The organism is Methylomonas sp. DH-1 (assembly GCF_046097555.1).
GTDB classification, from domain to species: domain Bacteria; phylum Pseudomonadota; class Gammaproteobacteria; order Methylococcales; family Methylomonadaceae; genus Methylomonas; species Methylomonas koyamae.
On the sequence record NZ_CP143089.1, the window covers coordinates 1 to 57,671 of the forward strand.

44 protein-coding genes and 2 tRNA genes (1 of these 46 running past the window's edge) are annotated in these 57,671 nt (G+C 56.5%); 25 read left to right on the forward strand and 21 right to left on the reverse strand.

Features of this window, described 5'->3' with window-relative positions; genetic code table 11:
- The first annotated feature begins 59 nt into the window (after positions 1-59).
- From dnaA to VXJ35_RS00030, 6 genes are all read left to right on the forward strand, one after another.
- Positions 60-1,376 carry a chromosomal replication initiator protein DnaA gene (gene dnaA / locus VXJ35_RS00005; protein WP_064019975.1) on the forward strand — a complete coding sequence of 439 codons (1,317 nt, stop codon included), beginning with the start codon at positions 60-62 and terminating at the stop codon, positions 1,374-1,376.
- Positions 1,377-1,413: 37 nt separating this feature from the next.
- Complete coding sequence (locus VXJ35_RS00010; RefSeq protein WP_064019976.1) at positions 1,414-1,593, forward strand: hypothetical protein; 180 nt, start codon at positions 1,414-1,416, stop codon at positions 1,591-1,593.
- 94 nt (positions 1,594-1,687) lie between these two features.
- Positions 1,688-2,494 carry an ABC transporter substrate-binding protein gene (locus tag VXJ35_RS00015; protein WP_064019977.1) on the forward strand — a complete coding sequence of 269 codons (807 nt, stop codon included), beginning with the start codon at positions 1,688-1,690 and terminating at the stop codon, positions 2,492-2,494.
- A 91-nt stretch (positions 2,495-2,585) separates the two neighbouring features.
- Positions 2,586-3,893, forward strand: coding sequence for a DUF3422 family protein (locus VXJ35_RS00020; RefSeq protein WP_064019978.1), 1,308 nt, complete (start codon positions 2,586-2,588; stop codon positions 3,891-3,893).
- A gap of 245 nt (positions 3,894-4,138) precedes the next feature.
- A complete protein-coding gene (locus VXJ35_RS00025) occupies positions 4,139-4,495 on the forward strand; it encodes a hypothetical protein (protein WP_231914813.1) in 357 nt (118 codons plus the stop codon).
- Positions 4,496-4,703: 208 nt separating this feature from the next.
- Positions 4,704-5,801: an IS5 family transposase gene (locus tag VXJ35_RS00030; RefSeq protein WP_064019980.1), complete on the forward strand. Its 1,098-nt coding sequence runs from the start codon at positions 4,704-4,706 to the stop codon at positions 5,799-5,801.
- A gap of 433 nt (positions 5,802-6,234) precedes the next feature.
- Here VXJ35_RS00030 and VXJ35_RS00035 read toward each other — a convergent pair whose 3' ends face one another.
- The 5 genes from VXJ35_RS00035 to VXJ35_RS00055 are packed head-to-tail and all read right to left on the reverse strand — an operon-like array spanning position 6,235 to position 12,947.
- On the reverse strand, positions 6,235-7,359 hold the full coding sequence (locus VXJ35_RS00035) for an ABC transporter permease (RefSeq protein ID WP_064019981.1): 1,125 nt from the start codon (positions 7,357-7,359) through the stop codon (positions 6,235-6,237).
- 2 nt (positions 7,360-7,361) lie between these two features.
- Positions 7,362-10,160, reverse strand: coding sequence for a ribosome-associated ATPase/putative transporter RbbA (rbbA, locus tag VXJ35_RS00040; RefSeq protein ID WP_408953921.1), 2,799 nt, complete (start codon positions 10,158-10,160; stop codon positions 7,362-7,364).
- Positions 10,124-11,188, reverse strand: a complete 1,065-nt coding sequence (locus VXJ35_RS00045) for an HlyD family secretion protein (RefSeq protein ID WP_064019982.1) — start codon at positions 11,186-11,188, stop codon at positions 10,124-10,126. Before VXJ35_RS00045 ends, rbbA begins: the two co-directional genes overlap by 37 nt.
- Positions 11,189-11,212: 24 nt before the next feature.
- The gene (locus VXJ35_RS00050) at positions 11,213-12,628 is read right to left on the reverse strand and encodes an efflux transporter outer membrane subunit (RefSeq protein WP_064019983.1); all 1,416 of its coding nucleotides are present in this window, start codon (positions 12,626-12,628) and stop codon (positions 11,213-11,215) included.
- Entirely contained in the window at positions 12,618-12,947 is a 330-nt protein-coding gene (locus tag VXJ35_RS00055; protein ID WP_231914814.1) for a TetR/AcrR family transcriptional regulator C-terminal domain-containing protein, read from the reverse strand. The genes VXJ35_RS00050 and VXJ35_RS00055 overlap by 11 nt, the downstream gene beginning before the upstream one ends.
- A 4-nt stretch (positions 12,948-12,951) precedes the next feature.
- Here VXJ35_RS00055 and VXJ35_RS00060 point away from each other — a divergent pair, with 4 nt between their 5' ends.
- The 6 genes from VXJ35_RS00060 (at position 12,952) to VXJ35_RS00085 (ending at position 17,625) form a co-directional block, all read left to right on the forward strand.
- Positions 12,952-13,167 carry a hypothetical protein gene (locus VXJ35_RS00060; protein WP_064019984.1) on the forward strand — a complete coding sequence of 72 codons (216 nt, stop codon included), beginning with the start codon at positions 12,952-12,954 and terminating at the stop codon, positions 13,165-13,167.
- 403 nt (positions 13,168-13,570) lie between these two features.
- Complete coding sequence (locus tag VXJ35_RS00065; RefSeq protein ID WP_054759224.1) at positions 13,571-13,948, forward strand: hypothetical protein; 378 nt, start codon at positions 13,571-13,573, stop codon at positions 13,946-13,948.
- 117 nt (positions 13,949-14,065) lie between these two features.
- Complete coding sequence (locus tag VXJ35_RS00070) at positions 14,066-14,278, forward strand: hypothetical protein (protein WP_157198021.1); 213 nt, start codon at positions 14,066-14,068, stop codon at positions 14,276-14,278.
- A gap of 120 nt (positions 14,279-14,398) precedes the next feature.
- Positions 14,399-16,210, forward strand: a complete 1,812-nt coding sequence (gene ftsH, locus VXJ35_RS00075) for an ATP-dependent zinc metalloprotease FtsH (protein WP_064019985.1) — start codon at positions 14,399-14,401, stop codon at positions 16,208-16,210.
- A 403-nt stretch (positions 16,211-16,613) separates the two neighbouring features.
- A complete protein-coding gene (locus VXJ35_RS00080) occupies positions 16,614-17,027 on the forward strand; it encodes a MarR family winged helix-turn-helix transcriptional regulator (protein ID WP_231914815.1) in 414 nt (137 codons plus the stop codon).
- A gap of 178 nt (positions 17,028-17,205) precedes the next feature.
- Positions 17,206-17,625: a DDE-type integrase/transposase/recombinase gene (locus VXJ35_RS00085; RefSeq protein ID WP_157198022.1), complete on the forward strand. Its 420-nt coding sequence runs from the start codon at positions 17,206-17,208 to the stop codon at positions 17,623-17,625.
- 321 nt (positions 17,626-17,946) lie between these two features.
- On the opposite strand, the gene VXJ35_RS00090 is transcribed toward VXJ35_RS00085, so the two are convergent.
- The 4 genes from VXJ35_RS00090 to VXJ35_RS00105 form a co-directional block, all read right to left on the reverse strand.
- A tRNA-Pro gene (locus VXJ35_RS00090) sits at positions 17,947-18,023 on the reverse strand.
- A gap of 283 nt (positions 18,024-18,306) precedes the next feature.
- The gene (locus VXJ35_RS00095; protein WP_231914816.1) at positions 18,307-20,469 is read right to left on the reverse strand and encodes a hypothetical protein; all 2,163 of its coding nucleotides are present in this window, start codon (positions 20,467-20,469) and stop codon (positions 18,307-18,309) included.
- A gap of 24 nt (positions 20,470-20,493) precedes the next feature.
- Positions 20,494-21,255: an ABC transporter permease gene (locus tag VXJ35_RS00100; protein WP_064019987.1), complete on the reverse strand. Its 762-nt coding sequence runs from the start codon at positions 21,253-21,255 to the stop codon at positions 20,494-20,496.
- Entirely contained in the window at positions 21,252-22,232 is a 981-nt protein-coding gene (locus tag VXJ35_RS00105) for an ABC transporter ATP-binding protein (RefSeq protein ID WP_231914817.1), read from the reverse strand. Before VXJ35_RS00105 ends, VXJ35_RS00100 begins: the two co-directional genes overlap by 4 nt.
- Positions 22,233-22,516: 284 nt before the next feature.
- Here VXJ35_RS00105 and VXJ35_RS00110 point away from each other — a divergent pair.
- Positions 22,517-22,593 (forward strand) — tRNA-Met (locus tag VXJ35_RS00110).
- Positions 22,594-22,737: 144 nt separating this feature from the next.
- Here VXJ35_RS00110 and VXJ35_RS00115 read toward each other — a convergent pair.
- From VXJ35_RS00115 to VXJ35_RS00135, 5 genes are read right to left on the reverse strand one after another with little or no spacing between them, the layout of a single operon-like run.
- On the reverse strand, positions 22,738-23,490 hold the full coding sequence (locus VXJ35_RS00115; protein ID WP_064019988.1) for a M48 family metallopeptidase: 753 nt from the start codon (positions 23,488-23,490) through the stop codon (positions 22,738-22,740).
- 4 nt (positions 23,491-23,494) lie between these two features.
- Positions 23,495-26,827: a type I restriction endonuclease subunit R gene (locus VXJ35_RS00120; RefSeq protein WP_064019989.1), complete on the reverse strand. Its 3,333-nt coding sequence runs from the start codon at positions 26,825-26,827 to the stop codon at positions 23,495-23,497.
- The gene (locus tag VXJ35_RS00125) at positions 26,827-27,885 is read right to left on the reverse strand and encodes a YhcG family protein (RefSeq protein ID WP_064019990.1); all 1,059 of its coding nucleotides are present in this window, start codon (positions 27,883-27,885) and stop codon (positions 26,827-26,829) included. The genes VXJ35_RS00120 and VXJ35_RS00125 overlap by 1 nt, the downstream gene beginning before the upstream one ends.
- The gene (locus tag VXJ35_RS00130; protein WP_082880746.1) at positions 27,882-29,108 is read right to left on the reverse strand and encodes a restriction endonuclease subunit S; all 1,227 of its coding nucleotides are present in this window, start codon (positions 29,106-29,108) and stop codon (positions 27,882-27,884) included. The genes VXJ35_RS00125 and VXJ35_RS00130 overlap by 4 nt, the downstream gene beginning before the upstream one ends.
- Entirely contained in the window at positions 29,101-31,605 is a 2,505-nt protein-coding gene (locus tag VXJ35_RS00135; RefSeq protein ID WP_064019991.1) for a class I SAM-dependent DNA methyltransferase, read from the reverse strand. The genes VXJ35_RS00130 and VXJ35_RS00135 overlap by 8 nt, the downstream gene beginning before the upstream one ends.
- Before the next feature lie 410 nt (positions 31,606-32,015).
- On the opposite strand from VXJ35_RS00135, the gene VXJ35_RS00140 reads away from it, so the two are divergent.
- Positions 32,016-33,263 carry an IS256 family transposase gene (locus VXJ35_RS00140; RefSeq protein WP_064023300.1) on the forward strand — a complete coding sequence of 416 codons (1,248 nt, stop codon included), beginning with the start codon at positions 32,016-32,018 and terminating at the stop codon, positions 33,261-33,263.
- Positions 33,264-34,080: 817 nt separating this feature from the next.
- On the opposite strand, the gene guaA is transcribed toward VXJ35_RS00140, so the two are convergent.
- The 5 genes from guaA to VXJ35_RS00165 form a co-directional block, all read right to left on the reverse strand.
- The gene (guaA, locus tag VXJ35_RS00145; RefSeq protein WP_064019992.1) at positions 34,081-35,670 is read right to left on the reverse strand and encodes a glutamine-hydrolyzing GMP synthase; all 1,590 of its coding nucleotides are present in this window, start codon (positions 35,668-35,670) and stop codon (positions 34,081-34,083) included.
- 76 nt (positions 35,671-35,746) lie between these two features.
- On the reverse strand, positions 35,747-36,709 hold the full coding sequence (locus VXJ35_RS00150; RefSeq protein ID WP_231890705.1) for a bifunctional 2-polyprenyl-6-hydroxyphenol methylase/3-demethylubiquinol 3-O-methyltransferase UbiG: 963 nt from the start codon (positions 36,707-36,709) through the stop codon (positions 35,747-35,749).
- Positions 36,710-36,788: 79 nt separating this feature from the next.
- Complete coding sequence (guaB, locus tag VXJ35_RS00155) at positions 36,789-38,255, reverse strand: IMP dehydrogenase (protein WP_064019994.1); 1,467 nt, start codon at positions 38,253-38,255, stop codon at positions 36,789-36,791.
- Between the two features lie 85 nt (positions 38,256-38,340).
- Positions 38,341-38,817 (reverse strand): hypothetical protein, encoded by a 477-nt coding sequence (locus VXJ35_RS00160; protein ID WP_064019995.1) that lies wholly within the window; start codon positions 38,815-38,817, stop codon positions 38,341-38,343.
- Entirely contained in the window at positions 38,817-39,416 is a 600-nt protein-coding gene (locus tag VXJ35_RS00165) for a CPBP family intramembrane glutamic endopeptidase (protein ID WP_064019996.1), read from the reverse strand. Before VXJ35_RS00165 ends, VXJ35_RS00160 begins: the two co-directional genes overlap by 1 nt.
- Positions 39,417-39,502: 86 nt before the next feature.
- On the opposite strand from VXJ35_RS00165, the gene VXJ35_RS00170 reads away from it, so the two are divergent.
- The 9 genes from VXJ35_RS00170 to VXJ35_RS00210 all read left to right on the forward strand — a co-directional run bounded on the left by VXJ35_RS00170 (position 39,503) and on the right by VXJ35_RS00210 (position 51,735).
- Positions 39,503-39,775, forward strand: coding sequence for a YcgL domain-containing protein (locus VXJ35_RS00170; protein ID WP_054759205.1), 273 nt, complete (start codon positions 39,503-39,505; stop codon positions 39,773-39,775).
- 84 nt (positions 39,776-39,859) lie between these two features.
- The gene (locus VXJ35_RS00175) at positions 39,860-40,882 is read left to right on the forward strand and encodes a DUF2333 family protein (RefSeq protein ID WP_064019997.1); all 1,023 of its coding nucleotides are present in this window, start codon (positions 39,860-39,862) and stop codon (positions 40,880-40,882) included.
- A 9-nt stretch (positions 40,883-40,891) separates the two neighbouring features.
- Entirely contained in the window at positions 40,892-41,194 is a 303-nt protein-coding gene (locus tag VXJ35_RS00180) for a DUF4389 domain-containing protein (RefSeq protein ID WP_054759201.1), read from the forward strand.
- Between the two features lie 6 nt (positions 41,195-41,200).
- Positions 41,201-42,316 (forward strand): DNA polymerase IV, encoded by a 1,116-nt coding sequence (dinB, locus tag VXJ35_RS00185; RefSeq protein WP_064019998.1) that lies wholly within the window; start codon positions 41,201-41,203, stop codon positions 42,314-42,316.
- A gap of 180 nt (positions 42,317-42,496) precedes the next feature.
- Positions 42,497-47,380, forward strand: a complete 4,884-nt coding sequence (locus tag VXJ35_RS00190; protein ID WP_064019999.1) for an MG2 domain-containing protein — start codon at positions 42,497-42,499, stop codon at positions 47,378-47,380.
- Positions 47,381-47,527: 147 nt separating this feature from the next.
- Positions 47,528-48,763: a DUF3800 domain-containing protein gene (locus tag VXJ35_RS00195; RefSeq protein WP_064020000.1), complete on the forward strand. Its 1,236-nt coding sequence runs from the start codon at positions 47,528-47,530 to the stop codon at positions 48,761-48,763.
- A 782-nt stretch (positions 48,764-49,545) separates the two neighbouring features.
- Complete coding sequence (locus VXJ35_RS00200; protein ID WP_157198023.1) at positions 49,546-49,710, forward strand: hypothetical protein; 165 nt, start codon at positions 49,546-49,548, stop codon at positions 49,708-49,710.
- A 163-nt stretch (positions 49,711-49,873) separates the two neighbouring features.
- The gene (locus tag VXJ35_RS00205) at positions 49,874-50,545 is read left to right on the forward strand and encodes a TVP38/TMEM64 family protein (protein ID WP_064020001.1); all 672 of its coding nucleotides are present in this window, start codon (positions 49,874-49,876) and stop codon (positions 50,543-50,545) included.
- A gap of 122 nt (positions 50,546-50,667) precedes the next feature.
- The gene (locus VXJ35_RS00210; protein WP_064020002.1) at positions 50,668-51,735 is read left to right on the forward strand and encodes an alkene reductase; all 1,068 of its coding nucleotides are present in this window, start codon (positions 50,668-50,670) and stop codon (positions 51,733-51,735) included.
- Between the two features lie 173 nt (positions 51,736-51,908).
- On the opposite strand, the gene VXJ35_RS00215 is transcribed toward VXJ35_RS00210, so the two are convergent.
- Both VXJ35_RS00215 and VXJ35_RS00220 read right to left on the reverse strand, forming a co-directional pair.
- Entirely contained in the window at positions 51,909-52,643 is a 735-nt protein-coding gene (locus tag VXJ35_RS00215) for a VPLPA-CTERM sorting domain-containing protein (protein ID WP_157198024.1), read from the reverse strand.
- Between the two features lie 85 nt (positions 52,644-52,728).
- A complete protein-coding gene (locus VXJ35_RS00220) occupies positions 52,729-54,894 on the reverse strand; it encodes a zeta toxin family protein (protein ID WP_064020004.1) in 2,166 nt (721 codons plus the stop codon).
- 268 nt (positions 54,895-55,162) lie between these two features.
- Here VXJ35_RS00220 and VXJ35_RS00225 point away from each other — a divergent pair, with 268 nt between their 5' ends.
- Both VXJ35_RS00225 and VXJ35_RS00230 read left to right on the forward strand, forming a co-directional pair.
- The gene (locus VXJ35_RS00225) at positions 55,163-57,193 is read left to right on the forward strand and encodes a methyl-accepting chemotaxis protein (RefSeq protein WP_064020005.1); all 2,031 of its coding nucleotides are present in this window, start codon (positions 55,163-55,165) and stop codon (positions 57,191-57,193) included.
- A gap of 52 nt (positions 57,194-57,245) precedes the next feature.
- Positions 57,246-57,671, forward strand: partial view of a glutathione peroxidase gene (locus VXJ35_RS00230; protein ID WP_064020006.1) — the 5' portion only. Its footprint extends 117 nt past the window's final position; 426 of the gene's 543 nt are visible here — the first part of the coding sequence; it begins with the start codon at positions 57,246-57,248; its stop codon lies off the right edge, out of view.

Below are 57,671 nucleotides of genomic sequence, written 5' to 3' on the forward strand. Positions count from 1 at the left end.
GCCCTGCCGCGCGCTGTGGTATGATGCAGGGCTCTGCTAAGCCCCCTTCTTGAATGCCGATGAGTGTGATTTGGAACAACTGCCTGGCCAAACTGGAACACGAAATCCCGAGCGCGGATTTCAGTACCTGGATCAGGCCGCTGCAAGCGGTGGAGTCCGACAGCCAACTGAAGTTGCTCGCCCCCAACCGTTTCATCATCGACCACATCAAGCAGCACTTTTTTTCGATCATCGAAGACGCGGTCAACGAATTTTCGAATGCGACGCTGTCGGTGCATTTCGAGATCGGCTCCAAGAAATCGCCGGCCATCAAAGCGCCGACCTTGAGTAAGAGTTCGACCCAGAAAAAGAACCAGCCCAATTTTTTGAACAAGGCCTTCACCTTCGAGAGCTTCGTCGAAGGCAAGTCCAACCAGTTGGCGCGGGCGGCGTCGGTCACGGTGTCGGACAATATCGGTAAGGTCTACAACCCGCTGTTCATCTACGGCAGTTCCGGCTTGGGCAAAACCCATTTGATGCATGCCATCGGCAATGCGGTGCTGTTGAAAAAACCGGACGCCAACATCGTCTATCTGCATTCCGAGAAATTCGTGCAGGATATGGTCAAGGCCCTGCAACAAAACAGCATCAACCAATTCAAAGAGTATTACCGCAGCATCGACATTTTGTTGATGGACGACATTCAGTTTCTGGCCGGCAAGGAGCGCTCGCAGGAAGAGTTTTTCCACACCTTCAACAACCTACTGGACAACAAGCACCAGGTGGTGTTGACCTGCGACAAATACCCGAAGGAAATCGACGGCCTGGAAGACCGGTTGAAATCGCGCTTCGGCTGGGGCCTGCCGGTGGCGATCGAGCCGCCCGATCTGGAAACCCGCACCGCGATTCTGATCAAAAAAGCGTTGCAGGTCGGCGTCGAGTTGGATCAGGAAATCGCCTTTTTCATCGCCAAACGCATCCCGTCCAACGTCCGCGATTTGGAAGGCGCGCTGCGGCGGGTGGTGGCCAACTCCCAATTCACCGGCCGCGAGATTACGCTGGAATTTACTAAGGAAGCTCTGCACGATTTGATCAGCCTGCAGGACAAACTGATCAGCATCGACAACATCCAGAAAACCGTGGCCGAGTACTTCAAGATTCGCGTCGCCGATTTGTCGTCGAAAAACCGCAAGCAGTCCATTACCCGGCCGCGGCAGGTGGCGATGAGTTTGGCGCGGGAGTTGACTTCGCACAGTTACCCGGAAATCGGCGATGCCTTCGGCGGCCGTGACCATACCACCGTAATCAACGCCTGCAAACGTATTGCCGAACTGAAGGAAGAGGACGTGAAAATGGCGGAGGATTACAAAAACCTGCTGCGGACCTTGTCGCATTGATCCGGCCGGCCCACTGTTGCGAGACGTCGGCTGCGCGATGAAACGCCATCTGCTCAGCGGCGCAATTTTTCTGGCCGCGACAGCGCTTTATCTGGTAGGTTATTCGCAAGCCAGCGCTGCGGCGGCGATTGCCGGCGGCATGTGCGAGGCCTGGTTTTGGCTCAGAATGTTCGATAGTTCGTCGGGCGACGGCGGCCCGGCGCACCGGGGGCGTTAGCCGACCCGACAATGCTGCTGCGTTTCGCGCGCGGCATGGAATAACGGCGGAAAGGACCGAGTAACCGATAAGGAACAGAACACAAGGATTCAACATGAACGGCCCGCAACGCATTGTTTGTCTGACCGGCGAAACCACCGAAGTACTGTATCTGCTGAACCAGCAATGGCGCATAGCCGGCATTTCCGGTTATACCAGCCGCCCGGCAGCCGCGCGTAAGGAAAAGCCCAAGGTTGCCGGATTCACCTCGGCCAACATCGGTAAAATCCTGGCCTTGCAGCCCGATCTGGTGTTGACCTGTACCAATCTGCAAGCCGATATCGCCGCGGCGTTGATCAAAGCCGGTATCGAGGTGCATGCGTTCAATCAACGTTCGCTGGCCGGCATCCTGCAAATGGTTTCGACGCTGGGTGCGTTGGTCGATGCCGTCGAGGCCGCCGCGGCATTGCGCGCCGAGCTGGAAGGCTTGTTAGCCTCGGCTCGGGCCGAGGCCGAAGCGTTAACGGCCAAACCTAAAGTATATTTCGAGGAATGGAACGATCCGCTGATCAGCGGCATCGGCTGGGTGTCGGAAATCGTCGAGTTGGCCGGCGCTAGCGATTGCTTTGCCGAATTGGGCCGCCAAGCCGCCGCCAAGGACCGGATCATTGCCGACCCGAACCTGGTCGTCGAGCGCCAACCCGATATCATCGTCGGTTCCTGGTGCGGCAAAAAATTCCGGCCCGAGCAAGTCGTGGCCCGTCCCGGCTGGAGCGAGATTCCGGCGGTGCAGCACGGCTTCGTCTACGAAATAAAATCGGCCGACATCCTGCAACCCGGACCGGCGGTATTTCGCCACGGCCTACGGCAGATGCAAAACCTGGTCCGGCAATGGACGGCATGGCGGGCGGCTCATGGTTAATCCCGCGCCGCGCCGCAAATCTTCGGCCGAATCCGGCCCGCTGCCGCAGCTCCGCCTGCGGTGTATCACTCAGACAGTTAACTGAAGTCCCGTGGCTACCTTATTTCAAATTCCGCCCAACCACCCGCAACGCTTCGTCTTGCATAACGAAGTCCATGCCCGCGCCTCGTCGATTCGCAGCCTGCCGGTGCGCGCCAGTTATTTGGCCTTGGCCTTGGCCGGCGAGGAAAAATTGCGGGAACGCCAGCATTTGGTTGCGCTGTGCCAACGTTACGGCGTCGCCCCGCCCGACAACGACGCCGACCATTTCGGTGCCGTGTTCGATGCGTTTCAGATGAGTTGGGAGCAACACGGCGAATTCAGCACCTACACCTTTTATGCCTACGACAGCGAGAGCGAACCGTTCAGCGAACCGGCTCTAAAAAAAGTCCCGGTGGACTGGCTGGCGAATATCGGCGGCCAGACCATGGTCGCCGCTCATGCCAGCGTGGTTGCGGCTGCCGATACGGATTACCAGGATGGCATGGATTTGAGTTCGCTATCGGCCTATTTTGCCGGCAACTCTATCGTCGGCTCCAAGGTAACCGGCGGTGCGGCGTCGGTATTCACCGATTTTCGGATTCACGTCGACGGCTTCAGCCGCTTTCTGGTCGTCGACCAGAACCTGAAAACCGCCCAGGCCGGGCGCTTGTTGCACCGCCTGTTCGATATCGAAGTCTATCGGGTACTGGCGCTGCTGGCGTTTCCGATTGCCCGTAAACTCTACCCGGAACTGAAAAAAGCCGACCGCCAGTTGTACGCGATCACCAATTCGATGACCCAGCCCGACGCCGACGATGCCAAATTGCTCGACGAGCTGACGGCTCTGGCGGCCGAAGTGGAAAACCACATTTCATCGCACCAGTTTCGTTTTGCTGCGGCCAGCGCTTATTACCATCTGGTCGGCCAACGCCTGGAAGATTTGCGCGAAGCGCGGATTCAAGGCATCCAAACCCTGGGCGAGTTCATCAAGCGGCGCTTGGAACCGGCGATGAATACCTGCGCCTCGACCTCGCACCGTTTCAATTTGATTTCGGAACGGGTCAGCAACGCCAGCCAGTTGCTGCGCACCAAGGTCGATATCATCATCGAGCGCCAAAACCAGGGCTTGTTGTCGTCGATGGCCTTGCGCGCCAAAATGCAGCTGCGCATGCAGCAAACGGTCGAAGGCATCTCGATGGTGGCGATCACGTATTACGCCGCCAGCCTGGTCGGCAAAATCGCCGAAGCCCTGCACGGCGCAGGCTGGCACGTCGATCCGGAAATTGCCGAGGGCGTAGCGATTCCGTTCATTTTTATCGTGGTCGGCCTCGCCACCAAACGCATCCACCGCATTATCGAAAATACGACGGACTTATGAAGTATCCGGAGCCGATGGCTTGGGAGTTTATTGCTAGATTTATACTGCGCCGGCCGCTAGCGGGCCGAGTTTGGGGGCATAACCGATTCGAAACCGCCGCCAATTAAATTGAATATAAACCGACAAAATAATATCTTCGAATTGAAATTAAAATGAAACTTCGCGTTGTTCTAAAAAGATTTTCGCATCCGCAAGTTAGAAGGCGATTGAAAATAGGCCTGTCGCTTTGGGCCGCCGCTATCGTTTTGAGTTTGATTTCCAAAATATCCTACGATATCGGTTATTTCAAAGCCCAATCCCTGATCGAGCAAAAGAACGCGGCAATGCCGGTAACGCGCCAGTTTCTGACGCCGGAGGCCGCGCAACGCATCGTCTCCGGGGCACTGAAGGAAGATCCGAACTACCCGAAAACCGTGGTGTTGCAGGTTGTCGACAACAATCCGAAACTATCGGCGATTATCGTCGAAAATAACAAGCAAAAGCACATTGCCTGGATTGTCGACATGCGCTTGTATTTCACCGGCGATCTGTTCAGCGATAACGGTTACAATTTGACCCAGTCCATGGAATATCAAAATAATATTATCGCCGGCCCGCGTTGATTATTTACGCCGGGTAAATTGAAGCGGAATTTGGCCGATAAGTGCTTCGCGATAAGTTGACTTGACTGGAGATCGCGCCATGAAAATGAAACTGATCCGGCGAATACGCCACCTATCAGGCTGGTGAAAAACTCGAAAAGCCAAGTAGGCTAAGGCATAGATGAGCCGCCAACTGTTAAAATAGGCTACCTAAATTTGGAGCCTTTCAATGCGCGGACACGATGCCATTCAAAGTAGCTGGTTCAGCTACGTTAGCCTGGAAGAACGTATTCCCAAACAGCATCCGTTGCGTCGTTTACGTCTACTCGTCGATGGCGTATTGACCTCTATGAATGCCGTCTTTGCCGAGCGTTACTCGCACACTGGCCGCCCGTCGATTGCGCCCGAAAAACTGCTGCGCGCCTTGCTGTTGCAAGTGCTGTACACCGTTCGTAGCGAACGCCAGTTGATGGAACAGCTGGACTACAACCTGCTGTTTCGCTGGTTTGTCGGTCTGGGCATCGACGATGCTGTCTGGGAACGCAGCGTGTTCAGCGCCAACCGCGAACGGCTGCTGTCCGAAGCGCTGAGTCGCGAATTTTTTGAGCGGGTACTGGCCATAGCCGAATGGCAAAACCTGGTGTCCGACGAACACTTCAGTGTCGACGGCAGCCTCATTGAAGCCTGGGCCTCGCACAAAAGCTTCGTTAAGAAAGACGGCAGCGGCCCGGACAAACCCGCCGGCCGCAATCCCGAGGTCGACTTCAGCGGCGAAAAGCGCAGCAACGCCACCCACCAAAGCACGACAGACCCGGAAGCGCGGCTCTACAAGAAAGGCGAATACACCGAGGCCAAACTGCGTTACATCACCCATGCCTTGTCCGAGAATCGCAACGGCCTGATTGTCGATGTCGAAACCACCCAAGCCACCGGCACCGCCGAAATCGAAGCCGCGCAAACAATGATCAAACGCCGTGTGCCCAAAGGCGGTAGCGTCGGTGCCGACAAAGGCTATGACCAACCGGCTTTCGTCAACGGACTCAAGGCGCAAGACATCAAAGCCCATGTGGCCCGGAAAAAGACCGGCAGTGCCGTCGATGGCCGCACCGCGCGCGGCAAAGGTTACGCCCAAAGCCTCAAGCGCCGCAAAATCGTCGAAGAAGCCTTTGGCTGGGTCAAAACGGTCGGCGGCCTGCGCAAAACCCGTCACATCGGCTTAGCCAAAGTCGCTGGCCAAGCCTTGTTTTGCTTCGCCGCCTACAACCTGACGCGCTTGCTCAACCTATTGGTGTTCACGCCGAAACCGGCGTGGAGTGCGCCCACCTAGGGTGAAGTACGCCTGAAAACCGTCCACAGACGGCTTCAGGCGAATAAAAAGCCCTTGAAACAGGGGCAAAACGCTTGAAACTCGATGTCATGACCGATTTCAACACGAAAAAATCACGGCAACCGTGGGTAAGGGGAAATATCAGTGGGTTTTTCACCAGCCTGCTATGCCAGGGCGTTTGCTCAAATTGGCTGAGGCTTATCAGGTTGGTGAAAAACCATATTCCAGCCACTAATTTAGCTAGAAGAAGCCTTTATTTAGTGCTGAATCAATCTTGTAGTACTAAATATAGGTCTGATTGGTTGCAAAAAAGAGTTTTTCACCAACCTGTTATGGGTAATCAGGAAAAGCTAAGAACGTTATGAGCCGAGCCTAATGTTTTAGGTAGGCCGATGTTATTGGGATTCCGGTGCTTGGCGTTGTCTCCACCGTATCAAGCCATCGAGCTGATGGTCTTGCGAAACCGGCTCAGCGCCAGCATGAAAAACACGCCGCCTATGGCGATCAGGGCCAGAAACTCCGGCCAGACGATGCTGAAATTCGCACCGCGATAGAGAATGGCCTGGGCGAGTGCGACGAAATGGGTGGTGGGCGCCGCCATCATCAAACCTTGCACTAATGCGGGCATGCTCTCGCGCGGGGTCATGCCGCCGGACAGCAACTGAAGCGGCAGCAGGATGATGATCATCAACAGGCCGAGTTGCGGCATCGAGCGCGCCACCGTCCCCATAAAGATGCCCATCGAGGTGGTGGCGAACAAATGCACCGCCATTCCCAGGATGAACAGGCCCTTCGAGCCTTCGATGGGCACTTCGAGCACACCCTGCACGACAATGGCCAACGACGCCGTCGCCACCACGACCACCACCAGGCCCATGGCCCACACCTTGGCCGACATGATTTCGAACGGCGTCAGCGGCATGACCAGCAAATGCTCGATAGTGCCGTGCTCACGCTCGCGGATCAGCGCCGCGCCGGTGAGGATGATGGACAGCATGGTGATGCTGTTGATCAGTTCCATCACCGAACCGAACCAGACGGAACTCAGGTTGGGATTGAAGCGCGCGCGCACCTCGAGTTCGACCGGCAGAGTCGTGACCGCGCGATGGCCCTGCACGAAGGCCGTCACCTCGCCGTTGACGATGCTCTGCACATAGCTGTTGCCGATGAAGGACTGGGACATGCGCGTGGCATCGACATTGAGCTGGATCGAAGGTGTCCGTCCGGCCAGCACGTCACGCTGGAAATCGGGCGGTATGTCGAGGACGAAGGTATAGATGCCGGCATCCATGCCGGGGTCCATGGCGTATTGGTCGATGATCGCCGGCGCCAGGAAGTGGGGCGGATAAAAGGCGTTAATAATGCGCGTCGACAGTTGCGAACGATCTTCGTCGACGATGGCGATAGGCGCCTTATGCAGCGATTCCGGCAGGCCGGTCGCCGTCAGGTAGACCTGGACGGTGAATGCAAACAGGATCAGCACCGTCATCACCTTGTCGCGTCCCAGGCTGCGCAATTCCTTGACGCCGAGATGAAAAACATTCAGCCAGATATGCACGGCTAGCGCTCCTGTTTCTTCAGCAGTGCGACACTCAGAACGAGAATCACCGGGATCGCTAGGGCCAGCGGCAGCAACAAAGGACTCAATTCAACGAAACCTAACGCCTTGGAGAAAACTCCCCGGCAAATCGTCACGAAATGCGCGGCCGGAAAGATCTCGCCGACGAAGCGTGCCCCGCCCTCCAGTGACGACACGGGGTCGATCATGCCGGAAAACTGCCTGGTTGGAATGATCGTGGCGATCGAGGTCGCGAAGATGGCGGCAATCTGGCTGCGGGTGAAGGCTGAGATCAAAAGCCCCAACCCGGTGGACGCGGTCACGTAGAGCAACGCGGCCACGGCAAGCAATAGGAAACTACCCTTCAGCGGCACCTCGAAAACAAACACACTCAGCGTGCAAACCAGAAAGAAATTGACCATCCCGATGGCGATGTAGGGCAGTTGCTTGCCCAGCAAAAATTCCAGTTTGGTGACCGGCGTGACATACAGATTGAGAATGGAGCCCAGCTCCTTTTCGCGCACCACGCTGAGCGCGCTGAGCATGGCCAGAATCAGCATCAGCAGCATCGGAATCACCGCCGGCACGATGGCCGGCAGACTCTTGACGTCCGGGTTGTAGCGAAAGCGTGTCTCGATCGTCATGAGTTCGGCCGGCAGGCGTCCCGTTGCATGTCGCCGCGCCTGCTCCTGCAGCCAAACCTGATGCATGGCTTGCACGTAGCCCAGCACATTCTCGGCGCGCGTCGGCATCGCACCGTCTATCCAGGCGCCGATTTTCACGTTGTCGCCGCGCTCGATATCGCGGGCGAAGTTGGGAGGAATCTCCAGCGCCAGGCTCAGCTCGCCGCTGCGCATGCGCCGGTCGAGTTCGTCATAATCGGTGATCGGCGGCTGGGCGGTGAAATAGCGAGAGCCGCCAAGATCGAGTGCGTAGTTACGGCTAAGCATGGTCTGATCGCGGTCGAGCACGGCAAAACGCAGATTTTCGACATCCATGCTGATGCCGTAACCGAATGTAACCATCAGCACCAAAGTCCCGAACAGGGCTATCATCCAGCGCAAGGGGTCGCGGCGCAGTTCCAGCGCCTCGCGAAGGGCATAGCTGAGCAATCGCAACAGGCTGAAGCGGGTGCTGGGTTGAATTGGCTCCCTCTCCCCTTTTGGGAGAGGGTCGGAGTGAGGGGGAAGGCGCGATAACTCGGCCGGGGCTGCAGCAGGCTCTTCATCCAGGCCGCTGGCTTTTTTCAGATACCCAATAAAGGCTTCTTCCAGCGTGGCATGGCCACTGTCTTCGACCAGCTTGGCCGGTACATCGCTGGCCAGCACCGTCCCGGCGTGCATTAGCGAGATGCGGTCGCAGCGCTCTGCTTCGTTCATGAAATGGGTGGAAATGAAAATGGTGACCTTGTCGCGGCGCGCGAGCTCGATCATCAGCTCCCAAAAACCATCCCGTGCAATCGGATCGACTCCAGAGGTTGGCTCGTCGAGGATCAACAAATCCGGCTTGTGGATCACAGCCACCGCCAGCGACAGCCGCTGACGAACGCCGAGCGGTAAAGCATCGGGCAGGCTATCCATCACCGCGTTCAGCGAAAAACGTTGCGCCATCTCGGCGACGCGAGCGGCAATCTCGGTTTCTGGCAAGTGAAACAGGCGGGCGTGCAACGCCAGATTTTGCCGCACGCTCAATTCCGAATATAAGGAAAACGCCTGCGACATGTAGCCGACGCGCCGGCGGGTAGCCAAGTTGCCGGCATCGACGACCTGGCCGAATAACCGCGACTCGCCCTCGCTGGGCTCCAACAGGCCGGTGAGCATTTTCATCGTGGTGGATTTGCCGCAGCCGTTGGAGCCGAGAAAACCGAAGATTTCGCCGCGCTCTATCGCCAAGCTGACGTCGTCGACGGCGACGAAATCGCCGAAACGCATGGTCAAGCCGTGCGCCTCGATGGCGATTTCAGGCTCGCCGCTGGTATCGCGCGGCGGAATGACGACTTCTTTGTGACCCTGTCGTTTTGCTTCCGGCAGCAGGCGGATAAACGCCGTTTCCAGCGTGTCAGCGCCTGTGCGCCCACGCAGTTCGGCGGCCGTGCCGGTGGCCAGCACCCTGCCCGCATCCATCGCCACCAGCCAGTCGAAGCGCTCCGCTTCGTCCATGTAGGCAGTGGAAACCAGCACGCTCATGCCGGCATGGCGTTGTCGCAAGCGGGCGATCAGTTCCCAGAACTGGGCGCGCGACAGCGGATCGACGCCGGTAGTCGGCTCGTCCAGCACCAGGAGGTCCGGGTCGTGGATCAGCGCGCAGCAAAGCCCCAGTTTTTGTTTCATGCCACCCGACAAATTGCCCGCGGGGCGATCGCGGAATGGCGCCAAGCCGGTGCTTTCAAGCAGCTCGTTGATGCGCTGATGACGCTCGCTCCGCTGCTGACCGAACAAGCGTCCGAAGAAATCCACATTCTCGAACACCGACAAAGTGAGATAGAGGTTCTTGCCCAAACCCTGCGGCATATAGGCGATGCGCGGACATACGGCTTGGCGATGGCCGGCGTCGGCAATGTCGCCCCCTAGCACTTCGATTTTGCCGCCCTGCAGCTTGCGCGCACCTGTCAAGAGAGACATCAGACTGGATTTGCCGACGCCGTCGGGGCCAATCAAACCCGCCATGCGGCTGGCGGGAATCTCCAGGCTTAGGCCATCCAGCGCGAGGGTGTCACCATAACGCAGGCTGGCGCCCTGCACCCGGACGACTGGTGGCGTAGCGTTCATTTCGGCAACTTGATCGCCAGATTGGCGGGCCATTCGATGGCCGGATCGAGCTTGACATAAGCCACCCCAGGCACCCCGGTCTTGACCTGTTCAATATGCTGTTTCAATAGTTCGGCGTCGATCCGGGCACGGACGCGAAACATTAGTTTCATGCGTTCGCTTTCGGTTTCGACCGTTTTTGGCGTGAACTGGGCGACACTGGCGACGAAACTGGCCTTGGCCGGAATCACGTAATCCGGCATAGCATCGAACACAAGGTGGATTTCACTACCGACCGCGACCTTGCCCGCCGCCTCGGTGGGTAAAAAGAAGGTCATATAGACATCGGACAAATCCACCATGTTCAGCACGCGGCCGCCGGCATCCAATACTTCGCCAGGTTCCGCGACCCGGTACTGGATGCGGCCGTCTATCGGCGCCTTCAGCTCGCTGTCGTCAATATCCGCTTGCAGGCGCGCGACCGTCGCCTTGACCGCCTCGGTGATCGATTGCGCCTGTATCACTTGCGATTTCGCGGCCTCGATGCTCGCTTTCGCCGCCGCGACCTGGGCCACGGCGGTCCCAATTGCAGCCTGCATCCCCAGCACCCGGGCATGGTTGTCATCGACCTCCTGTTGCGGGGTGGCGCCTTCACCGACCAGTCTTTGCGAACGATTCAGACGTTTTTGGGCTGCGTCGAATTCGGCTCGACGTTGGGCTACGACCGCCTGGGCGGCAGCGTATTCACTTTCGCGCTGGACAACGATGGATTTTGCAGTCTGATAGGCATTTTGGGCCTCATGGACTTTGGCTTGAGCCTCGGCCTGCTGAGCCCGCAGCACTTGGGTATCCATGCGCGCCAGTACCATGCCGGCCTGCACGAAGTCCCCTTCCCTAGCCATGATGTCGACGATACGGCCCGCGGTCTTGGTGGCGATATTGATTTCGGTTGCCTCGAGCCGGCCATTGCCGGCGACGATGCCGGCCGGTAGACCGGCAGGACGCATGTGCCACCAGACGGCGAAGGCAACGGCAGCGACTATGCCGACGAGAATCAGGGTCGATCGAAACGATCTGGGCATCGTCACCTCCTATGAATTTTATGTTTACGGCGCTATCGTCACATCCGCACCGCCGCCCAGCGCCTTGTAGACCGCGATGAGATTGGTCGAAGTTGCGGCGTCCGAACGCGCCAACTCAATTTCGGCGGCATACTGCGCACGTTGCGCATCCAGCACATCCAGAAAGGATATGACACCTTCGTGATAACGCAATTGCGACAGGCGCACCGATTCTTTCAGATCATCGACCGCGCGCGCCAGCTGCTGCCGGCGAATTTCTTCCTTCAGAAAATGCGTCAGCGACGTTTCGGTCTCCTGCAACGCATTGAGCACGGCTTTCTGGTAGCCCAGATAGGCTTCTTTTTGCCTCGCTTCGGCCATATCGATACCGGCCTGAATACGGCCAAAATTCAGCAGTGGCTGCATCAGGTTGGCGGCGGTGCCATAGGAAAACGCAGCATTTTTGAACAAACTCTCGATATCGGTGTTGCGCAGTCCCACGAATGCCGACAGCGATATTTTCGGAAACAGTTCGGCGATCGCGGCGCCCTGCATCGCGGTGGCGGCCGCCAATTGGCGCTCGGCGACGCGAATGTCGGGACGTCGACGAATGGTTTCCGCTGGCGATGTCAGCAGTTGCCGTGCCGGCGCCGCTGGCAGCGGGGCCTCTGCATCCAACTCGGCTTTCAGTGTGCCTGGTGGGTGTCCTATCAGCACTTCCAACTGCCGCTGGATGGCGATTTGGTTGGCTTCCAGCGCCGGAATCTGCGCTTCGGTGGCTTCGGTCTGGGCGCGGGCACGCACTACGTCATGCCGAGTGCTAACGCCTTCATTGAACAATTTTTCGGTCAGCGCCAGCGTGTGTTTTTGCGATTCCAGATTCGAACGCGTGATGCGCAACTGATTTTGCAGGCTGCGATAGTCGATATAGTTGCGGGCCACTTCGGCGGTCAGTATCACCAGAGACTGGCGATGCTCCTCTTTTGCGCCTTGCAGATCGGCCGTGGCCGCTTCCAGCCGCCGCAGTTGTCGTCCGAACAGATCGATTTCCCACAAGGCGTCGAAGCCCACTTCAAACAGATTGTACTTGATGCCGGGCGCCAGGCCGGGAAGCGGGTTGCTTTGGCGCTGCGCACCTGCCGTGGCATCGACGCTGGGAAACAGTTCGGCGCGGGTGCCGCGACGCTCGGCGCGGGCCTGATCGATGCGCGCCAATGCGATTTTGATGTCCAGGTTTCCGGCCAGTGCCTTATCCATCAGGCTGTCCAGTTGGCCATCACCAAAACTTTTCCACCAGATTTTCAACGCTTCCGGATCGACAGGCTCTTCAACAAGATTTTGACCGGATTGACCGGCCTGCCAATGCGCGGGCACCGCCGGCGTTTCTTCATGATAGTCCGGCCCCATCGCGCAGCCCGCCAATCCGGCCAGCAGTAATAGCCAGCAAAGTTTATGCTTCATAGCCATGTCCTTTTAGAAAGAAGGCAACTACTCTGGAAATAAGGCGTTGTTTTTCCGGTTCGCCGAGGCCCGTTTCCAAGCCTAGCAGACAACGAAAATGCTGATCGCCTTTTAACATGTCCAGAAACAAACGACTGGATGTTTCAAGGTCGGTGATGTGCAGAATGCCTCGCCCACTCAGTTCGGCCAAATAAGACGCCATCTGCCGCAACACGGGTTCCGGGCCGGAGCGGTAAATCAGTTCGCCCAATTCGGGGAAATGCTGCTGCTCGGCGATGATCAGCCGGTAAAGTTGCAAGGCCTCGTCGGCATAGGCCAAATCGATGATCCAGATCGTCGCCAGTTCGCTGGAGCAGCTTCAGGCCGGGTTATCCGCGACCGCCGATGAAATCACCTGGGTACAGACCGCCTACCGGGTAGCGGAAGTGGTGATTATTCCGCTGTCGGGCTGGCTGGCGCGCGCCTTTTCCACGCGCATCCTGTTCGTAATGTCTTGCGGCGGCATGGCAATTCTAAGCCTTCCGAATCACAAGAAATAGATTCTGTCTGAGCCTGTCTCGATCGATTTCAATGCATGGAGAGCTATTTCCATCGATTTTTAATCATCCTGGCAGTTTTGTTTCCCGGCGTTAGTGAGGCTATCGGTGGTGCGGGTTGGTAACTGCTCTCTGTTGGTTCGTGGTGTGCGATCCTGGTTTTAGAGCATCCGCTTTTTCTGCAAGCAGGCAGGAATTTGGCAAGCCACTGATAAATATATCTATTTCCTTCAAAAGGTTTGTCTTTTTAGAAAATAGTTCTCATGCGAACAAAAATAGTTGCAATTAGAACTATATCTGCTAAGATCTTGCCATACGCAACGGTCGATCTGAATACATCCTCCTCAGTCCTTCGTTTTAATCGTTACGTATCAACACCCTATAATCAATCAAGAGGCTCGTCCCTATGAACACATACAAAAAAATCCTGGTTTCTTTCGTTTTGGCCGCGGCATCTACAAGTGCCTTTGCCGTGGTTAATCCCACCTATGCGGAAGTGAGAGCCGCTATCGACAATACGCTGGCTAAAGTGGAAGAAGCTAAGGCGGCCATGGACAGCGGCGCACCCAAAGAATCATTGGTCGACATGATTACCGAAGCTCGCCAGTTGCAAAAAGACATTGCCAACAATGTGCTGGACGTAAAACGCAATCAGGCCAGCGGTGTGTTGAAACAGGTCCGAGTCGCTATCGAAAAAGATGACATGCCAGCGGCCAAGGAGTCTTTGAATAATGCTTTAAACCGTTACAAAGAAATCAAACAGCTTTACGCCGATAACCATTAATCGGGCCGATGAGGATGGCTGCAAAGCCATCCTCGATTTTCGCCGTTTTATTCAAACGGCAGTAATCAATCCAAAGTCGAATTTGGCGATGACAGGTTGACGTCTGGATACCGATTTATGACCCGCATCATCGATAACGCCAGTGCATCCGATGCGCGTGTACTGGCCTTGGACCCATGCCCATGGTCCGAGCGTTTTCTTACCTCCGAAAAGAACAACGTTATTTTTGATTGGTTCGCCGGGTGGCGAACCGGTGATGAGGGTCTTTTTATACTGCGCCCGCCGGCAAGCCTGATAGCAATGAATTGGTCGTATCGGCCAACGCCGTAAGCGCCTTGGCTTTTCTGTGCGGATCGATCCAAACCGAAAACAGACTGGCCGCCGTTTTTCCATCTGAGTATTGCCACGCCGCCGTCACTCGGCTTGCATCCTAATTGGGAGTCCTCAACCATGAAAAAAATTCTTATCCCGCTGCTGGTACTAGCCGGCATCGCGGTCGTGATGTTTGCCGTCTTTAACCCTACTGCGCCTGCCTACCATGCGCAAACCGACCTGTCGTACTCGGATTTTATTCAGGATGTGCGCGGCAAGGCCGTTGCCGAAGTGGTGCTCGATGGTCGCTCTGTCAATGGTCTGCGCCATAACGGAACCCGCTTTACGGCCTACAATCCCGGCGATGCGCGAATGATCGACGACTTGTTGGAATATGGCGTCAAGATCAAGGTCCAGAGACCGGAGGTACAGTCGCCGTTGATGGAAGTCTTTTATTCCTGGGCGCCGACCTTGTTATTGATCGGGGTATTGGTGTACTTCATGCGCAAGCAGCAACTTGGCGCCGGTGCCCAAAACGGTTTCGGTAAAAGCCGCGCCAAATTGATGAGCGAAGACCTGGTCAAGGTACGTTTCAAGGACGTGGCCGGCGTCGAGGAAGCCAAGCAGGATGTCGCGGAAATGGTGGATTTTCTGAAAGATCCCGGCAAATACGAAGTTCTGGGTGGCAAAATCCCGCGCGGTGTCTTAATGGTGGGTCCTCCTGGCACCGGTAAGACCTTGCTGGCCCGGGCAATTGCCGGGGAAGCGGGTGTGCCGTTCTTCTCGATCTCCGGCTCGGATTTCGTCGAAATGTTCGTCGGTGTCGGCGCGTCCCGTGTGCGAGACATGTTCGAAAAAGCCAAGAAACGCGCGCCTTGCATCATCTTCATCGACGAAATCGACGCGGTCGGCCGGCAGCGCAGTCCCGGCAATATCGGAGGTACCGAAGAACGCGAACAAACCCTCAACCAGTTGTTGGTGGAAATGGACGGCTTCAGCGGTAACGAAGGCATCATAGTCATCGCCGCCACCAATCGCGCCGACGTGCTGGATAAAGCCTTGCTGAGGCCGGGCCGCTTCGATCGCCAAGTGCAGGTTGGCTTGCCAGACATCAAGGGCCGCGAGCAAATCCTCAAAGTGCATGCCGCCAGGGTGCCGTTGGCTGATGATGTCAATATCAACGATCTGGCGCGCGGCACCCCTGGTTTTTCCGGTGCCGAATTGGCCAACTTAATTAACGAAGGCGCTTTGTTCGCCGCCCGCAACAACCAGCGGGAAGTGACGATGACCGACCTGGATAAAGCCCGCGACAAAACCATCATGGGTGCTGAAAAACGGACCATGATCATGTGTAGGGAATATCTGTTGATGACCGCTTACCACGAAGCCGGTCATGCCATTGTCGGTCGCCTGGTGCCCGAGCACGACCCGGTTTATAAAGTCAGCATCATGCCGCGCGGCGGAGCTTTGGGCATTACCATGTTCTTGCCGGAACGCGACCAATACAGCGCTAGCAAGGACAAACTGGAAGGCCAAATTTCCAGCTTGTTTGGCGGTCGGATAGCCGAGGCCCTGATCTATGGTAAAAACAAGGTCACCACCGGCGCCTCCAACGACATCACGCGCGCCACTCAGCTGGCCCGTAACATGGTCACCAAATGGGGCTTGTCCGACCGCTTGGGTCCGATGGATTGCGGCGATAGCGACAGCGGCTATTTCGGGCCGCAGGCCAAGCCAATGTCCGAACAAATGGCCTTATTCGTCGATAAGGAAATCCGCCGCATGCTGGCCAGGAATTATCAACGTGCCGAAACCATCCTCAAGGCGCATGTCGATATCCTGCACAACATGGCGCAAGCCTTGCTGGATTGGGAAACGCTGGATAAAAATCAGATCGACGAATTGATGCAAGGCAAGGCGATAGCGCCGCCCAAGGCTGCGGCCACGTGAAGCGGAATTAAAAAAGCCAGAGCCGAATTCTGGCCCAAGGTTTCGCTGAAGGGCGGCCTGAGTAACCAATATCGGAGGATTCTCATACCAATCCGCCGGGGAACGAAAATTATTCGGCCAACAATATGGTCGGCTCAGCCATGCTGAACTTGGAGTGGCCCTTGTTCGACCGTTTCGAACGCAGTCATGCCGAGTAAGAAGCGGAAACCCGGAAATCCGCCATGATTAGGCGACGTGTCCTTATATCGCTTGGCTTGCATGTTGGAGCGGTTTTTACTTGAGCGAGAAGCCGCTTGCGGCTACCATCCGATTCTAATTAGAACAATTTTCTTTTTGCCTTATGTCCACTACATCCACATTTCCAACCGTACTTCGCCAGTTATTAAAGACCCATCAAACGTTTTTGTCTTACGCCGCCAAACACGTGCATAAGCTGGACCTGACCTTACCGCAATTCGATGTGATCATCACGTTGGGCGATACGCCCGGCATGACACCAAAAAAACTCGGTGAACAGACGTTGATCACCAAAGGTACGTTAACCGGCGTCGTCACCCGGCTGGAGGATAAAGGCTTGGTGCAACGGACGGCCTCGAAAAAAGACGGCCGCAGCCAGATTATTCGCTTGACGGAGACCGGCCAAGCTTTATACGAACGGACTTATCCGGAGCATTTAGAGTTTATCAACCGCTTATTCAATAACTATCTTCCGGAAGAAGTGGTAACCCTGGAAGCGGACTTGGTGAGGTTGTACGACGAGATCATCGCTGCTCGGGGCGGAGACGGCGAAACGGTGGCTGACGAGTTTGAAGAATAAATCCCTGGTACTGGTATAGCGCTATGGACGCTCGCCAGTTACGGGATTAGCTGAATCTGCAAGGCATCCCGATCGGCCGCAAGCGGGTGAAAACTTTGATGAAGACAATGGGCATCGAAGCGGTGTACTGCAAGCCCAATACCAGCAAGAAGACGCCACGTCACGAGATCTATCCGGCATGACCATCCATCGCGCCAATCAAGTTTGGGCGTTGGATACGACCTACATCCCGCTGGCCAAAGGATTCGCGTATTTAACGGCGTTCGTGGACTGGGCCAGTCGCAAAGTGCTGGCAGCTAAAGTCGCGATTACCCTGGAAGCCTGCCATGCGGCGGTAGCTGCCTTGTTGCATGACGCCGTAGAGGATGCCGAGACTACCGACGAGGCAAACCGTCGGCGGGATTTAATCCGGGAAGCGTTCGGCGAGCGCGTTGCGACCATTGTCGAAGGTTACACAGACGGCGCGCCAGATAGCAATGGTGTAAAGCCCGATTGGCACACCTGCAAGCGTACCTATTTGGCGCATCTCAAGCACCCCCTGCCAATACCTTGTTGGTGTCTTGCGCAGATAAGCTTTACAGCGCTAGGGCGATTTTGAATGACTTTCGGACTTTCGGCGACGAGATTTTAATACGGGTAAGGAAGATACTCTGTGGTATTACCAGACGTTAGCGAAGATTTTTGACTGCCGGCTTCAGAATGGACTATCTACAGAATTGTCAAAAACAGTCGAAGCTTTGTGTGTTCTGGCAAATACGGTTTCGGGGGAAATAGCTTTGAGTGCTGACTTAAAAAGCTTACTCAGGACAGTGGCTTTTTAATTAGGAGAAAACGAGGCGCTCAATTGATGTGAGTTTCCGTATAAATTCCGTGCAGCCCAGGCACCGACACTATAATTTGTGCTAAGCCATTGATTTAATGGTCGGAGTGAGAGGATTCGAACCTCCGGCCCCTGCCTCCCGAAGGCAGTGCTCTACCAAGCTGAGCTACACTCCGTAACGTCCGGCTATTTTAACAAAGACCGGTAAAGCCGACATGCAATTTTTAACCGCCATCGAGTTTATGATTCGGTTTGGCTTACAATTGAGGCAAGCAGCGAGCGCTAACGGGCGGTTAGCGGAAGCCAGATGGCGGGTTGCCGGGAAATTAATTTGCCTAAGCTCGCTTTGACAACTGCGAAGAATCCACACAAGCAGCCCGCCCGCATGGCCGGCACGGTGAGTAAACCAAGTAGCTTAACCGCGTTGTAGGGCGGAATTTCCCGCTAGGTGCCAGCCGCCTAGCGGGCAGTTTTTATAGCGTAAGCATCCCGTAAAATGTGTTCCGCGCTGCGGCCGGCTTCGGCTAGTTCGCGGGCGGTTTCGATAGATAAGCCCTCGCCATGGCCGGCGCCGATGCCTTGGAATAACCAGCTTTGGTTGTCTGCGGATTGAATCGAATCCGGGCACGACGGCAGTTTCAGCGTATTGCGAAATACTTCGCAGGCCAAGGCCTCGTCCGCATCGGCGTAGACCATGCGCACGTATAAGGCTCCGTCTTTGCGCCGCTCCCGGCGAATGTCAAAAATCTGCTGTTCGGCGAAAAGTCGCTGCAACTCCGCGAGCGGGATTTGCCGTTGCCAGCGTTGTGCGCCGCCGTTGGCAAACGCCAGCCAGTCGCGGTCTCCGGCCAATTCGTCCAATAGACCCAGCAACTTTGCATCGGTAGAGTGGCCGTGCCGGACGGGGCCGGTTAATGCCTCGCCGAGAAATACCATGCAATGGGTGGTATCGCATACCGAGCGGGTTTCGGCGTGGCGGTGTCCGCCGCGGCTGCCGTTCCAAACGATTACGGCCCGCAATGCGTCACGCGCCGGGCCGGCCAGGTGCTGGGCCTCGGCGGCGAGCACCGCGTCGGCATAACTTTCGGCATCGGTTTCCAATACGGTCGCGCCGCCTGCTGGGGATCGATGCAAGATACCGTTTATTCGCCGTTCCGAGCGGCTGCCGCGGGCAGTCGAGGTAATGTAAAAATGGCCGCACAAACTGATGCGCGCCGAGCCGGCTTCCAATTCCGGACAATCGCTGTGTGTCTGCCAACTGGCCGGATCGGTTGCCGAAAGCACATGTACCCGCACGGCCGCGTAACGGGATGGAAACCGCCGCTGCCAATCGCGCAGCAGCCCGGCGGCTTTTGCGGCGAGCGCGGCGCCACTGCTGCCCGATTGGCGAAAAATCGCCAGATACACCGGATGCTCGGCCGGCCAGGCGACCATCAAATGTCCGACCAAGGGTTGGCCGCCGCCGCTGGATACCGTTCCGGTTTTGGCCAACGCTTTCAGCTTACGGAAGGTCTGTTTGTCGGCAGCGTCGATACCGGCCAGCGTCGAGTTCGGAGTGACGCCGTTGCGAACCAGGCCTTGGAAATAATCGGGCTGCGACAATAGGGCGGCCCGCAGCGTTAAGGCCAGTTCCGGCAATGAGGCTTCGAGCGCGAAACCGCCGTCGGCGCCGCGTTCGCCGAGATAAGCCCGCCAGTCCTGATCGGTAACCGGCGGCCTTAGCGTCAGGCTTTGCTGTTTGATTGGGGATAGCAATAAACGGTAACGCTCCGGGCTAAATTGGGCCCGCCGCGCCCCTAATTTATCGGTATCGCTGGCGGCCAGTTCGTCGGCCAGTATTTGCGGATTGGCTTGGCTCAATGCCGCGGCATACGGAATTTTCAATAACGAGCCGGGCGGTAGCGGCGTAGCGACATCGCCGCCGGTTTCCAAAATCCGGCCGGAAATCAGGCTGGCCAACAAGTAACCGGAGCCGGCTGCGGGAAAGGGCGCGCCCAATAGGCGGCTCAGCATTTCCGGCGGGTTGCAGATTGCGGAAGGCCACTCGTAATGCAACGCCAGACGCCCCAACAAATCGCGGTCGCTTCGGTCCAGCGGAGAATTTTGCCGAATATGGCTGATCAGGTTTTCCAGGTCGGCAGCGTCTGGTTGCGGTTCGTGCTCGCGGCCGGCCAGTTCGCCGCTAAAACGCATCGCGGCCATTTCCTCGGCCCATTCCGGCAGGCGGCCTTTGCAAGTGCGGTAACTGGCTTCGTGAAACAGCTCGTGGCGTAAGTAAGCCGATGTCGAGAAACCGGGTTGGGTTATTTCGCGTAAATAGATGCTGCCGGGGCGCCAGGCTCCGGCATGGCGGCCGCTGAACTCGCCGCCGGTCAATGCCGGGAACACCCGTAACGGCTGCTCAGCGCTGGGGATGCGGTAACCGAGTGCCGCCAGCTCCTGCATTGCTTGAAATGCATCGCTGTGCAGCGCCGGCTGTTGCGCCAGTGTCCCGAAAAACAAAATCGCCGCACCTGCCTCGAAACAGCAGCGGCTGCGCGTACAGCGGCCAATGGCTCGGCGTATCGTCGCGATTAAGCGAGCTAGCGTCGCCAAGCCGGCGCAAATGAAACCGGAAGCCATAGCGCTCTGCGCAATCGATTCGGCTTAATTCCTGATCTTGTAACCGGTCCTGAACGCCCACCAGACGAATGCCAGGCAGATTAGCAAGAAGCCGAAGGTCATGCCTAAGCTGATTGCCACGTCGACATCGGCAATGCCGTAAAAACTCCAGCGGAAGCCGCTGATCAGGTAAACCACCGGATTGAACAGCGTGACTTTCTGCCATAGCGGCGGCAGCATGTTGATCGAATAAAACGCGCCGCCGAGAAAGGTCAGCGGCGTGACGACCAACATCGGCACCACTTGCAATTTCTGGAAGCTGTCCGCCCACAGGCCGATGATGAAGCCGAACAGGCTGAAGCTGACGGCGGTCAGCAGTAAGAATGCGACCATCCAGCCGGGATGGGCAATCTGGTAGGGTACGAATAGCTGCGCGGTACCGAGAATCAGCAGGCCCAGCATCACCGATTTGGTGGCGGCCGCGCCGACGTAACCCAGCAATACTTCGATCCACGATACCGGCGCCGACAGCAGCTCGTAGATCGTGCCGGACCATTTCGGCATGTAGATGCCGAACGAGGCGTTGGAAATGCTCTCGTTCAGCAGATTCAGCATCACCAGGCCGGGAATGATGAAGGCACCGTAGCCGACGTTGTCGATCTCGCCCATTCGCGAGCCGATGGCGCGGCCGAAGACGATGAAGTACAACGAGGTGGTCAGCACCGGTGCGGCGATGCTTTCGGCCAGCGTGCGAAAGGTGCGGGCCATTTCGAAATGGTAGATGGCGCGGATGCCGTAAAAATTCATGGCTTAACTCCTTGGGCTTGCTGGACCAGGCTGACGAAGATATCTTCCAGCGAACTTTCGCTGGAACGCAGGTCTTTGAAATCGATGCCGTGTTGGTTCAAGGCCCGCAGTAATTCGGCGATTCCGCTTTCTTCGGTCTGGCTGTCGAAGGTATAAACCAAAGTTTGGCCGTCGCCGGACAGGGTCAGCGGCCAGGCATGCAGTTCCGCCGGCAATTCCGTTAAAGGCTGGCGTAGCGTCAAGGCCAATTCTTTCTTGCCCAGCTTGCGCATCAACGCGGTTTTGTCTTCGACCACGACTAGCTGTCCCTTGTTAATGACGCCGATGCGGTCGGCCATGTCTTCGGCTTCTTCGATGTAATGCGTGGTCAGGATGATGGTTGTGCCTTGCTCGCGCAGTTCGCGTACCAGCCGCCACATGTCGTGGCGCAGTTCCACGTCGACGCCGGCGCTGGGTTCGTCGAGAAACAGGATTTCCGGTTCGTGGGATAAGGCTTTGGCAATTAACAGTCGGCGTTTCATGCCGCCGGATAAGGCCATGATTTTGGCGTCGCGCTTTTCCCACAACGACAACGAGCGCAGTATTTTTTCCAGGTAATCCGGGTTGGACGGCTTGCCGAACAAGCCGCGACTGAAGCGGACGGTCGCCCACACCGACTCGAACGCATCGGTATGCAATTCCTGCGGCACCAGGCCGATTGCCGCCCGCGCGGCGCGATAGTGCTTGCGGATATCGTAGCCCGCGGCGACCACGCTTCCCGAAGTCGGATTGACGATGCCGCAGATAATGCCGATTAGCGTAGTCTTGCCGGCACCATTCGGGCCGAGCAATGCGAAAATCTCGCCGCGCCGGATCTCCAGGTCGATGTTGCGCAAGGCCTGGAAACCGCCGGCGTAGGTTTTGTGTACGCCGTGCACCGAGATAATCGGCTCCGAGCGTACTGTCGTTGTGTGTGTGGGTGTCGGACCTATAGCCACGGTAATCTCCAGGCGCGTGCTTTATCGGATCAAGATCAGCGTTATTTGGGTTTTGAAGGCCGCCAGGCCAATCGAAGTAACGCGATTTTAAGGCGAATCGCGCCGCTTTTCTCGGCGGAATAACCGGCCATCGAGAACATCGAGCAATGAAGGAGGCAGCCGTGAAGCTTGACGCCTCTCTGAAATTACGAAAAGTGCCTATAGCGGAGTATCAAGCCCAATCCGATTTGCATGTTTATTGCTTGCTATTTTTTTTTGCGGTTGTATAATGCACGCATATCAATCGCGGGGTGGAGCAGCTTGGTAGCTCGTCGGGCTCATAACCCGAAGGTCGTAGGTTCAAATCCTGCCCCCGCTACCAGACAAAATAAAGGCTTAGGTTTAACGACCTAAGCCTTTTTTGTTGCCTGAAGGTTTCGGTAAGCAAATAGTAAGCGAATTTCGAATATATCAATCAACACTAAGACATTCGCTCAAGTTCAATGGCGAAATATTCCGCCATGTTTTATATCCCCTCAACATCAATTCCATGTTCGGCCAGCCAGGTCTTGCGCTGAAAATAATCGGGCATTGCACGCTCAACGCGCAACCAAAAAGCGGGGGTGTGATGCGGCTCGTGCAAGTGAGCAATTTCATGGACGACCACGTACTCCGCAATACGGGCTGGCAGCAAGATGGTCTTCCAATGAAAATATAGCCAGTCGCCCTTTCCGCAAGAGCCCCAGCGATAGCCGAGGTCCTGAACCTTCACGCCAGCAGGAGCGACCTCCATGCGAGACTGGTAGTCGGCGACGCGGCCGGACAACCAAACACGGGCTCTCTCACTGTACCAGCGGATGAAGTGCTCCCGTGCTCCATCCTGCACATCTTGGCGTAGCGCGAAGCGGCCATTTGCCAGTTTCAACGGGGCATCTTGGTGTTCGACCAATTTCAGCCGATGGCTGCGTCCTAGGTACAAGAAACCCTCACCGTTGACGAATTCCTTGCGTGGCACCTGGCGTTGCAATCGGTCTTTCTCGGCCAGCTTGGTGTAAATCCAGAAGCGTTTTTCGATAATAAAGTCACGGAGTTGGCTAATGCCAACATCCGGTGGCGCGCTCAGTATCAGTTCCCCCGTTCGCTCGACCGTGATTTGCATGGTTCGGCGTCTGGCGCTGCGCCGTATCGCGAACTGCAAATCATCCACCTGAATGCATCGCTCTGCCGCAACGGATAAGCTGCCCAATCGATGGTCGGTTGGTTTCAAAGGTTCCGGCATTGCTCTACACCTGCACCAGCTTGTCGTGATTGGCGCGCGCCTGCTCCATCAGCTTGTCGGCCAGCACACCTGCCTTATCGGTATCCACCAAAGGCGGTCTCAGCCGCATCAAGTGTTCGAACAGTTGGGTGTTCAGGTCTTCTTGTGCTGCGCGTTTGTGAGGGCTCCAGATATCCCGGTTACTTTGAAGTTCCTGCACCAGCAGGTCCACCAACTCCACGGTCACATCCTTCAGGCGCAGTAACTCAGTTGCCGTTGGTGTTTGACCAGCAGAAACCACATCCAGGACGGTACGCAAAAACGGCGCACAATGCTCGGGCAAGTCGCTGGGGGCATCGGCAGTTCCCGCCCTACCGGTGCGCAGCTCGTCGATGATTTTCTGCAGTTGCGCAATGACCTCATTCCACTGTTCGCCTAAGTTTTTCAGGATATCGTTCAAGCGTTCCGAGAGTTTGCGGTACAGCACCGGGTCTTCGTCGGTGTGCTTGCTAATATGCGAGCGAATCGCGTGCTCCATTTCGGAAGCCTTGGCGCGGTCGTTGGCGGCACGCGCCACGTGGCTATCAAACTCCGCATCACTTAGCTGAATCGGCGGAATTTTTGGATCGATGCCCAGCGAAATCACGTGGTCGTCGATCAGCTTGCGTACCTTGGCGCCAATATCCTTGCCCAATACCGGCGTGTCCTTGTAACGATTTCGGGCACGCGCATAGATGTAAGCCAGACGCTTGGCGTCGCCAGAATACGGCAAGCCTTCAGGGCGCGGCAGCACGGTATCCAACGATGCCAGAAAGGCTTTGAGTTTGACCGCGAACTCGGCGCGCAACTTCTCGCTGCCCAAAGCCTCGACACAGGCTTCGGCGTCATCGAGCGATTCAATGCCATGCCGACGAAACAGGTCCACCACGCGCAGATGCCGGTCGCGCAGTACCGGCACTTCGTCCTTTAGGCTGGCCAGTGCACCTGCTACGTCTTCATCAGCATAAGCCGCCAGCGCCTCCTTCAAATGCTGCGCCACGCCGTAATAGTCCACCACGATGCCGCACCGCTTGCCAAAGCCGGTACGGTTGACGCGGGCAATGGCCTGCAGCAATTCCGCCTCGCGGATGGGCCGGTCCAGATACATCACGCCTTCGATGGGCGCGTCGAAGCCGGTCAGCAACATCGACTTCACGACCAAAAAGGCCAATGGGTCGGTTTTCTCCGGCTTGGCTCCCTTGCCATCACTCAGCAGCAGAGGCTTCTTGAAGCGTTTGAGCAATTGCTCGTGCGCCGTGCCGTCGGTCCACCGCTTCCAGGCCGGGTCGTCATTGTTGCTGCCGGAAATGACGGGGGCGAATTCGATGCGGGCCAGCGTGTCGCGGTAGCGCCAAGCCTGCACCACCGCCTGCACCTTGGCCGGACGTTGGCACAGCGCTTCATCATCCAGCGCCTTGTCTTCGGGGGAAAGTGCCTGCGCTTCAGCCAGAAGCTCGTCACGTGCCTGCTGTAAGGCCTCGAAGTAGCGGATTGCCGCCAGGCGGCTGTAAGCCACCACCTGCGCCTTATAACCATTGGGCAGGATGTTGGTGACGTAGTGGCGAATGATGTCGCGCGCCTTATCGGCGATCAGCGTCGGGGCGTCGAAGATGTGGCTCTTGGTGGCGTACTTTTGCTTGATCGCCTCCAGTTCCTCAGGCGTGTGCTGGCGAAACAAATCCTCGAATAACTCGTCCAGGCTGGCCCCGTCCTTGATCGCGCCATTGGCGGTGCGGCCCTCGTACAGCACCGGCACCGTGGCGCCGTCGGCTTCGGCTTCCTTGATGGTGTAACGGTCGATGAACTCGCCGAAGATCTCGTGGGTGCGCTTCTTCTCGCCCATGATGATCGGCGTGCCGGTGAAGCCGATGCGCGCGCAGTTAGGCAGACCTGCCAGCAGATTGGCGTGCAGGTCGCCGGCCTGGGTGCGGTGGGCTTCGTCGACCAGCACCAGGATGCTGTCATCTTCATTGAGCACTTCGAACTTTTCTTCGGCTTTATAACCAGCCTTCGTTTGTTCTACTTTTGGCAGATCGTCTGCTGTCAGTGGCGCATCGCCCGCAATGTCGGAGTCACGGTATTTCTGGATCGTAGCAAAAATGAGTCCAGGCCCCTTGCGTCGTGCCAGCGTCTTGATGCCCGACGTACTCTCAGCCACGTCCACCACTTCGCCGGTCAGCGTGGCGGTCACGGATAACTGGCTCTGTAAGTCCTTACGGTCGGTGATGACGATCACCTTGAAGCGCCGCAACTGCGCATCCGCCCGCATCTTGCGCACCAGAAACACCATGGTGAGCGATTTACCGGAGCCTTGGGTGTGCCAAATGATGCCGCCGCGCTGGTCGTGCTCGCCATGTTGTCGTCGCGTCAGGCCGGTCTTGAGTCGAACCAAGGCGCGGTTGACGGCCCGGTATTGCTGATAGCGGCACACCGTCTTGATGGTTTGCCCGCCCGCCTGCATAAACAACATGAAATTCTGTACCACATCGAGCAGATGGGCGGGTGTCAACAGCCCGGCAATCAAACGCTCCTGCTCTGAGAGAGCGGACTTACCCAAACCGTGAGCCACCTCGAGTTCCGAACCCGTGCCATCCGGGCCGACCACCGTCTTCCATTGGGCGTAATGCTCGAAGGCCGCGCCGATGCAGCCTACCCTTGCCTCGTCGAAACTGGTGGCCACCAGCAACTGGTTGGTGGCGAACAGAGGCTCGTTGCCTTCGTTTTCATCCACCTCGAAGGCCGCCTTGCGCTGGTTGCTATAGCGCCGGAGCTGATCCACCGCCTCGGCCAGCGGCTCGGGGATGGATGGGCTTTTGCACTCCACCACCACCAGCGGGATGCCGTTTACCAGCAGCACCAGATCGGGCACGATGAACTGCTTGGCGCTGTTGAAGCCGGGCGGGCAATCGACGCGGTATTGGTTAATCACCGTGAAGCGGTTGTTAGCCGGGGTGTCCCAGTCGATGTAGCGGATGGTCTGGCCGCGGCCACCGTCCCAGCCGGGCAGGCCTTCAACGGTCAGGCCACGGATCAATAAAGCGGTGGCCTTTTCGTTGGCCTCCATCAGCTTGTGCGTGCCCAGCCGGGTGATGGCGGCGACGGCTTCTTGCAGCCGCGCCTCGTCCAGCCAGGGCAAACCGTCAGGCCCGGGATTCAGCGCGCGCAATTGTTCGCGCAGCAAACTCTCCTGAATCACCTCGGCAAAGCCGGTGCGGCCCGTGACCGACGGGTCATCAATGCTGCCTTCAATGTGCTGCCAACCCAGCGCCTGTAGCTGGGCTACGAATGGTTTTTCTGTCGTCTCAAGCTCGCAGCCCATCAATCCTCCTCACTTGTTTCGTCCGACAACGCAGCTAACTCGCGCTCAATCTGTTCGATGCTGGGCAGGCCGGTTTGCAGTTCGGCCGGCAGCGATTCCAGCAGTTTGTATTCGGCAATACCCATGGGCTGAGTCTTGTCGCCCAGGGCGTACTCGGCCACCACTTTGTTTTTGCTTTTGCACAGCAGCAGGCCAATGGTGGGGTTGTCGTGCTCGCTTTTCACCTGGCGATCCACGGCGGTCAGGTAAAAACCCAGTTGCCCCAGATGCTCCGGCTTGAACTTGCCGCCTTTGAGTTCGATCACCACATAACAGCGCAGCTTGAGGTGGTAGAACAACAAGTCGATGAAAAACTCGTCGCCGCCCACATTCAGCAGCACCTGCCGCCCGACAAAGGCAAAGCCAGCGCCCAGCTCCAGTAAAAACTGCGTCACATGCTGCACCAGCGCCTGCTCGACGGCGCGCTCCTGCGCATCATCGTGCAGGCCCAAAAAATCGAAGCGGTAAGGATCTTTCAGCGACTCGCGCGCCAAGTCCGACAAAGGCGCGGGCAGGCGCTGCTCGAAGTTGGTGATGGCCTGGCCGAAACGGGCGCGGGCATTGGTTTCGATCTGCATTACCAATATATTGCGCGACCAGTTGTGCTCAATGGCCTTCGCGGCATACCAGCGCCGCGCTTCGCTGTCATTCAACTTGTCCAGTAGGGCGATCTGGTGGTACCAGGGCAATTGTGCAAGCACCGCTTGCACAAATTCAGCCTCCGGCCAGGCTTGGGCAAAACTGCGCATGTACTTGAGGTTGCGCGGGGAAAAGCCCTTCATGTCCGGGAAGGCGGTGCGTAAATCCTGCGCCAGCCGTTCGATCACTTTGGCGCCCCAGCCTTCCCGGCCTTGCCGCTCCAAAATGTCGCGGCCAATCTGCCAGTACAACAGCACCAGCTCGCGGTTCACCGCCAGCGCGGCGCGCTGCTGGGCGGAGTGGATGCGGGTTTTGAGTTCGGCCAGCCAGTCGGTGTAACCGCTGGGGGGCGGGGTGAGGGAAACGGGGCGGTCGGTCATGGGATGGTTCCCTCTAGCAGGAGCGTGACGCGGACGCGGCCGGTGAGGAGGTCGTCCATCAATCCTGACTTTTCCGCAAATGCCTTAGCTAGATACTGCTGTTCGCTTTGAAGCTGTTGGTCAATGGCAGTTAATCGCTGACCAATCTCTCGCTGCTCATTGATTTCGACAGGTGCAGCGACTGGAACTTGGCGCAGTGCACCCAGCGTAATCTCAGCGAACGTAGTGCCTTTAATTTCGAGCTGAATTGCCTGCTGCGCACGAGAATGTCTAATTGCCCATAGCAGGAAATTTCCATCAGTATGCTCATTCGGGGAGATCTTGGCTGTCCCCTGCGTCAGGTTTGCCCCATTAAGATCACTTGGAACCGGCAGTACTTTTCCAACGGTTGCCCGGATTGCCATGACGATGTCGCCCGTCCGGACCTCCGAACGCGCATAGTTGCTCGCGATTCGCCGTGATGTGCATAGCATACCTTCACGAATTAAACAGTCGCCTGACATATCCCCTGTTCGAATATAAGGAACTCCAGTCGGCACGTGTGGCCCGGCCTGAACAATTCCGTACGTGATTTCCGATGAGGTGTAATCGGATAGTGGTCTCACATCCCACTCCTTTGGAATCCACCCCAGCGTCGATTTCTTGTAGAGGTGCGGCGCCTCGGCCTGTGGCGGGCGCAGTTCGCCGTTGGCGTCGATGCCGCGCGTCAGTAGGTCGTGCAGCAGGCCCTGCTTGACGGCCTTGAGTTTGGCGATGACCGCCTCGGTTTCGTGTATAGCGGTGTCGAGGGTGTCGAGGATTTGAGCCAATTTAGCTTGCTCAACACCACACTCTGGGTAGCTAAGTTCAAATTTTGTTAAGTCACTAAGCTTAATAAACTGAATTACAGATCCTGCGTGAGTGCGCGACAAACGATCTTTGAGGTGGTGCCTTAAAAAGTGGTAGACGTATCGAACATTCAAATCGAATTTATCAATCACATATGTTCTTTGATAAGCCTCAAACTTACCGCAAAAATATTGGACATTACCAACCTCACCATTACCCGCTACTAACAATGCCTCCGTATCAAACGAAAAGGAATTTGAATAGGTGTAGTTCTTTGAACATGTAAAAAAAGGATATATTCCAGATTTATCACCTTGATTGACATCCTTTTTCCCTGTGCGAATGAAGCAATGTGTACTTAGATAGCTGGTTTTAAATGGGGTGAGCTTAGACATAACCCAACCCCTTCAAGAACCCCTGGAGTGCCTTCGCTGCCTCATCGCGCCGGCCCTCGATCTCAGTCAGCGTTACCCGGTACTTATCCCACCAGTTCTCGAACGCGGCGACGATGGCCTTGCGCTGCGCGGCGATGTAGCGCTCGACGATGGCTTTCATGTCGTTGTGCAAGATGGTCAGCAGTAACTCGGCAGCGGCTTCCGACGTCAGGCTATCCACTGCGTCATCGATGTGCTGCTTGAAGCTATCGTTTTTGGCCTTGAGTTGTTTCTTGACGGCGCTGAGTTCCTTTTTCCAGACCTTGAGCTGTTCTTCGCTCACGGCGTTGTCTTCGTCGGCCTCATCCTCCGCCGCCTCGACGGCTTCGCCGTTCTCGCCCTCGGCATCCTTGGGACTGGCGGCCTTGATCTGACTGTCTAATTCAGCTTTCTTGGCTTCCAGCTCGGTGATGGCCTCGACAAAGTCGCTCATCAGGAACTTGACCAGCTTGTGCTCCAGCGGATTTTCCTTGCTGGCTTTGTCTTCCAGTGCGGTGACGATGCTGGTGCGCCAGGCGTCGGCCACGCCTTTGGCGCCGCGCGCCATCAGGGTGAGGAAGTCGTACTTGGTCTGGTACCAGAACCCAGCGACGATGCCACGCACCTGAAAAGGGTCGAGCAGGCCAATGGCCTCCAGGCTCTGGCTGAAGCTGGCCAGCAGGTCGTTACGCAACGCGACCAGGCTGGCGGCGTTGTCCATTTGCCCGGACAGTGCGGTGATGCGGCCGCTGTGTTCTTGCCACCATTGTTCGAAGGCGGCGCGGATGGCGGCCTCTTTGGCCACCAAGCCGGCATTGGTTTCGATAGCTGGCTTGAGAGCCTGCCGCTTGTCGAGGGCGGGTACAAAGTCGAAATACTTGGCGTCGCGTTCCACCATTAGGTCCAGCGGATTTAAGCCGTGGGCGTTGAACAAACTGAATTTGCCGGCCACCTCTGACTTGGGTATGCCGCCGACCAGATGGGCGCGCACGTCATGCGGTTCGGGGGGCGGCGCGTTGTCGGCATAGCGGCGAATGTTGAGGTTGTAGTCATTCTCTTTTAGCGCGGCGTTGTCGACGATGGCCGAGAAGCCGTCGATTTGTTTGAACTCATCAAAAGTCGTGACGATTTTCTCGATGTGCTCGGGCAGCAGGTAGTTCTGGGCGCGGCCTTCGAAAAATTCGCGGTCGGCGTTGATGAACAATACTTTACCCTGGCGTTCGGCAGGCTTGCCGCTGACGCGGTGGGCGCCGTTCTGCACCCGCTGGCGCAACACCAGAATGCAGGCGGGAATGCCGGTGCCGTAGAACAGGTTGGGGGCGACGCCGATGACGGCTTCAAGCAGGTCGTCTTCGATGATGCCGGCGCGGATGGTTTTTTCCTCGCCGCCCCGGAACAGCACGCCGTGCGGCATGACCGTGGCCACCATGCCGCCGTCGCGGGTGACGGCCAGCATGTGCTGCAGAAACATCAGGTCGGCTTTCTTGGCACCTAGCGGCACTTGGCCGTAGCGGAAGCGCTCGGCTTCGAATTTGGGTTTCCAGGCCGGTTTACCGTCGGCATCTTTCTCGGTATTGCCCCAATTGATGGAAAACGGCGGATTGGTCAGCACCCGGTCGAAGTGCATCAACTCGCCGCCTTCGACGTGCTGTGGCTCGGCCAGGGTGTCCTCGTTTTGCAGGTTGGCGGTGCTGATGCCGTGCAGCAGCATGTTCATCTTGGCAATGGACCACACCGTGCCGTTGAATTCCTGGCCGAACAGATTGGCCTTGCGGCCGTCTTCGCCATGCTCGTCGATGTATTCCTTGGCGGCGATCAGCATGCCGCCGGAGCCGCAGCAGGGGTCGTAGATGTCGTGTTTCAGTTCGGGCTTGATCAGTCGCACCATCATCCGCACCACCGAGCGCGGCGTATAGAACTCGCCGCCTTTCTTGCCGGCCGAATCGGCGAATTCGCCGATCAGGTATTCGTAGGCTGCGCCCAGCAGGTCGGGGAACTCGAAGTCTTCGTTGCGCAGCCGGTACAGGCTGAAATGGGTGATGAGCTGCTGCAGCTTGATATCGGGGATTTTGCTCTGGCCGATCTTGCGGGTGAAGTCGATGTGCTCGAGAACGTCATAGAGGCTGACGTTTTCGCCCTCGATCCCGGCCAGCGCCTTGCTCAAAAGGTTGCCGACGTTGGCCTGGCGCGAATTGTCGACCAAGTAGCTGTAGCGCGACTCTTTCGGCACCCAGAAATAGCCGTCTTTTTTGTACCAACGTTTGTTCTCGGCCGCGGCTTCCGCGTCGGCGAGCGGCTTGCCCGCATCGAGTTCGAGCTGGATCACTTCTTCTCGGCGCTGTTCGAACACGTCGGAACAACGCTTGAGGAACAGCATCCCGAAGATGTATTCCTTGAATTCAGAGGCATCCATCTTGCCGCGCAGGATATCGGCGGCTTTGAAGAGGTGGCGTTCTAGTTGAGGTAAGGTTAAGGGCATTTAGCGTTCCTACTATTCATTGGCTTGATAGTAACAATTAATCTTTGTTTTGAAGATAGTTCCGTCGATTGGCTTGCTTTATAGCTTTTGGGGCGCAGGCTCTAGTCGCTTGGTTTTTCAACGGAATCCTCTGCCTGCTATTGCACTACGTTTTCAGGAATTAACGACTCAAGCAGATTTGGAAATGTGGCCGGCCATCGAAAATAAAGCACTTGCCCCAAGCTTGAGTAACCGCCGCTGCAGATTTCCCGTTTTTTTGGGCGCAGTTACCGAAGGTAGCGAAGGTAGCGAAGGTAGCGAAGGTAAGACGAGCTATAACTGAATCTGGTGTTTGGTAGTTGAAGAGAAGCGGCGTATCTGGTTGATTATTTGTGACCAAACAAAACGATCAAAACCAAGGATACGCCACCATGAAGAAGAGTAATGTAATCGACCTGTCGAGTCGAGAAGAGAACGCCGATCTTTTGACCGATCTGATTCGTCAAGGCGCGCGGAAGTTAATAGCGCAAGCCATCGATGCCGAATTGGCTTCCTATCTGGAAGCCTTCAGCGAACGGAAGTTAGGCGATGGTCGGGCCGCCGTCGTGCGTAACGGATTCCAACCTGAGCGTGAGATTCAGACAGGCATTGGCCCCGTAGCGGTGAAGGTTCCCAAGGTTCGGGCAAAAGACGGCCAAGGGGCTACCTTTCGTTCGGCGTTGGTGCCACCGTATGTGCGCAAGACACGTTCCTTATCGGCTGCATTGCCCTGGTTATACTTGAAAGGTATCTCCAGCGGTGAAATGGAAGCCGCACTGGAAGTCCTGGTTGGCCCGGATGCCACGGGGTTATCAGCCAGCACCGTGGCCCGTTTGAAACGCGAGTGGGCGGCGGAATATAACGATTGGCGAACCCGTCGCCTGGACCGAGATCAGTGGGTCTATATCTGGGCTGATGGCATCTACAGCGGGCTGCGAGCGGAAGATGTCAAGCTGTGTGCCTTGATCATCATCGGGGTCAATGAGCGCGGGGAAAAACGATTTCTGGCGATTGAAGACGGTGTGCGCGAATCGACGCAGAGTTGGCGGGAAGTATTGCTGGGCTTGAAAGCACGCGGTATGAACAGTCCCAAACTAGCCATTGGTGACGGCGCAATGGGTCTCTGGGCCGCGCTGGACGAGGTTTACAGCGACACCCGACAACAACGCTGCTGGGTGCATAAAATGAACAACGTCCTGAACCGCGTTCCAAAAGCGGTGCAACCCAAGATGAAGCAGTCGCTGTACGACATTTGGCAGGCTGACACCCAAAAGAACGCCGAACGCGCCTTCGACCAGTTCGCCACGCTCTATGACGCCAAATATCCCAAGGCGGTTGAATGTCTGTATCGCGACCGGCATGAACTGCTGGCCTTCTATGACTTTCCGGCTCAGCACTGGCAAAGCATTCGAACAACCAACCCCATCGAATCAACCTTCGCCACTATTCGCCATCGCACCAAGCGTGCCAAAGGCTGTCTCGCCCGCGATGGCATGTTGCACATGCTATTCAAACTGGGACAAACGGCTGAGAAAACCTGGCGACGCCAGCGAGGATTTGATTATCTCGCCAAAGTGATTACCGGGGTTCCGTTCAAGGACGGCATTGAGCTAGAAACCGGCAATCAGATCGCCGCTTGATCAAGGCCTGAACACCAGATTTGACAATAGCTCAGGTAAGACCTGCCAGCCGTGTAAAGACTCTTGGTCAAAAACTGCTGCTACGGTGTCGGAAATAAGACAAAAATCTGACTGGAAATTTAGCTTTTGCAGCTAAGTGTCTGACAGCAAAAAAGGTTGTAACGTTATCCACAAAAACTGTGGATAACACTGGGGATAAAAAGTTTTTTAAGCCGCTAAATGCCTAATTTTTGGGGCGTTTGCTTAGATTGACTCGATTTTAGCCACGAATTTATCTAATTCAAAATCAATGGCTTACACGCGAAAAAGCATGGCTTGGAGACTAAGATCGCACCATGATTGCGCATCGATAGTGTCAAGTGGTTTTTTGTGAATAATTAAAATAAATGCCTTGCATTTTTCCATGTGCCGTCTAGCCCTTTTTCGCCCAAAACCATGTTAACTATGTTTGCCGCCCGGTCATTCCTTTGTCATTAACTACCCTGTTAATGTCGCTATTTGAGCGCCAAAACCAGCCAATGCTTTGGCCGTGCTTCCCGACGATCAGATTGATTCAGCACTCAATAAAGGCTTCATCTAGCTAAATTAGTGGCTGGAATGGTTTTTCATCAACCTGTTAGGCCAATGCGTTTTCCATCGTTACGTCATCATTCAAATGATGGTAGGTGGGTTCGATCTGCGTGATACTGGTGCCGCACATTTCCGCGTTTGTGCAACTTTATGGAAAAAACACAGCAAAAGCGGCGATTGCTTTTGCTGTGCGAAACTTTTGTGTAACTTTAATTATTAATTAAATCAAATAATTAACTTTAAGGTATTACTCCCATTCAATCGTCGCCGGCGGCTTGCCGGAAATGTCGTAAGTCACCCTGGAAATCCCCGGTACTTCGTTGATGATGCGCCTTGAGACCAAATCCAAAAAGTCGTAAGGCAAATGCGCCCAACGGGCGGTCATGAAGTCTATCGTTTCGACGGCGCGCAGGGCCACGACGTAGTCGTATTTGCGGCCGTCGCCCATCACGCCGACCGATTTGACCGGCAGGAATACCGCAAAAGCCTGGCTGACTTGGTTGTACAAATCATGGCGATACAGTTCTTCGATGAAGATGGCGTCGGCCTTGCGCAGCAGATCGGCGTAGGATTTTTTGACTTCGCCGAGGATGCGCACGCCCAGGCCGGGGCCGGGAAACGGGTGGCGGTAGATCATGTCGGCCGGCAGGCCCAGTTCCAGGCCGAGTTTGCGCACTTCGTCCTTGAACAGTTCGCGCAAGGGTTCGACCAGTTTCAAGGTCATATTTTCCGGCAGGCCGCCGACGTTGTGGTGGGATTTGATCAAATGCGCCTTGCCGCTCTTGGCGCCGGCCGATTCGATCACGTCCGGGTAAATCGTGCCTTGCGCCAACCACCGAGCGTCGGTCAGTTTGCCGGCTTCCTCGTCGAAGATTTCCACGAACAGGCCGCCGATGATTTTGCGTTTTTGCTCCGGGTCGTTGACGCCGGACAGCGCGGCCATGTAGCGGGCCTCGGCATCGACGCGGATGACTTTGATGCCCATGTGCTGAGCGAACATTGCCATGACCTGGTCGCCTTCGTGCAGGCGCAGCAGGCCGGTATCGACGAAGACACAGGTCAGTTGCTCGCCGATAGCTCGATGCAGTAAAGCCGCCACCACCGAGGAATCGACGCCGCCGGACAAGCCGAGAATGACTTGGTCGCTACCGACTTTTTCCCGCACCGCGTTGATGCTGTCTTCGATGATGTTGCTGGCGTTCCACAGCGCCGCGCAGCCGCAGATGTCCAATACAAAACGGCTCAGGATGCGGCCGCCTTGCTTGGTGTGGGTGACTTCCGGGTGGAATTGCAGCGCGTAGAAGTTGCGCTCTTCGTCGGCGATGCCGGCAATCGGTGCGCCGTCGGAGCTGGCGATCAGTTTGAAACCGGCCGGTAGTTCGACCACGCGGTCGCCGTGGCTCATCCACACGTCCAGCAGGCCGTAACCTTCCGCAGAGACGTGGTCTTCGATTTCCTTTAACAATTTGGAGTGGCCGCGGGCGCGGATTTGGGCGTAGCCGAATTCGCGGTGGTCGGACGATTCGACCTTGCCGCCCAATTGCTCGGCCATGGTCTGCATGCCGTAGCAGATACCCAGTACCGGCACGCCCAATTCGAACACGGCTTGCGGCGCGCGCGGAGTGTCGCTGCTGGTCACGGTCTCCGGCCCGCCGGACAGGATGATGCCTTTGGCGCCGAAGTTTTTGACTTCGGCGTCGCTACTGTCGCAGGAATAAATCTCGCAATAGACGCCGATTTCGCGGATGCGGCGGGCGATCAGTTGCGTGTACTGCGAACCGAAGTCGAGGATCAGGATTTTGTCGGAATGGATGTTGGCGGCGGCAGAATTTGTCACGGGCTAACCTTCGAAGATGCTGGAGAGGCCTTAACCGGTTAAGGCCTGTTTGAATTGCAAGTAGCGCGGTTGGCTGTCACAGCAGCCGATGTTCGCGGTAAAGTTGGTCGAGCAAGACTTTGCTGTCGGCGACTTGTTGGCTCAAATTGCGTTCGGCAATTGCGCGTTGCAACTTTTTCACGAAGCGCAGATACGGCGCAGCCCGCATGTAATGGCGCAAATTGGTATGCCCTTTGACGATATTGCCGATGCGTTCGGCATTGCCGGCCACAGTCCAATTCGCTGCCGATGGGGCTTCTGCCGCCTGGAAAAACATCGTCAAATTGCCGCCGTCTGCCGACAGCAAATGGCCCACTGCATGCAGGCCGGCTTTCTCGCCCATCTTCTGCAAAGTCTGCACGTTGAAGTTGAACAAATGCGCTTCGTGGAAGCTGCTGGCCGGCGATTGGCAAACCGCTTCGACATTCGGTACTTCCACCACCAGCGTCGCGTCCGGTTTCAGTAACTTGCGCAAAATGCCGAGCACGGAACACGGGTCTTCGGTGTGTTCCAGCACATGCCAGATGGTGATCAAGTCGAAGCTGGCTTCGGCAAAGTCGCCGTCCTGGACAAAACCGATCTGCAAGTTCAATTGGTACTGGGCTTTGGAATATTCGGCATAGCCTTTATTCGGCTCGATGCCTTGAATATCGTGGCCCAGAGCCTTCATCAAGTAGGCGAACTCGCCGCCGCCGGTGCCAACGTCGAGCATGGTTTTGCGGTTTTGCAGCAAATGCTTGATCTTGTCGTGGCGCTCTATCGCCACCCGGCCGGCCCGCAATATGTGCTTGGCTTTGGGGGCATAGGTGTTTTTGTAATCCAGCCGGTATTCTTCCTCGTAAAATTTCCGGGGATCGTGCGGAAACGGATCGCTCCAGACCAAGCCGCATTGGTCGCAAATCACGGTGCGCAATGGCGCGCCGCTTCGGCTACGCATGGACAGCACGCTAACGTGCCGGTTGCCGCATAAATTGCAGGGGGTCGAAGAAGTTTCTGACATTGCGCTGACTTGGGGTGTGAAGGTTGCGATTCGTAGCGGACCGGGTGCGGTCCGCTGCCTAAACCGGCGGTGGCCGGTTTTAGTTCATATGGTAATTCGGCGCTTCTTTGGTAATCGTCACGTCATGGACGTGGCTTTCGCGCATGCCGGCATTGGTCACGCGCACGAATTGCGCATTTTCCCGCATCTCGGCGATGGTGCTGTTGCCGGTATAGCCCATGCTGGAACGCACGCCGCCCAATAATTGGTGGATGATGGCCAACACGCTGCCTTTGTAAGGTACGCGGCCTTCGATGCCTTCCGGCACCAGTTTTTCCACCTGGTCCGTGTCTTCCTGGAAATAGCGGTCGCTGGAGCCTTGCTGTTGCGACATCGCCCCCAGCGAGCCCATGCCGCGGTAGGACTTGTAGGAGCGGCCTTGGAACAGTTCCACTTCTCCCGGCGCTTCTTCGGTACCGGCGAACAATCCGCCCAGCATGACGGCATAGGCGCCGGCCGCCAGGGCTTTGGCAACATCGCCGGAGTAACGGATACCGCCGTCGGCGATCAGGGGCACGCCGGTGCCCTTCAACGCGGCGGCGACGTTGGCGACCGCAGTGATTTGCGGCACGCCGACGCCGGCGACAATGCGGGTGGTACAAATCGAGCCGGGGCCGATACCGACTTTGACGCCGTCGGCGCCGGCTTCGACCAGTGCTTTGGCCGCCGCCGCGGTAGCGATGTTGCCGCCGATGACCTGCACCTGCGGAAAGTTTTGTTTGACCCAGCGCACCTTGTCCAGCACGCCCTGGGAATGGCCGTGGGCTGTGTCGACAATAATCACGTCGACGCCGGCTTCCACCAACGCTGCGGCCCGCTCGCCGGTATCCGTGCCGGTACCGACCGCGGCACCGACCAGCAAGCGCTCCTGTTCGTCTTTGCAGGCTTGCGGATTGTCTTTGGCTTTTTGGATATCCTTGACGGTAATCATGCCGCGCAAATGAAAGTCATCGTTGACCACCAATACTTTTTCGATGCGGTGGGTATGCAGTTTTTCAATGACTTCTTTATGGGTAAACGATTCGTTTACCGTCACCAGTTTATCCTTGGGCGTCATGATTTGGCTGATCGCCACGTCCAGCCGGGTTTCGAAACGCAAATCGCGGCTGGTGACGATACCGACCAACTCTTCGCCGTCGACTACGGGTACCCCGGAGATGTTTTTGGCCCGGGTCAATTCCATGACTTCCCGCACCGTGACGTAGGGCGATACCGTGATCGGATCCTTGATTACCCCGCTCTCGTATTTTTTCACCCGCCTGACTTCCGCCGCTTGTTGCTCGACGGTCATGTTTTTGTGAATGATGCCGATACCGCCTTCCTGAGCGATGGCGATTGCCAAGCGGGCTTCTGTTACGGTGTCCATCGCCGCCGAGACCAGCGGAATATTCAGTTTGATTTTGCGGGTGAGCTGGGTTTTCAGCTCGACTTCGCGCGGAAGCACGCTGGAATGGGCGGGAATCAATAAAACGTCGTCAAAGGTGAGAGCTTCTTGAATGATTTGCATAAATCACACCTGGGGGCTAATCGTGGATAAGCCAGCCATTGTACAACTTTACCGAGGTTCCGAAAAACCGGAAATAGTCAAGGACTTACTCGCCCCGGTTGTCTCGCGCCGAAAGTGCGGCAACAATGGCGCGATATTCCGCCATTTTCGGCCGGTGCAGGAATATTCCCAAGCCATGCATCAGGCTGAATATGTATAAGGTGTTGAAGCCGTCGCCCAGCACGATCATGATCGGCCCGAACAGGCCGACCCATTCGATCAGCGCCTGGCTGACGGCGATCGTCGTGAAATAGCGTTGCCCCGCCGTTCTCGGACCGGGCATGGTCTGGTTCAGCCGCAGCAAAATATGTTTGGTCAGATTGGTTAAAGGAAACAATACGATCGCGACGGCGTACAGCACGCTACGCACCAATACCCGCCGCTCTTCGCTGACCGTAATCTGTAACTCATTGCCCCAGACCTGGCAAACGACGTTGTAAACAATCAGCATCAGCAGCATGGCGGCGCAGACCAGCCAATGGCTGCGTAAAGCGGCGGACGGCGTTGGGGCAATGGCGGACATTAAGCGCTCCTGTCGAGGCGGTTGCGGTAATCGCGCAGAATAACAACAAAGGCCACGAAGTCGTAAGCCGCGTGTATCACGACCGGCGTCAGCAAATTGCGTTCGCCGCCGTAGTCCAGCAGGGTTCCCAAATACAATCCCATCAGAAACGCCAGCAATGCATATAAAGGAGTTACGGCGTGCACCAGGGCAAAAACGACGTTGCTGAACAGCAAACCGAGTTCGGCATTCCAGCGTAATTCCAGCCATGGTTGCAAAAAGCCGCGGAACAGCGCCTCTTCGGCGAAACCGGCGATGCAGGCCAAAACCAGCAAGTCGGCCCAATGCCGGTCACTTAACCTGGCGCCCAGAGTTTCCAGCAGCAATTCGCGGATGGTTTGCAACGGCGGATACGCCAAATGTTGCAACGCAAAAAACAACAGCAATAGCGGCACCGTCGCCAGTAGCCCGATCGCGACGGCGCTTTCCGAAAAATACAAGTCCTGAAACGGATCGACGTCGGCCAACCAGCCGAACAGCAAAGCCAAGCCCGCTAATGCCGACTCGAAATAGCAAGCGGCCTTAAAAAAGTTATCTGTGGAGAACGGGCTGGATTTCATCGGCGGAAACGGCCTAGATCGACAAGGGCTGAAAATTCTAAACAAAAACCGTTAAAATTGGCAGGGTTACCTCAGGAGTGGCAAACATGAACTGCTTTATCTACAAGAGCCTGAAGAAGGACGAACTTTACCTGTATTTGGATAAAAAAGACGATTTTTCGGCAATTCCGGCCGAACTGTACAAAAGTTTGGGCCGCTTGGAGTTTGTCATGGAGTTGGAACTGACGCCGCAACGTAAGCTGGCGCGAGCCGATTCGGCCAAAGTCATCGCCAGCCTGCAAGCCAAGGGTTTCTTCGTGCAGATGCCCCCGACGCTGTTCTCCGCCGTCCAAGCCGACGCCGCCCGGCAACTACACTGAAAGCGAGCTAGCCATCACAATCCGTGCTAACATGCCGGCATTCGGCCGCTAGGGCCTTTTTGTTCTCATCCGGATACGTAACACATGTCAGACAATTCATTCGCACTCGAAGAAGACAGTAAGTCTAAAGGCATACTCTGGGGATTCGGTACGCTGGTAGGCATCGTCCTTGTGGTCATGCTGATTTTAGGCGAGTGGTGGAGCCGGGAGCCCGCGCAGTTCAACGTTCAGGACGAAGCGATCGAACGGATGAACGTGACCCATACCGACCAGATGCCGATCGGTTACGTTTACGCCAATACGCTGGCCCACATCGCCGACGTGATTTTGTTCAAAGCCGGCGGTTATTTATCCAACGACGTCGCCCCGCCGGGCCTATTCTGCGACAACATCCAGAACTTCGAATACGGCGCTTTGGTTATGCTGCGCGACGGCACCACCGCATTACGTAACCACTTTGCCAGAGACCAGTCGCAATCGGCGGAAGACCCGGATTTAGCGAAAGCGGAACCTTATTTTTATTACGAGCGCAATTCCTGGGCCTTGCCGTCCACCGAGTCGGAATATATCAAAGGGATCGAGGCGTTACATGGCTATATGTCGCGCTTGCAAAACCCGTCTTCAACCTCGAAAGCGGCCCAATTCCACTCCCGCGCCGACAACTTGTGGCAATACACTGAGGTCGTGATCAAGCGTCTGGGCGGTTTGTCGACCCGTCTTGCCGCCAGTACCGATAAATTTGCCGGCGCCGCACACGGCGATCCTTCCAACCCGGTCGATATCAACATGCCGACCATCGGCCAGACGCCTTGGATGGAAATCGATAACGTGTTCTACGAAGCGCGCGGCTCCTGCTGGGCCTTGCTGCACATCCTGCGCGCGATCAAGCACGATTTTTCCGACATTCTGCTGGATAAGCGGGCAATGAATACGCTGGACAACATGATCCAGGCGCTGGAAAACGCGTTGACGCCAACGCTGAGCCCGGTGGTACTGAACGGTGACGGCTTCGGCATTTTTGCCAACTACTCGCTGGCCATGGCCAACTACATTGCCCGTGCCAATGCTGCCGCACTCGACTTGCGCGACGTGATGAACAGAGGTTAAACCGCGGCCATGCAGGAACAAATCAACGAAAATCTGAAAAAAATCGAAACCTGGAAACGGGTGATATTTATGTTGGTTTTCGCCGCAATAGACAGTTTGGTCAAACTGCTGTTGTGGCTGGTGATTTTGCTGCAGGTCGGTTCGGTACTGTTTACCGGCGCCGCCAACGCCAACATTCTCAACTTCGGCCGCAGCTTGTCGACCTACCACTACCACATCCTGCTGTTTTTGACTTTCAATACCGAGCAATTGCCGTTTCCGTTTTCCGATTGGAACGAAACCGCCAAGCTGGAGTTGCTCGACAAACCCTAAGCCCCCATGGACGGCCGTCCGCGCAAAATCATCCACATCGATATGGATGCGTTTTACGCGGCGGTCGAACAACGCGACCACCCGCAATACCGGAACAAACCGGTCATCGTTGGCGGCAGGCCCGATTCGCGCGGCGTGGTCGCCACCTGCAGTTACGAAGCTCGCCAATTCGGCGTACGCTCGGCCATGCCATCTGCCCATGCCTACCGGCTTTGTCCGCAGGCCATCTTTATCAAGCCGCGTTTCGACGCCTACCGCGAAGCCTCGGCAATCATCCGTAGCGTGTTCGCCCGTTACTGCGACTGCATCGAACCGCTATCTCTGGACGAAGCCTACTTGGACGTCAGCGACACGGAGCTTTGCCAAGGCTCGGCCACGCTGTTGGCCAAGCAAATCAAACAAGACATCCTGAAACAAACCCGGCTGATTGCATCGGCCGGCGTTTCCTACAATAAATTTCTGGCTAAACTGGCCTCGGACATGGGCAAGCCGGACGGACTCTATCTGATCACGCCGGAACAAGGACCCGCATTTGCCGAGCGCTTGGATATCGGCAGGTTTCACGGCATCGGCCCGGCCACCGAACAGAAAATGCGCGAGTTAGGCATCAATACCGGCAAGGATTTGAAAGCCGTGCCGCTGCCGGTATTGCACCAGCATTTCGGCAAGGCTGCCCGGCATTATTTCGACATCGCCCGCGGTATCGATTTGCGCCCGGTCAACGCCTACCGGCCGCGCAAGTCGGTCGGCGTCGAAACCACCTTCGAACAGGACTTGGCGGACCTCGGCGCGATTCAGCGCCAGTTGCAGGATCTGATGCGCACCGCTTTGCAACGGTTGGCGGAAAAGCGCATGACTGCGTATACCTTGACGGTAAAAATCAAATTCCAGAATTTCGTGCAAATCACCCGCAGCCGCACGTTATCCGAACCGGTCGCGGATAATCCGGCGTGTGCATTACTGCTTACCGAGTTAGTAAAAAACACCGGCGTCGGTTCCAGTAAGGTCCGTTTGCTCGGCGTCACGCTATCCGGCCTGGATAGCGGCGACGCCACCTTGAAGCCTCACCGGCAGTTGGATTTATTCGATTATGTCCAAGAGGGTGTAGGCCAATGCCGTTAAATAAAGCAACTCGATTTTCACGCCTCTGTTTGAAAAGTACCCCGCTAAACGGCTGCCGGGTCGATACAGAAGCGTTTCATTTCTCCATTTAGCGGCTATGCTACTGCGGAAATAATGCCGGTACGGGCGCGTTTGCTTCGGAAACCGGCAATCGATAATCGTCGGCCGGGAGGCGTTGATATGTACCGATTTCTGAATGCGGTTTTGCGTAACCGGCCGGCCGGGTTTGCCGCGGTCATTTGGCTGGCGATAACACTGGTGCCCGCCGCCGCCGTTGCTGGCAGCCCTTTCTACCTGACCGCCGAACGCAGCTTCAGCAACACCGAAGCGCCCAGCATCCGCCTGGACTATACCGTCACCGACCAGCCGATGCTGATCCGGGTGCTAAAAGCCGATAACCTGGAAAACTTTCTCGACGGCCAGTTCAACGTCAGCCGTAGCTACGAACAGCCGGTCAGCGAACTCAACCCCGGCCATTATTTTGCGAAGGGCTTGAACAATGCCCAATCGCCGCTGAAACTGCTACGCGGCATGCTGGATGTGGAATTTCGCAAATCCTTGAAAGACACAGCGTTCAGCGGCTCGGTGCTGACCGTGACCGACAAGCCGCTGGCGGCCGTACCGCAGCAAATTTTGGTGGCGCCGCCCAAGGGCTTTAAGGTGGTCAAGGAAGCCTATCTGGACTTGCTGCGCAACGGCCAGCAAACCCACGATCTGGGCTGGTGGTTTAACGAAGACAGCTGGAGCGAGCACCGCTACAAAGTTCGGCAGATTGCGCTCGATCCGTTGCCGGACGGCCTGTATTTGTTGCAGGCGGTGCAAGGCAAGACCGAAGCGCAATGCCTAATTCAAGTCAGCAGTTTAGCGGTTCAAGTCAAGCAATCCAGCGCGCAGTTGCTGGTGCGGGCAATGAACCGCGATTTGCAACCTCTCGCCAATGCCAACGTCAGTATCCGCGACGGCCGCGGCCGTTGGCAAACGCTGCCCGGAACGACCGACGCTGCCGGCGAATTGCGCTTCGACAACCCGGACGGTGTGTTGGACGGCAAGTTGCTGGTCCGGGTCGATGCGCCGGCCGCCAAGCCGGGCGAGGCGGTGCGAACCGCGCTGACCGGCACCGACTTTTTGCCTACCCAAGCCAAGGACGATGCGGTGTTCGTGATGACCGACCGGCCGATCTTCAAACCCGGCGAAACCTTTTTCTATAAAGGCATCGTCCGCAATTTGCAGGACGGCCAGCTAAAAATACCGCCGTTTCAATCCAAGCAAACCGACGTATCCCTGATCCGCGCCGACGGCAATGCCACCGGTTTACAAGGCCAAACCCAGTTAACCGATTTTGGCTCGTTCTCCGGCAGCTTCGAGCTCGATCCCGGCCAGACGCCCGGCCTGTACCGCTTGCTGGCCGAGATCGACCACAAAGCCTACGGCGGCGAATTCCGGGTGCGCGATTACATCAAACCGACGTTTTATCTGGAATGGCTGGAACGCAGCCCCAGCGTGCAGGCCGGCCAGCCGTTCAATCTGAAGTTCCGCGCCAAACGTTACAGCGGCGGCGCGCCGCAGAACGTTAAATTCGAAGTGTTTCTGTACCGCAAGAAGTTCGAGGCGCCGCAGTTCGTCGTCGAAGCCGGCGCCGGGCTATCCGCCGGTAACGACTATTTCGGCCAGGTAAAATCCGCCGCGCCGTTGACCCAGCCGCAGCGCCTATTCAGTTCGATCGAGGCTCGCCAGGCCGCCGAAGCCAGCAACCCGTGGGAAACCGCCGCTAAATTGACCGACGACGGCGACGGCAGTTTCGAATTTATCGTGCCGGTTGCCGACCAGGATCAAGCCAATCAGGAATGGATTTACACCCTGATGGTGCGCGCCCAGGACGCCGCCGGCGGCAGCGCGATTTTGACCGACAGCATTTACGCTACCTTGGCCGAAGCCCAACCGGCGCTCAGATTTAACAAAACCGTCGCGGCGGTCGGCGATCAGGATTTGCAGATTTTGCTGCAGTCCAGTTATGCCGACGGCAAACCGGCGCCGAAAGCCGGCGGCGTGCTGGACGTGACCTTGGAGCAACCCGGCAGCGGCAAGCGCAGTCTGGTGAAACTGGATATCGCCACCGACGCCAACGGCCAACAAAAACTCAGTGTGCCGGCCTTGAAAGAATTTGGGCGGCTAACCGCGGTTGCCCGGCTGGAAAGTTTGGATGGCCGGGCGATGAACCATAGCGCTACCTCGCAACCGGCGACCTTGATCGTGGCCGGCAGCGGCGGCGAAGCGGTAGCCGACAACCCGGAGTTGGAGCTGTACACGCCGACCACCATCCTCAGCCCCGGCGAGCAAGCCAAAGTCTTTGCGTTGCTGCCCAAAGCCTGGGGTAACAACGAAGCCGGCGCGATCTGGGAAACCGTGGCCGGCGCCAAGTTGTTCGACAGCCGCAGCGCCCAGGCGCAGGGCCGCAGCCGTTGGTTCGAAGTGACCGCCAAACCCGAATACGGCACCGGCTTTTACCACACCGTCACGGTGCCGGTAGCCGGCGGCAAATACAAAGAACAAACTTTGGGCTTCCGCATCGTGCCGTGGGAGAAGCGGCTGCAAATCGCCATCGAACCGGCTCAGGCTGAAGCTGAACCGTTAAAACCGACGCAAATCAAATTGCAGGTCAAACGCGCCGACGGCAGCCCGGCCGCGAACACCGAACTGGCGGTATCGATCGTCGATCGCGCCGTCTACGCAGTACAAGCCGAATTCCGTCCCGGCATTTTCGACTTTTTCTATCCGCTGCAACGCAGCAATTTGTCGACCTACTATTCCGACGACCTGCAAGGCTACGGCTATGCCGACTTGCTGCGTAAGCCCAATTTCGCGCTCAGCGCGTTGAAAAGCCAAAGCAAGTTGGCGAAAAAAGCCATGCGCGACACCGCCGGCTGGTTTCCGCATGTGGTCACCGACGCCGCCGGCGTGGCTACGATTAACGTCGATATGCCGGCCAACGTCACCGAATGGTTGGTCACTGCCGTAGCCAGCGACAAAGACGGCCGGCTCGGCGAAACCACCGGCCAGTTCCGCACCAAAACCGACATTGCCGTCGATATGGTCGGCCCGCAATTTTTGCGCAGCGGCGACGAAGTGGAATTGGCGGTGAAATTGACCAGCCATTGGCCGGGTCCGGTCAAAGTCTCCGGAAATTTAAGTTTGACCGACAACCTGCTAGGTCAGGACATCAATTTAACGCCGAATGCCGAATTGGCCGCCAAGGCGGAGCAATTGTGGCCGCTACGTCTGACCGCCGGCCCGCAGCCCGGCAATGCCACGTTAAAAGCGGCGTTGACTGCGCCGAGCACGGTCAAGGTCGGTGGTGCCGAGGAATTCGATCTGCCGATTCAAGCCGCGGCCATGCCGCAAGTCTATGCCGCCGAACGGCGCGACGGCGGTTTGCATTTCGATATCCCCGAGCAAGCCCAGCCCGCGCAACTGACCGTACGGGTCAATTCCGGCCTGCTCGGTGCTGCCTTGCAGGCGGCGGCGATGCTGGTGCAGTACCCTTACGGTTGCACCGAACAATTGGCGCACAGCACGGTGCCGAATCTGGTATTGCTGGACTTGATCGAACGCGCCGGACTCAAACCGGAGCAACTCGGGCCGTTGGAAAAAACCTTGCAGCGTGCCAAACAGAACGCCGCGCTGGGCATCCGCAAACTGATCCAAAACCAGAAAGCCGACGGCGGCTTTGCGTTGTGGCCCGGCGATGCCGAGCCCAGCCTGCCGGTCACGCTGATCGCGATGCAGGCTTTGAAATACGCCGAGGAACTGAAACTGGAAGGCACGACTTCGGCTTATAACAAAGGCTCGGATTGGCTGGCCCAGCAAGCCAATACCGCCCAGGTGTTGGACGGCTTTACGCTGGCCGGCTATTCGGCGGTCGGTTACATCTATCAGGCGCCGTGGGAGCGGCAGGCCGAGTTCGTCGAAAAAGTCGCCGCCGACCCGCAAGCCGGCAGCGAGGATTTGACGGCGGCGCTACGCATATTGACGGCCTACCGAAACCAAAGCTGGCATGCCTTCAACCAGCAAATGAAAAACCAGCCCGATCTGGCCAAGCGTCTGAGCAAACGCCTGCAACAGGCGCTGGAGGCCGTCGATCCGGCCAATTATCAAAGCCAGCGCGGCCAGTTGGCGGACCGGCTAGGCTTCCGCTTCGGCTTACCCAGCGCGGTCTCGGCCGGCCTCGGCGCGTTGCAGGCCGCTGCCGACTTGCCGCCGGCATTGGAAACCAAACTGAAGCGGCTATTGCTGCAAAGCCAGCAACACGGTTACTGGGTCTCTACCTACGATACCGCGCAAGTCATCTTCAACACCCGCGAGTTATTGAGTAAGGAAGCCGCGGCCGCGCAAAGCCAAAAAGCCCGAACCCTGAAAGTCGCCGGTACAGCCGGTGCCTTGGGCAACTTGCAACGCATCCCCGGCGGATATCTGGGCCGCTTCGATAAGCTGCCGGCGGCCGGCGAACTGGCCGATCTGCGTATCGCCGATCTCAACGACACCGACATGGCTTCGGCCACGTTACAAGTGGAACTGCCGTACCCGGCCGTCGTCGCCCGTGACACCGGTTTGAATGTAGAGCGTAGTTTCCGCCGGATTACCGGCAGCGGCAGCGAAGCGGTCGACCTGAGCCAGGCGCTGCATGTCGGCGATGTCGTGGTCAGCGAGGTCAAAATCAAACGCAACGACGACCCCAACCGCTTGCCGGCCGGCAGCGACTTCGTCGTCGTCGAAGACGGCATCCCGTCGCTGGCGGAAGGCCAGGAAAACGACCAAGCCTACCTGGCCGACGCCAAACTGCAAGCCGGCGACGACAGCTATTGGGCCAGCGTCAAGGAAACCCAGCGCTACCCGGATCGCATCGTCCGCGTTGCCAAACTGCAACCCGGCGCCGAATTGAAACTATATCAAGTCTGGAAAGTCGCCCGCCCCGGCATCGCCTCGATCCCGCCGGCCAGCGGGTTTGATATGTATAACGAGGCAGTGCAGGGGAATAGTTTGGCGGGGCGGGTGAGCGTGGTGAGATAGTGGGAATATGCAATCAGGAGATCATTCAAAAATGATGACCATCTTCGATGGAACCTCTAGTATGTTCGCCCTTACGGGTTATCGACTAAAAACTCGATTGATGTTTGCTAGCTGAGAGCCACAATCAAAATTTAGGATTGGTAACACATGACTAAAGTTGTCGCTTTCGACGAATCAGGTAACACCGGTACGGATTTATTGAATTTCGACCAGCCAGTATTTGTACTGGCTTCTTGCGATTTCACTGTTGATGAGGCGGAGTTACTACTGCAGAAATTGAGTAATCACCAAACGCGGGAAATAAAACTCTCGAGGATAAAAAGATCGATCTCAGGCCGAAAACAAATCTTGAATTTCCTGTCTGATTCGGCGTTGGAAAAGGAGCGTGTGAGGGTGTTTTACTACCATAAAAAATTTATGGCTGTGACAAAAATCGTCGACATACTCGTGGAAACCCTTGCGCACCGAGATGGTATCGACCTATATAAAAAAGGCGGAAATATAGCTCTATCTAATCTCTATTACTACTGTATCCCAATTCTCTGTGGGGAAGATCTGTTTAACAAAATGTTACTTGCTTTCATTGCGATGATTAGCAGGTTGGTGAAAAACCATATTCTGGCCACTAATTTAGCTATAAGAAGCCTTTATTTAGTGCTGAATCAATCTTGTAGTACTAAATATAGGTCTGATTGGTTGCAAAAAAGAGTTTTTCACCAACCTGTTAGAGAACCTAGCGATATATCAATACGTAACTTTTACGTTATTGTTTCTTCGCTATACCGCAAATGTATAGGGACTGAATATGAACAGATATTTATGCCCATCATTGCAAGCAATGAAATTGTGGAAGAAGTGCTTAATCAAAATAGCACACTAGCGCTTGATCCGGCCATTCCGGCATTGTTCCATCTGTTAACTGAATGGGGTGAACAGTATGCGGAAGGCTTTAAAATTTTACATGATGACTCTAAGCCAATTGCATGTGAAAAGGATATGTTAGAAGCACTTATGGATTTGAATGGTCCATACCGGAAGATTGGTTACGATAGAAGGAAAGCCGAATTCCCAATTCGATCTGATGGGATCGAATTCCGCGACTCGAAAACTGATAGCAGACTTCAAGTAGCAGATTTAATTTCGGGAAGTTGCAATCATTGGGCGCGAGGGCTAGCGGATGGGCGTTATCGAGATGATTTTTGGAGTGAACTAAATTGTCTGGGGATGACAAAGTTTTCGACCTATCCAGTTTGGCCTTCAGTCGCTGTAACACCCGAACAGTTGGGAACACAAGACGAAAGCGGAGTAAATGCTATGGATGCCATGGCGAGATACGTTTTTGAGAGGGCAAAAAAGTCAAAATCCGATAACCCCAAAATTTAGTTGTATAGATTGCGATACGTTTAAAGCCTATTGCTCCTTGCCCGTTATCAATTTGGAGTATAAGCCTGGCCGACGAGTAACTCAATAAAATCCCCTAACATGCAAAACGGGGTCAGGTCTAGCTTAGTAACCCGATAAGTTGCGCAAAATAGGATGTGCCGACGTTAGGAGGCGCATCGGTCGCGTCACTCACCGTCAATCTCGTTATTTGCATTATTCCCCCAATTTTTTTCATAAACACCTTGTTTCACATAACGGTGAAAACTTGAATACGGTCAGCCCGGTAGGCCGGAATAAGCGCTAGCATTTCCGGCGGGTTTTAAATTGCCAGAAACGCCGTTCGGCTTATTCTGGCCTACAGGTACTGCTCTTTTAGAATGTAATGTCATAATGCGTTAAATTTTAACTCATTGATATTAAATGTTTTTTAATTTTAATAAAGTGACGTTTCTTATTTTAAGAGCAGTAACACCTTTTTTCATATCAAAAGTTTGATTAATGGCGAAGGTGGCTCCGATTGCATTGGAGACAAGTGAAGTGGCTTGCTTGAAGGCGATTTTGAAAAAAGGCTCGGACTGGCTAGAGCGAAACCGAGCGGAGACGACTTTGTTGTTGTCCGCAGGTCATAGCATTCAAGTAGTGTGAATGGCTTGTGGTTCTTCGGCTTTTTAATGGCCCTGATTGAGCGGGTTAAAAAGCCGATGGCGGTCATTCTCGACAATGCATCGATCCACACGTCAAAAGCGTTGTAACCCAATTGGGACTTACTGAAGGAGAAAGGCATGCGGTTTTACTTTTTGCCGCCTTACGGTCCGGAGTTGAACCGAATTGAAATGGTGTGGCAGAAAAGGCTGCCGTTCCAATCCTACACGCTCATCGAGCTCGAACAGGCCATCGATAAAATCGAGGCCGGTTTTGGTTCCGAACACCAACTAACTTTATGTTAGCTACTTATAAAATCCGGCATGGCCGAGGCGAATACGTTATGACCGCACCGGCCGGTTGGCGGCGGCCTGTCATACTCCGGTCATACGCCTGTGCTCGAATAGCCGGAATCCGATTTCCGTCTATCGGCCCTACCCAACCTGCACCGATATTCCAGCCCAACCCATGCCGAGCCGCTCGACGATATTCGCCACATTACTGGTATTGGCGCTGTGCATCGCCGCATTTAGGCAAGGCACACCCGGTCTTCAGGACATCCAATTCCACAAACAGGCCATAGGCCTGTTCATCGGCAGCCACTACGGGGTTGCCGTGGCTTTGTTCTTTGCGTTGTGCGTGATTTTCATCAACTCGCCGTTGCCGTTGGCGGCAGCAATGAAAATCCTGTCCGGCTACTTCTTCGGTTTCTACCTGGGCGCGGTTTACAACATCGGTGCGACCGTACTGGCTTGTTTGGTCGGATTTTGGCTCAGCCGCTACGCCTTCAGGCGCCGATTCGAGCAATTGTTTTACGCCCGGCTGGAATCCGTCGAACACGAAATTGAGCGCAACGGCCTGTACTACTTCCTGAGCCTGCGCGTTGCGATGGTGGTGCCTTACTTCCTGATCAACATCGTCGCCGGGTTGTCGCGGATATCGTTCAAGCATTATCTGGTCAGCACCTTGCTCGGCGTGCTGCCGGCCTCGTTGATTTACGCCAATGGCGGCCAGCGTTTGGAACAAATCCGTTCCGCCGCCGAATTGTTCGAATGGCAGACAGCCGCCTCGCTGGCACTTGTCGCGGCGGCCAGCCTGCTTCCGGCATGGTTGCGCCGCGGAGGCCGCCATTCGAACTAAGCCCGCCGCATTCCGCCAAGCGCTAAGCTATCGGCGCGCCAGTCGGTAGCCGGCTGGGCGGCTCGCTTTGCGGCTGCTATATTGGCGGTTTATCCAAATCCAGCTAGCAGGAGCAGTAAGGCATGAATCCATTGTTCGACCCAATCCGTATCGGCGACCTCGAATTGCCCAACCGCATCGTCATGGCGCCGTTGACCCGCTGCCGCGCCAGCGCCGGCCGCATACCCAATGCGTTGATGGCGGAGTATTACGCACAGCGGGCCGGTGCCGGCCTGATCCTTAGCGAAGCTACTTGCGTCAGCCCGCAAGGCGTCGGTTATCCGGACACGCCCGGCATCTGGTCGCAAGAACAAATCGACGGTTGGCGTGGCATCACCGAGTCGGTTCATGCCGCCGGCGGCCGTATTTTTTTGCAGTTGTGGCATGTCGGCCGGATCTCCGATCCGTATTATCTGGAGGGTGAATTGCCGGTGGCGCCCAGTGCGATTGCCGCCCAAGGCCATGTCAGCCTGTTGCGGCCGATGCGCGATTTCGTCACGCCGCGCGCCTTGGAGCTGGACGAAATTCCCGCCGTCGTCGAAGCCTTCCGCCAAGGCGCGGCCAACGCCAAGCAGGCCGGTTTCGACGGCGTCGAAATTCACGCCGCCAACGGCTATTTGCTGGACCAATTCCTGCAAGACAGCACAAATCGGCGCAACGATGCCTACGGCGGTCCGGTGGAAAATCGCGCCCGCTTGTTGCTGGAAGTGACCGACGCCGCGATATCGGTCTGGGGCGCCGGCCGGGTCGGCGTACATCTGTCGCCGCGCTGCGACATGCACAGCATGGGCGACTCCGATCCGCTGGCGACATTCGGCTACGTCGCCGAGCAATTGGGCCAACGCCAGATTGCCTTCATCTTCACCCGCGAAGCGCAAGGCGCCGACGCGATCAGCCCGGCCTTGAAACGCCGTTTCGGCGGCGTGTTGATCGCGAACGAAAACTTTACGGCCGAGAGCGCGGTGCAAGCCATCGCTAACGGCGATGCCGACGCGGTCTCGTTCGGCAAACACTTCATCGCCAACCCCGACCTGCCGCGCCGCCTGCAAATCGGTGCGCCGCTGACGCCGTTCGATGCTGCGACGTTTTATCTCTACGGCGCAGAAGGCCCGAGCAAGGGATATACCGATTATCCGTTTTTAGAGGACTGAGGTTACAACGCCCTGTTTTCGGCGTCTCTCTAGGCTTGCCGGCGGCCGGCCGCACGATCCGCAACGCGGCCACCGCGAACGGCGAAGTTTTCGGAAAGGCTCGCCGATACCTACCGCCGGAAATAAAAACGGCCCGTCGCTGCGGGCCGTTCATCAACAGTTACGTGGAGGGTTTAAACGGCGGCTTTGCGGCGCTGCCAACCCAAAAAGCCAACCAATCCGCTCAAAAACATCCAGGCGCTAGCCGGAAGCGGCACACCGCTAATGGTTTCGGTTGGGATTCGGTTATTGATAAACGAATCGCTGGCACCCGCCGCACCGATCGATCTGACGTGCATACCGATGCGTAACGCGCCGCTGATCAGGGCGGAGCTGATATCGTCGAAGCTGTAGCCGTTATTCAACGATACCAGGATGCCCAACACATCGGAGCCGGTATTCACGCCGAGACTCGGGTCACCCGGGTCGACGTTCGCGCCGAAATACGGGGTAGGTTCGAAATCGGGATCGGCGTTATTGCCGCCCGGCAACACGACGTTTTTCAGCGTTCCGTTGGGTTTGGTCCAGCTTACCGGGCTGAAAGAGGTAAATCCGCCCAAGCTGTTCAATATGGCCGTTTGCGAAGCCAGAAAACCGCTGTCGTCGAAGTAAATCTCGGCAATGTTGGCAGCGGTCTGGGCGCTGTTGGCAAAGGTAAACAGGATTTTGTTGGTCAGGGATTGGTTCAAGAACGCCGAGGCATCGGTATTGTTGTAAACGTCCATTTGCAATTGGCTGCCGACGTCTTCGGCGGCGTTGCTGGTAATGCGGGTGAAATTAAAGCTGGTCGGCGCGGCCCAGGCCGAAGCGGCCGAAAACATTAAAATCCCGGCCATTGCCGCGGTTCTGCAAGTTGCAGCTACATTCATTGATGTCTCCTTAGTGCTAAAAAATATTGGAGAGAATCATACCTGTCCGAAGCTTAACTGTTACTGAACCAAAGGACAGTAGGCTTCATTCAAGACTGCCCTGCAATCGGGTTACCCACGAGTCTTTGGCGTAAGGATCGATATGGAACGCCAGCGCCGCCGGCTTGTGCAACAAGCCTTCTTCGCCGGACGCATTGGGGTTGAGTTGGCGTTTTTCGACAAAATCGATCATCCGCCGCAAGTGGTAAATCGCCAATACCCGGTTGGTCTCGCTGCCCTTGTAAACCAGGTATGCGACATTGTCTTCGCCGATTTCGCTATTGCGTGCCAGTAACTCGGCCAAGCGTTGCGCGTCGGGACCGGCCAGACTCTGCAAGGCCGAATCAGGATGGGTCCGGATCAAGCCGACCAAGTAGTCCGCCAGCTTGCCGTTCAATTGTTGCTGTTGTAAGGCTTCCAGTTCGCCATCGTCTAACAGAAAACTTTCCGCCACCAGATAGTGGCGGTCGCGCTCGCCGTCGTTGGCGAACAGCGATATTTTCGATACGCCGGTATCCTCCAGCGCATGTAAAAACTCCTGCGGCGAGCGGATGTGTTTGTCGATGGTCACTACCCACGGCAACGCCCGGCCGCTGGCCTGAAATCGGGTTTTGACGCTGCCGACCACGCCGGAGCGCGACAGCTCCAGCTCGCGGCCGGCCGGCTTCACCAAAAAGGCGTCGACGGCGGCAATTTGCGTGCGGAACCCGGCCGCGCGGAATTGCTTGATGATGGCCGAGTAGCGCGGATGGTAAGGAATGCCGGTACCGTCGTACAAAATATTGATGCGTTGCTCGCACGCCCGTTGCGCCACCAAGTCGCGCAAGCGATTGGCGAAGGGCTCGATGTAGATGTAATCGTCGCTGTGGTGGTTGGCGGCGGTTAGCAAACGGTACAAGTCGCTGAGCTTGCGGAATTCGTCCAGCGAGGCGATGACGAAATTGTCGCCGCAAATCGCACCGGCGATTTCCTCGACCGCGGTCTTGCCGGCCCCGGCCCCGCCCATACTCATTAAAAATTGCGGCTCGGCTACCGGCGTTTTACCGGCAAAAATAGCGTCGCAGGCGGCCAACAGCATTGAGTTGATTTTTCCGAGCCGGGCGTAGGCAATCTCCACGGTACGCCGCAGCCGCGTCTCACGCTGGGCGGCCGCGAGCATCTTGTCTCTGAGCGATGCGTTATCCGCCAGCCAAAACAGATTGGCCTGCTCCCCGGCGCACTGTTTCAGCAAGTCTATCAACTCGGCCTGGCTGGGCGAACGCAAACCGGTCAGCATGTTGACGTCGAGGCAGAATAACGGGGCGACGCCGTCGGCACGGATCGGAATCGCGTCGATCTCGGTCTTGCCCGGTGCGCGCAAATCCTCGGTACCGGGCAGATAGCCGATCACGTGTTCGGAGACGCTGAGCGGATTGTCGGCAAAATGCTGGCCGGCGATCAATTGCTCGGCGGCAATGCTCGATATCGGCACCAGCCCGCCGGTCACAGTCAGCAAACACTCGATGCCGTCCGGCGTGGTATGCGACAGAAACGGAATGCCGAGTAAAAACCGTTTGTTCTCCGGCCATTTGCCGTAGCGGTTGGCCTGGTTGCGCAAATATCGGGTACGGCTGCAATCCAGCGCATGCAGAAACGCCCGGCTCAAGGCCCGATGCTGGCTGGCATGGTCGTGCAATACCCGGGCATCTTCGACGGTCAGCCGGCGAAAATCGATACCCTGGTCGTAAACCGCCCTGAAGGCCGGCAGGTTACCCAAGGCGGAGATGAAAAAGTCCAGCGTGATCCGGTTGCCGTAGGCGAACGGCCTGATTATCCGCAGCGAGTGGTAAAAACTCGCTAGCCGTTCGGCGATATCGTCGCTGTAGATCACAAAGCCGTTATTGTCGAAAATCGCGCTATCACGGTTGCTGTCGCCGTCCAGCACCAGGCGTTCGATGGCGATGCGGAATTGCCTGCGTTTGTCGGCATCCGGCATCGTGCCGGGGCGATGGGGCACGGTGGGCTGTTCCTTCCAGTCGCCGAACATTTCGCGGTGGATTCTTGAATACAACGCAGTCATGTAAGTGACTCGTTTGGTCTGGTCGTGGGAGACTGTGGCTTCCAGTTCCTTTAACAGCGTCGACAGCAAGCTGGTGCCCTGGGCTATCGCCAACGCGGTGCGCAAACGTTTTAACGGACGGTAACCCGGCAGGTTCCGGCAGGGGTTTGACATGTTCTACCCTCTTGTTATTTTTCGATTGGGATGCGGCCGTTGCCGGAGCTGAAAATTACGTGGTTTGCCGGCAGAAATCAATCGCCACTAACGCCCATGACTCTAAACGTTTTGCGCCAAGCAGGTCCATTGCATAAATACCATTGGCTTACAAAGGATTTCGACTCGGGTATTCACGATCCGGTTAGCATCTAAATTTACCTGCTGCAAATGCGGCGGAGAAAATGATTGCCTATACTTTGTCACAGCTAATTACAAAGGTTTAGTTATGGATTTTTTGATTGCACCGGCCGTGGCCTTGATGAACAGGCTTAGTTATCCGGCCAAATTTACGCTGTTGTTCCTGATCGTATTGATCCCGATGTTGGCGATGGGCAGCGTCCTGGTCAAGCAGTTTGCCGGCGAAGCCGATTACCTGGAAGGCGAGCGGCTCGGCTTGGACTACATCAAACTGTTACGGCTACCGATCGAGCATATTCAGCAACACCGGGGCATGACCAACGCCTACCGCAACGGTGCCGAGCAATTCAAGGAACGCATCCTCGGCAAACGCCAGCAGATCGATGCCGATTTCGCCGAGCTGGTGCGGCTGGACCAAACGGCAACGGTCCGTCTGAAAACTAGCGAGCGGTTGGCCAAGCTGAGGCAGCAATGGGCTACCGTCCAAGCCAATGCGATGGATCAGGAGCTGAGCACGGTCATCGCCGCCCATAACGGCTTGATTGGCGACGGCCTGGATTTGATCACCCATGTCGCCAACACCTCCGGCATCATTCTCGACCCGAAGCTGGACAGCTTTCATTTGGGCTTCACGCTAACCGCCGATTTGCCGCGACTGATCGAGTTCATGGGCCAAGCCCGGGCCATGGCCTCCGGCGCTGCGGCAAAAGGCCAACTCAGCCCCGAAACCAAAAACAAACTGCTGCTTCTGATGGCCAATATCGACACCTATGCGCAAAAGTTGGATAGCGGCCTAAAGGTGGCGGCCGCCGAAAATCCCGCTGTCGGCGTCAGCTTGCAGGCCCCGATCCAAAACCATAACCAGGCGTTGCAGGCGATGCAGGATTTAATCCGCCGCCAACTACTGGAAAGCGAAACCATCGGCGTCGACAGCGACAGCGTGTTTCAGACCGCCACCGATGCCATCACCCAGTCTTACCAACTTTACAACGGCCTGATTCAAGAACTCGGCAGTTTGTTCGCGGCCCGCGCCGACGCCGCGAACCGGTCTCTGCAACTGACGGTGGCCGGCCTGGCCGGCGTGCTGCTCGCCGTGGTTTTGTTGTTGGCCGGACTGACCCGTTCGGTCAACCGGAATATCGCGCTGATCAATAGCGCCACCCAGCGGATTGCCAAGAACGATTTGACGGTGCGTTTGCATATCGACTCCGAAGACGAAATGCACGAAATCGGCAAGAATTTCAATGTCATGGTCGAAACCAGCTCGGCGCTGCTGCGCCAGATTATGTATACCAGCAACGAGCTGCACGTATCGTCGGAACAGGTCTACACCGTCGCCAGCCAGAGCGCGGCCCATATCGACCGGCAACGCCAGGAAACCACCTCGGTGGCGACCGCGGTTACCGAAATGAGCGCAACGATCCACGACGTCGCCGCCACGACCAGTAACGCGGCACAAGCCGCCAGCAGCGCCAACGAACAGGCCAAAAATGGCAAAAACGTGGTGCAGAATACCACCCAGGCCATCAGCCAGTTGGCGCGGGACGTGGAAGCGGCCGCCAACGTGATTCGAAACCTGGAAAAAAGCAGCGAATCGATCGGCGCCTTGCTCGACGTCATCAAAAGTATCGCCGAACAGACCAATCTGTTGGCGCTGAATGCGGCGATCGAGGCCGCTAGAGCCGGCGAGCACGGCCGCGGCTTTGCGGTTGTAGCCGACGAAGTGCGCAGTCTGGCCAGCCGGACCCAGGAATCGACCGCAACGATAGAAAACATGATCGCCCAATTGCAAAACGGCGCGCGCGAGGCGGTGCGCGTGATGCAGCAGAGCTGCAACCAGGCCCAGATCGGCGTCGAGCGCTCGCAAGACGCCATGCAGATGTTGGAATCGATCAGCCGCTCGGTGGCGACGATAGATGCGATGAATTTGCAGATTGCCAGCGCCGCCGAACAGCAAAGTGCCGTGACCGAGGAAATCAACCGCAACATCATCCACATCACCAGCCTGTCGGAACAAACCGCGGCCGGCGCCGAACAAACCACGCAAGCCGCCAGCCATCTGAATCGGCTGGCGGAAAATTTGAACGGCTTGATTAACCAGTTCAAGATCGGCGCTTGACTTGCCGGGCAGCCCGGTAAACTGGGCTGCCTGGTTACAGCGGAGAACGATTATGAAAACTTTGGTGTTCTTGTTGAGTATCTGCGCCGCCGCGTTGCCGGCATTCGGCGCCGAAACTTGCGGCGATTTGTTGAACTTTAAAATGGCCCGCTTGCGTTCGACCGAGCAAATCGACTTTTGCCAGGCCTTCCAAGGCAAGCTGGTGCTCGCGGTCAATACTGCCAGCAATTGCGGCTACACTCCCCAATTTAAAGGCCTGGAAGCCTTGTACCAAAAATACAAGGACCGCGGCTTGGCGGTGGTCGGCTTTCCGTCCAACGATTTCAACCAGGAATTCGACGATGCCGAGCAAACCGCGAAAGTGTGTTACATCAATTACGGCGTGACCTTCCCGATGCTGGAAAAAAGTGCCGTAACCGGAGCCAATGCCAACGCATTTTTCCGGAAACTGGCCAAGGCCAGCGGCCAGGAGCCGCAA

Bases quoted from the DNA above. Each gene is read 5' to 3' on its own strand.
- VXJ35_RS00200 (WP_157198023.1), top strand. From the start codon at position 49,546: ATGCGGTTTTACTTTTTGCCGCCTTACGGTCCGGAGTTGAACCGAATT.
- VXJ35_RS00225 (WP_064020005.1), top strand. From the start codon at position 55,163: ATGGATTTTTTGATTGCACCGGCCGTGGCCTTGATGAACAGGCTTAGT.
- rbbA (WP_408953921.1), bottom strand. From the start codon at position 10,160: ATGGCCCGCCAATCTGGCGATCAAGTTGCCGAAATGAACGCTACGCCA.
- VXJ35_RS00095 (WP_231914816.1), bottom strand. From the start codon at position 20,469: ATGGCTTCCGGTTTCATTTGCGCCGGCTTGGCGACGCTAGCTCGCTTA.
- VXJ35_RS00085 (WP_157198022.1), top strand. From the start codon at position 17,206: ATGACCATCCATCGCGCCAATCAAGTTTGGGCGTTGGATACGACCTAC.
- VXJ35_RS00010 (WP_064019976.1), top strand. From the start codon at position 1,414: ATGAAACGCCATCTGCTCAGCGGCGCAATTTTTCTGGCCGCGACAGCG.
- VXJ35_RS00165 (WP_064019996.1), bottom strand. From the start codon at position 39,416: ATGAAATCCAGCCCGTTCTCCACAGATAACTTTTTTAAGGCCGCTTGC.
- guaB (WP_064019994.1), bottom strand. From the start codon at position 38,255: ATGCAAATCATTCAAGAAGCTCTCACCTTTGACGACGTTTTATTGATT.
- VXJ35_RS00060 (WP_064019984.1), top strand. From the start codon at position 12,952: ATGATCCAGATCGTCGCCAGTTCGCTGGAGCAGCTTCAGGCCGGGTTA.
- VXJ35_RS00120 (WP_064019989.1), bottom strand. From the start codon at position 26,827: ATGGGCTGCGAGCTTGAGACGACAGAAAAACCATTCGTAGCCCAGCTA.
- VXJ35_RS00205 (WP_064020001.1), top strand. From the start codon at position 49,874: ATGCCGAGCCGCTCGACGATATTCGCCACATTACTGGTATTGGCGCTG.
- dinB (WP_064019998.1), top strand. From the start codon at position 41,201: ATGGACGGCCGTCCGCGCAAAATCATCCACATCGATATGGATGCGTTT.
- VXJ35_RS00030 (WP_064019980.1), top strand. From the start codon at position 4,704: ATGCGCGGACACGATGCCATTCAAAGTAGCTGGTTCAGCTACGTTAGC.
- VXJ35_RS00150 (WP_231890705.1), bottom strand. From the start codon at position 36,709: ATGTCAGAAACTTCTTCGACCCCCTGCAATTTATGCGGCAACCGGCAC.
- VXJ35_RS00065 (WP_054759224.1), top strand. From the start codon at position 13,571: ATGAACACATACAAAAAAATCCTGGTTTCTTTCGTTTTGGCCGCGGCA.
- VXJ35_RS00050 (WP_064019983.1), bottom strand. From the start codon at position 12,628: ATGAAGCATAAACTTTGCTGGCTATTACTGCTGGCCGGATTGGCGGGC.
- VXJ35_RS00190 (WP_064019999.1), top strand. From the start codon at position 42,497: ATGTACCGATTTCTGAATGCGGTTTTGCGTAACCGGCCGGCCGGGTTT.
- VXJ35_RS00215 (WP_157198024.1), bottom strand. From the start codon at position 52,643: ATGAATGTAGCTGCAACTTGCAGAACCGCGGCAATGGCCGGGATTTTA.
- VXJ35_RS00180 (WP_054759201.1), top strand. From the start codon at position 40,892: ATGCAGGAACAAATCAACGAAAATCTGAAAAAAATCGAAACCTGGAAA.
- VXJ35_RS00045 (WP_064019982.1), bottom strand. From the start codon at position 11,188: ATGCCCAGATCGTTTCGATCGACCCTGATTCTCGTCGGCATAGTCGCT.
- VXJ35_RS00195 (WP_064020000.1), top strand. From the start codon at position 47,528: ATGACTAAAGTTGTCGCTTTCGACGAATCAGGTAACACCGGTACGGAT.
- VXJ35_RS00100 (WP_064019987.1), bottom strand. From the start codon at position 21,255: ATGAATTTTTACGGCATCCGCGCCATCTACCATTTCGAAATGGCCCGC.
- VXJ35_RS00135 (WP_064019991.1), bottom strand. From the start codon at position 31,605: ATGCCCTTAACCTTACCTCAACTAGAACGCCACCTCTTCAAAGCCGCC.
- VXJ35_RS00210 (WP_064020002.1), top strand. From the start codon at position 50,668: ATGAATCCATTGTTCGACCCAATCCGTATCGGCGACCTCGAATTGCCC.
- VXJ35_RS00115 (WP_064019988.1), bottom strand. From the start codon at position 23,490: ATGCCGGAACCTTTGAAACCAACCGACCATCGATTGGGCAGCTTATCC.
- VXJ35_RS00130 (WP_082880746.1), bottom strand. From the start codon at position 29,108: ATGTCTAAGCTCACCCCATTTAAAACCAGCTATCTAAGTACACATTGC.
- VXJ35_RS00160 (WP_064019995.1), bottom strand. From the start codon at position 38,817: ATGTCCGCCATTGCCCCAACGCCGTCCGCCGCTTTACGCAGCCATTGG.
- VXJ35_RS00220 (WP_064020004.1), bottom strand. From the start codon at position 54,894: ATGTCAAACCCCTGCCGGAACCTGCCGGGTTACCGTCCGTTAAAACGT.
- dnaA (WP_064019975.1), top strand. From the start codon at position 60: ATGAGTGTGATTTGGAACAACTGCCTGGCCAAACTGGAACACGAAATC.
- VXJ35_RS00170 (WP_054759205.1), top strand. From the start codon at position 39,503: ATGAACTGCTTTATCTACAAGAGCCTGAAGAAGGACGAACTTTACCTG.
- VXJ35_RS00015 (WP_064019977.1), top strand. From the start codon at position 1,688: ATGAACGGCCCGCAACGCATTGTTTGTCTGACCGGCGAAACCACCGAA.
- ftsH (WP_064019985.1), top strand. From the start codon at position 14,399: ATGAAAAAAATTCTTATCCCGCTGCTGGTACTAGCCGGCATCGCGGTC.
- VXJ35_RS00070 (WP_157198021.1), top strand. From the start codon at position 14,066: ATGACCCGCATCATCGATAACGCCAGTGCATCCGATGCGCGTGTACTG.
- VXJ35_RS00125 (WP_064019990.1), bottom strand. From the start codon at position 27,885: ATGACCGACCGCCCCGTTTCCCTCACCCCGCCCCCCAGCGGTTACACC.
- VXJ35_RS00175 (WP_064019997.1), top strand. From the start codon at position 39,860: ATGTCAGACAATTCATTCGCACTCGAAGAAGACAGTAAGTCTAAAGGC.
- VXJ35_RS00140 (WP_064023300.1), top strand. From the start codon at position 32,016: ATGAAGAAGAGTAATGTAATCGACCTGTCGAGTCGAGAAGAGAACGCC.